The sequence below is a fragment of the Rhodococcus oxybenzonivorans genome, from assembly GCF_003130705.1.
GTDB lineage: Bacteria > Actinomycetota > Actinomycetes > Mycobacteriales > Mycobacteriaceae > Rhodococcus_F > Rhodococcus_F oxybenzonivorans.
The window spans coordinates 2,576,019-2,633,689 of sequence record NZ_CP021354.1 but is presented as its reverse complement, the minus strand read 5'-3'; the positions used below and the strand labels follow the sequence as shown (position 1 = coordinate 2,633,689).

General features: G+C 67.0%; 54 protein-coding genes and 1 riboswitch (2 of these 55 cut by a window edge). Of the genes, 16 read left to right on the top strand and 38 right to left on the bottom strand.

The window, feature by feature from the left end; all coding sequences use genetic code 11:
* The 22 genes from ileS to CBI38_RS12480 form a co-directional block, all read right to left on the bottom strand.
* On the bottom strand, positions 1-691 hold the 5' portion of the coding sequence (gene ileS / locus CBI38_RS12585; RefSeq protein ID WP_109329290.1) for an isoleucine--tRNA ligase. The gene continues 2,465 nt to the left of window position 1, outside the view; the window shows 691 of its 3,156 coding nt (coding positions 1-691); its start codon is at positions 689-691; the stop codon falls past the left edge of the window.
* Positions 692-961: 270 nt separating this feature from the next.
* Positions 962-1,177 carry a hypothetical protein gene (locus CBI38_RS12580; protein WP_109329288.1) on the bottom strand — a complete coding sequence of 72 codons (216 nt, stop codon included), beginning with the start codon at positions 1,175-1,177 and terminating at the stop codon, positions 962-964.
* Between the two features lie 49 nt (positions 1,178-1,226).
* Complete coding sequence (wag31, locus tag CBI38_RS12575) at positions 1,227-2,072, bottom strand: DivIVA-like cell division protein Wag31 (RefSeq protein ID WP_109329286.1); 846 nt, start codon at positions 2,070-2,072, stop codon at positions 1,227-1,229.
* A gap of 102 nt (positions 2,073-2,174) precedes the next feature.
* On the bottom strand, positions 2,175-2,477 hold the full coding sequence (locus CBI38_RS12570) for a YggT family protein (RefSeq protein WP_005247609.1): 303 nt from the start codon (positions 2,475-2,477) through the stop codon (positions 2,175-2,177).
* 164 nt (positions 2,478-2,641) lie between these two features.
* Positions 2,642-3,319 carry a cell division protein SepF gene (locus tag CBI38_RS12565; RefSeq protein WP_109329284.1) on the bottom strand — a complete coding sequence of 226 codons (678 nt, stop codon included), beginning with the start codon at positions 3,317-3,319 and terminating at the stop codon, positions 2,642-2,644.
* Between the two features lie 110 nt (positions 3,320-3,429).
* Positions 3,430-4,185 carry a YggS family pyridoxal phosphate-dependent enzyme gene (locus CBI38_RS12560; protein ID WP_109335040.1) on the bottom strand — a complete coding sequence of 252 codons (756 nt, stop codon included), beginning with the start codon at positions 4,183-4,185 and terminating at the stop codon, positions 3,430-3,432.
* Between the two features lie 30 nt (positions 4,186-4,215).
* Entirely contained in the window at positions 4,216-4,959 is a 744-nt protein-coding gene (gene pgeF / locus CBI38_RS12555) for a peptidoglycan editing factor PgeF (RefSeq protein WP_109329282.1), read from the bottom strand.
* Complete coding sequence (ftsZ, locus tag CBI38_RS12550; RefSeq protein ID WP_109329280.1) at positions 4,956-6,152, bottom strand: cell division protein FtsZ; 1,197 nt, start codon at positions 6,150-6,152, stop codon at positions 4,956-4,958. The genes pgeF and ftsZ overlap by 4 nt, the downstream gene beginning before the upstream one ends.
* A gap of 211 nt (positions 6,153-6,363) precedes the next feature.
* Entirely contained in the window at positions 6,364-7,005 is a 642-nt protein-coding gene (locus tag CBI38_RS12545) for a cell division protein FtsQ/DivIB (protein ID WP_109329278.1), read from the bottom strand.
* A 233-nt stretch (positions 7,006-7,238) separates the two neighbouring features.
* Entirely contained in the window at positions 7,239-8,747 is a 1,509-nt protein-coding gene (gene murC / locus CBI38_RS12540) for a UDP-N-acetylmuramate--L-alanine ligase (RefSeq protein WP_109329276.1), read from the bottom strand.
* Positions 8,744-9,892, bottom strand: coding sequence for an undecaprenyldiphospho-muramoylpentapeptide beta-N-acetylglucosaminyltransferase (gene murG / locus CBI38_RS12535; protein ID WP_109329274.1), 1,149 nt, complete (start codon positions 9,890-9,892; stop codon positions 8,744-8,746). Before murG ends, murC begins: the two co-directional genes overlap by 4 nt.
* Complete coding sequence (gene ftsW / locus CBI38_RS12530) at positions 9,889-11,556, bottom strand: putative lipid II flippase FtsW (protein ID WP_109329272.1); 1,668 nt, start codon at positions 11,554-11,556, stop codon at positions 9,889-9,891. Before ftsW ends, murG begins: the two co-directional genes overlap by 4 nt.
* Complete coding sequence (murD, locus tag CBI38_RS12525; RefSeq protein WP_109329270.1) at positions 11,553-13,049, bottom strand: UDP-N-acetylmuramoyl-L-alanine--D-glutamate ligase; 1,497 nt, start codon at positions 13,047-13,049, stop codon at positions 11,553-11,555. The genes ftsW and murD overlap by 4 nt, the downstream gene beginning before the upstream one ends.
* Before the next feature lie 4 nt (positions 13,050-13,053).
* Positions 13,054-14,133: a phospho-N-acetylmuramoyl-pentapeptide-transferase gene (mraY, locus tag CBI38_RS12520; RefSeq protein ID WP_109329268.1), complete on the bottom strand. Its 1,080-nt coding sequence runs from the start codon at positions 14,131-14,133 to the stop codon at positions 13,054-13,056.
* Complete coding sequence (locus CBI38_RS12515) at positions 14,130-15,644, bottom strand: UDP-N-acetylmuramoyl-tripeptide--D-alanyl-D-alanine ligase (protein WP_109329266.1); 1,515 nt, start codon at positions 15,642-15,644, stop codon at positions 14,130-14,132. The genes mraY and CBI38_RS12515 overlap by 4 nt, the downstream gene beginning before the upstream one ends.
* A complete protein-coding gene (locus CBI38_RS12510) occupies positions 15,641-17,215 on the bottom strand; it encodes a UDP-N-acetylmuramoyl-L-alanyl-D-glutamate--2,6-diaminopimelate ligase (protein WP_230990224.1) in 1,575 nt (524 codons plus the stop codon). The genes CBI38_RS12515 and CBI38_RS12510 overlap by 4 nt, the downstream gene beginning before the upstream one ends.
* Positions 17,216-17,482: 267 nt before the next feature.
* Complete coding sequence (locus tag CBI38_RS12505; RefSeq protein WP_109329262.1) at positions 17,483-19,333, bottom strand: peptidoglycan D,D-transpeptidase FtsI family protein; 1,851 nt, start codon at positions 19,331-19,333, stop codon at positions 17,483-17,485.
* On the bottom strand, positions 19,330-20,010 hold the full coding sequence (gene ftsL / locus CBI38_RS12500; protein ID WP_109329260.1) for a cell division protein FtsL: 681 nt from the start codon (positions 20,008-20,010) through the stop codon (positions 19,330-19,332). Before ftsL ends, CBI38_RS12505 begins: the two co-directional genes overlap by 4 nt.
* Positions 20,007-21,023 carry a 16S rRNA (cytosine(1402)-N(4))-methyltransferase RsmH gene (gene rsmH, locus CBI38_RS12495; RefSeq protein WP_109335039.1) on the bottom strand — a complete coding sequence of 339 codons (1,017 nt, stop codon included), beginning with the start codon at positions 21,021-21,023 and terminating at the stop codon, positions 20,007-20,009. The genes ftsL and rsmH overlap by 4 nt, the downstream gene beginning before the upstream one ends.
* 198 nt (positions 21,024-21,221) lie before the next feature.
* On the bottom strand, positions 21,222-21,653 hold the full coding sequence (mraZ, locus tag CBI38_RS12490) for a division/cell wall cluster transcriptional repressor MraZ (protein ID WP_109329258.1): 432 nt from the start codon (positions 21,651-21,653) through the stop codon (positions 21,222-21,224).
* A gap of 471 nt (positions 21,654-22,124) precedes the next feature.
* Positions 22,125-22,553, bottom strand: a complete 429-nt coding sequence (locus tag CBI38_RS12485) for a DUF3040 domain-containing protein (RefSeq protein WP_109329256.1) — start codon at positions 22,551-22,553, stop codon at positions 22,125-22,127.
* A 235-nt stretch (positions 22,554-22,788) separates the two neighbouring features.
* Positions 22,789-23,253, bottom strand: coding sequence for an SAV_6107 family HEPN domain-containing protein (locus CBI38_RS12480; protein ID WP_109335038.1), 465 nt, complete (start codon positions 23,251-23,253; stop codon positions 22,789-22,791).
* A 173-nt stretch (positions 23,254-23,426) separates the two neighbouring features.
* Between CBI38_RS12480 and CBI38_RS12475 the strand changes: the two genes are divergently transcribed.
* Genes CBI38_RS12475 through CBI38_RS12455 form a run of 5 tightly spaced genes read left to right on the top strand, consistent with a single transcriptional unit; the run spans position 23,427 to position 28,418 of the window.
* Positions 23,427-24,086 carry a GNAT family N-acetyltransferase gene (locus CBI38_RS12475; protein ID WP_109329254.1) on the top strand — a complete coding sequence of 220 codons (660 nt, stop codon included), beginning with the start codon at positions 23,427-23,429 and terminating at the stop codon, positions 24,084-24,086.
* 4 nt (positions 24,087-24,090) lie between these two features.
* On the top strand, positions 24,091-25,680 hold the full coding sequence (locus CBI38_RS12470; protein WP_109329252.1) for a phytoene desaturase family protein: 1,590 nt from the start codon (positions 24,091-24,093) through the stop codon (positions 25,678-25,680).
* A complete protein-coding gene (locus CBI38_RS12465; RefSeq protein ID WP_109335037.1) occupies positions 25,677-26,507 on the top strand; it encodes a carotenoid biosynthesis protein in 831 nt (276 codons plus the stop codon). The genes CBI38_RS12470 and CBI38_RS12465 overlap by 4 nt, the downstream gene beginning before the upstream one ends.
* A gap of 31 nt (positions 26,508-26,538) precedes the next feature.
* Positions 26,539-27,261: an LppM family (lipo)protein gene (locus tag CBI38_RS12460; protein ID WP_109329250.1), complete on the top strand. Its 723-nt coding sequence runs from the start codon at positions 26,539-26,541 to the stop codon at positions 27,259-27,261.
* Complete coding sequence (locus tag CBI38_RS12455; protein WP_109329248.1) at positions 27,258-28,418, top strand: glycosyltransferase family 2 protein; 1,161 nt, start codon at positions 27,258-27,260, stop codon at positions 28,416-28,418. The genes CBI38_RS12460 and CBI38_RS12455 overlap by 4 nt, the downstream gene beginning before the upstream one ends.
* Here the strand turns inward: CBI38_RS12455 and metF are convergent.
* Complete coding sequence (gene metF, locus CBI38_RS12450) at positions 28,411-29,373, bottom strand: methylenetetrahydrofolate reductase [NAD(P)H] (RefSeq protein ID WP_204164918.1); 963 nt, start codon at positions 29,371-29,373, stop codon at positions 28,411-28,413. The genes CBI38_RS12455 and metF overlap by 8 nt on opposite strands.
* Before the next feature lie 211 nt (positions 29,374-29,584).
* On the opposite strand from metF, the gene CBI38_RS12445 reads away from it, so the two are divergent.
* The 4 genes from CBI38_RS12445 to CBI38_RS12430 all read left to right on the top strand — a co-directional run bounded on the left by CBI38_RS12445 (position 29,585) and on the right by CBI38_RS12430 (position 34,938).
* Positions 29,585-30,685 carry a polyprenyl synthetase family protein gene (locus CBI38_RS12445; RefSeq protein ID WP_230990223.1) on the top strand — a complete coding sequence of 367 codons (1,101 nt, stop codon included), beginning with the start codon at positions 29,585-29,587 and terminating at the stop codon, positions 30,683-30,685.
* Between the two features lie 10 nt (positions 30,686-30,695).
* The gene (gene crtI, locus CBI38_RS12440; RefSeq protein WP_109329244.1) at positions 30,696-32,303 is read left to right on the top strand and encodes a phytoene desaturase family protein; all 1,608 of its coding nucleotides are present in this window, start codon (positions 30,696-30,698) and stop codon (positions 32,301-32,303) included.
* A gap of 81 nt (positions 32,304-32,384) precedes the next feature.
* Positions 32,385-33,989, top strand: coding sequence for an alpha-(1->6)-mannopyranosyltransferase A (locus tag CBI38_RS12435; protein WP_109335035.1), 1,605 nt, complete (start codon positions 32,385-32,387; stop codon positions 33,987-33,989).
* Positions 33,990-33,996: 7 nt separating this feature from the next.
* Complete coding sequence (locus CBI38_RS12430) at positions 33,997-34,938, top strand: phytoene/squalene synthase family protein (RefSeq protein WP_109329242.1); 942 nt, start codon at positions 33,997-33,999, stop codon at positions 34,936-34,938.
* A gap of 8 nt (positions 34,939-34,946) precedes the next feature.
* Here CBI38_RS12430 and CBI38_RS12425 read toward each other — a convergent pair whose 3' ends face one another.
* Complete coding sequence (locus CBI38_RS12425) at positions 34,947-35,315, bottom strand: Rv2175c family DNA-binding protein (protein ID WP_109329240.1); 369 nt, start codon at positions 35,313-35,315, stop codon at positions 34,947-34,949.
* Positions 35,316-35,424: 109 nt separating this feature from the next.
* Here CBI38_RS12425 and pknB point away from each other — a divergent pair, with 109 nt between their 5' ends.
* Entirely contained in the window at positions 35,425-37,437 is a 2,013-nt protein-coding gene (pknB, locus tag CBI38_RS12420) for a Stk1 family PASTA domain-containing Ser/Thr kinase (RefSeq protein WP_109329238.1), read from the top strand.
* A gap of 11 nt (positions 37,438-37,448) precedes the next feature.
* Here the strand turns inward: pknB and CBI38_RS12415 are convergent, their stop codons facing one another.
* Both CBI38_RS12415 and CBI38_RS12410 read right to left on the bottom strand, forming a co-directional pair.
* Positions 37,449-38,834: a class II 3-deoxy-7-phosphoheptulonate synthase gene (locus CBI38_RS12415; protein WP_109329236.1), complete on the bottom strand. Its 1,386-nt coding sequence runs from the start codon at positions 38,832-38,834 to the stop codon at positions 37,449-37,451.
* Positions 38,835-38,876: 42 nt separating this feature from the next.
* On the bottom strand, positions 38,877-39,368 hold the full coding sequence (locus CBI38_RS12410; RefSeq protein ID WP_109329234.1) for a polyadenylate-specific 3'-exoribonuclease AS: 492 nt from the start codon (positions 39,366-39,368) through the stop codon (positions 38,877-38,879).
* A 67-nt stretch (positions 39,369-39,435) separates the two neighbouring features.
* On the opposite strand from CBI38_RS12410, the gene CBI38_RS12405 reads away from it, so the two are divergent.
* On the top strand, positions 39,436-40,758 hold the full coding sequence (locus tag CBI38_RS12405) for a glycosyltransferase 87 family protein (RefSeq protein WP_109329232.1): 1,323 nt from the start codon (positions 39,436-39,438) through the stop codon (positions 40,756-40,758).
* A gap of 39 nt (positions 40,759-40,797) precedes the next feature.
* Here the strand turns inward: CBI38_RS12405 and CBI38_RS12400 are convergent, their stop codons facing one another.
* From CBI38_RS12400 to CBI38_RS12375, 6 genes are all read right to left on the bottom strand, one after another.
* Positions 40,798-41,553 carry a lysophospholipid acyltransferase family protein gene (locus tag CBI38_RS12400; RefSeq protein WP_109329230.1) on the bottom strand — a complete coding sequence of 252 codons (756 nt, stop codon included), beginning with the start codon at positions 41,551-41,553 and terminating at the stop codon, positions 40,798-40,800.
* A 127-nt stretch (positions 41,554-41,680) separates the two neighbouring features.
* The gene (locus tag CBI38_RS12395) at positions 41,681-42,676 is read right to left on the bottom strand and encodes an ROK family protein (protein ID WP_109335033.1); all 996 of its coding nucleotides are present in this window, start codon (positions 42,674-42,676) and stop codon (positions 41,681-41,683) included.
* A 64-nt stretch (positions 42,677-42,740) separates the two neighbouring features.
* Positions 42,741-43,142, bottom strand: coding sequence for a hypothetical protein (locus tag CBI38_RS12390; protein WP_109335034.1), 402 nt, complete (start codon positions 43,140-43,142; stop codon positions 42,741-42,743).
* The gene (locus tag CBI38_RS12385; protein WP_335743627.1) at positions 43,139-44,377 is read right to left on the bottom strand and encodes an ArsA family ATPase; all 1,239 of its coding nucleotides are present in this window, start codon (positions 44,375-44,377) and stop codon (positions 43,139-43,141) included. Before CBI38_RS12385 ends, CBI38_RS12390 begins: the two co-directional genes overlap by 4 nt.
* Positions 44,377-44,814 (bottom strand): SRPBCC family protein, encoded by a 438-nt coding sequence (locus CBI38_RS12380; protein ID WP_109329228.1) that lies wholly within the window; start codon positions 44,812-44,814, stop codon positions 44,377-44,379. The genes CBI38_RS12385 and CBI38_RS12380 overlap by 1 nt, the downstream gene beginning before the upstream one ends.
* Before the next feature lie 153 nt (positions 44,815-44,967).
* Positions 44,968-45,348, bottom strand: coding sequence for a polyketide cyclase / dehydrase and lipid transport (locus CBI38_RS12375; protein ID WP_109335031.1), 381 nt, complete (start codon positions 45,346-45,348; stop codon positions 44,968-44,970).
* Positions 45,349-45,520: 172 nt separating this feature from the next.
* Here CBI38_RS12375 and CBI38_RS12370 point away from each other — a divergent pair, with 172 nt between their 5' ends.
* Positions 45,521-47,332, top strand: coding sequence for an AMP-dependent synthetase/ligase (locus tag CBI38_RS12370; RefSeq protein ID WP_109329226.1), 1,812 nt, complete (start codon positions 45,521-45,523; stop codon positions 47,330-47,332).
* Positions 47,333-47,392: 60 nt separating this feature from the next.
* On the opposite strand, the gene CBI38_RS12365 is transcribed toward CBI38_RS12370, so the two are convergent.
* The 4 genes from CBI38_RS12365 to CBI38_RS12350 form a co-directional block, all read right to left on the bottom strand.
* On the bottom strand, positions 47,393-48,520 hold the full coding sequence (locus CBI38_RS12365; RefSeq protein WP_109329224.1) for a glycosyltransferase family 4 protein: 1,128 nt from the start codon (positions 48,518-48,520) through the stop codon (positions 47,393-47,395).
* A 43-nt stretch (positions 48,521-48,563) separates the two neighbouring features.
* Entirely contained in the window at positions 48,564-49,946 is a 1,383-nt protein-coding gene (locus tag CBI38_RS12360) for a hypothetical protein (protein WP_109329222.1), read from the bottom strand.
* A gap of 49 nt (positions 49,947-49,995) precedes the next feature.
* On the bottom strand, positions 49,996-51,048 hold the full coding sequence (locus CBI38_RS12355; RefSeq protein WP_109335030.1) for a C40 family peptidase: 1,053 nt from the start codon (positions 51,046-51,048) through the stop codon (positions 49,996-49,998).
* Between the two features lie 375 nt (positions 51,049-51,423).
* Positions 51,424-51,963 carry an NlpC/P60 family protein gene (locus tag CBI38_RS12350; RefSeq protein WP_109329220.1) on the bottom strand — a complete coding sequence of 180 codons (540 nt, stop codon included), beginning with the start codon at positions 51,961-51,963 and terminating at the stop codon, positions 51,424-51,426.
* A 14-nt stretch (positions 51,964-51,977) separates the two neighbouring features.
* Positions 51,978-52,140, bottom strand: a riboswitch (cyclic di-AMP (ydaO/yuaA leader).
* Between the two features lie 463 nt (positions 52,141-52,603).
* Between CBI38_RS12350 and CBI38_RS12345 the strand changes: the two genes are divergently transcribed.
* Positions 52,604-54,400 carry a DEDD exonuclease domain-containing protein gene (locus CBI38_RS12345; protein WP_418328324.1) on the top strand — a complete coding sequence of 599 codons (1,797 nt, stop codon included), beginning with the start codon at positions 52,604-52,606 and terminating at the stop codon, positions 54,398-54,400.
* Complete coding sequence (locus tag CBI38_RS12340; protein ID WP_109335029.1) at positions 54,397-54,672, top strand: Lrp/AsnC family transcriptional regulator; 276 nt, start codon at positions 54,397-54,399, stop codon at positions 54,670-54,672. The genes CBI38_RS12345 and CBI38_RS12340 overlap by 4 nt, the downstream gene beginning before the upstream one ends.
* 18 nt (positions 54,673-54,690) lie before the next feature.
* On the opposite strand, the gene trpD is transcribed toward CBI38_RS12340, so the two are convergent.
* Positions 54,691-55,794: an anthranilate phosphoribosyltransferase gene (gene trpD / locus CBI38_RS12335; RefSeq protein WP_109329216.1), complete on the bottom strand. Its 1,104-nt coding sequence runs from the start codon at positions 55,792-55,794 to the stop codon at positions 54,691-54,693.
* Between the two features lie 58 nt (positions 55,795-55,852).
* Positions 55,853-56,341: a hypothetical protein gene (locus CBI38_RS12330; RefSeq protein ID WP_109329214.1), complete on the bottom strand. Its 489-nt coding sequence runs from the start codon at positions 56,339-56,341 to the stop codon at positions 55,853-55,855.
* Positions 56,342-56,467: 126 nt separating this feature from the next.
* On the opposite strand from CBI38_RS12330, the gene ctaE reads away from it, so the two are divergent.
* Positions 56,468-57,079, top strand: a complete 612-nt coding sequence (ctaE, locus tag CBI38_RS12325; RefSeq protein ID WP_109329212.1) for an aa3-type cytochrome oxidase subunit III — start codon at positions 56,468-56,470, stop codon at positions 57,077-57,079.
* A gap of 63 nt (positions 57,080-57,142) precedes the next feature.
* A protein-coding gene (gene qcrC, locus CBI38_RS12320; RefSeq protein ID WP_204164917.1) for a cytochrome bc1 complex diheme cytochrome c subunit crosses the window boundary here: on the top strand, positions 57,143-57,671 show its 5' portion. It continues 323 nt past the right edge of the window; only the first 529 of its 852 coding nucleotides appear in the window; the start codon lies at positions 57,143-57,145; the stop codon falls past the right edge of the window.

The following is a 57,671-nucleotide window of genomic DNA, read 5'->3' as shown; positions in this document are numbered from 1 at the left end:
GCATGTCGACGGTAACGGCCGGGTCCTGACGCATCTTGTACGCGTCGTCGAGTCGGGTCTCCTGATTCGACAGCGGCGTCTGCTCGTACCAGCTGTACGGCAGCACTCGGAAGCCTTGGTAGATCAGCCCCTTGTCGAACAGCTCCTTGAAGGCCCACATGACCGACTCCATGAAGTCGAGGTCCAGGGTCTTGTAATCGTTGTCGAAGTCGACCCACCTGGCCTGGCGGGTGACGTAGTTGCGCCACTCGTCGGTGTATCGCAGAACCGAGGACTTGCAGTATTCGTTGAATTTCTCGAGACCCATGACGTCGATCTCGGACTTGTCCTTGATGCCGAGCTGCTTCTCCGCCTCGAGTTCGGCAGGAAGGCCGTGGCAGTCCCAGCCGAACCGGCGCTCGACCTTTTTGCCGCGCATGGTCTGGAAACGTGGGATGAGGTCTTTGACATACCCGGTCAACAGGTGACCGTAGTGCGGAAGACCGTTGGCGAACGGCGGGCCGTCGTAGAAGACGAATTCCTCGGCACCTTCACGCTGTGTCACGGACGCCCGGAAAGTGTCGTCCTCGTCCCACCCCGCGAGCACACGCTGCTCCACCTGAGGGAACTTGACGCCCGCATCCTGCGGAACGCCGTAATCGACCTTCGGGTAGGACTCGTTGGTGCTGGTGACGTTACTGGTGGTGCTCACCGCGATCTCCTCGTGCCTGACGTACTCGGCACGGGGACGACGGGGACGCCTCATGCGTCACCACCGCGGTACCACCCCGCTTGCACTCCGAGGAGTGCCTCTCACTAGCGGGCTGTGACGGGCCCACCCGTTCGGTTCTACTGAGCCCGCGTACGGCCGTTCTTCCGAAGGCTCCCCGGTGATGGCCGGATCGACGCCGTGGTTGTCTCGCTATCTGAAATTGCTCGCTCTACGTAGTGTAGTCGTCCTCGCCGTGAGGAACCGGCGCGGTCAGTCACTCGACGGGTCGGGGGGCGGAACTGAATCGGTACCGCGGCCGGACACCGCTGCCGTCCGCCTGCCCGCGAGGGCACTGATCAGCAGCAGCACCGCACCCGCGACGCACACCACGATGCATCCCCAGGCCCAGATGACCGAACCGGTCATCAGAGCGACCACCAGGAGGGCGAACCCCACCGCTGCAAGAACGAGTGTCACGACCAGCACGGCTCAACCTCTATCCGGGCCGCTGGCTGGGCAACTACCGCACGCTCAGTCAGCTATTGCCCTTGGCGTAGGACTGGCTGTAATTCGACTGCGATCCGCCCTGCGCGAACGAATCCTGACCACCGTCCACCGGAACGGCGGAACCCCGCTGCTCCAGCTCCTCGAGCTGCGACTCCAGGTACGACTTCAGCCGCACGCGGTATTCACGCTCGAAGGTCTTGAGCTGCTCGATGCGACCCTCCAGCACCGACCGCTGCTGGTTGATCGTCGCCATGATCTCGGTGTGCTTCTTCTCCGCGTCCGCCTGCAGTGCATCGGCCTTCTCCTTGGCCTGCCGCAGCTGGGTCTCGGAACGAGTCTGCGCGTCCGTGATCAGCGCCTCGGACTTCTGCCGAGCATCCGCAATCATCGATTCAGAACGCTGCCGCGCGTCACTGACCAGCTGCTCCGAATTGGTGCGGGCATTACCGAGAAGCTGCTCGGATTCGGTCTTCGCATCGCTGGTGAGACGATCGGCCATTTCCTGGGCGAGGCCGAGTACCTTGGCGGCCTGCATGTGAGCGTCCGCTCCCTGCGGTGCCGCCTGCGGAGCCGCGGCGGCCGGGGCAGGTGCGGGCGCCGGCGCCTTGGGCTGCTCGACGACACGAGCGGGCTCGGCCTTGGGCGCAGGCGCTGAGGCCGCGCCGGACGGGCGCGGGGCCTTCTTCGCATCGGCGAGTTCCTTGTCGAGCTCACCCACTCGCTGCCGAAGGTCGGCGTTCTCCTCGATCAGGCGCGACAACTCTTGCTCGACAAGGTCGAGAAACGCATCGACCTCGTCTTCGTTGTAGCCCCGCTTACCGATCGGCGGCTTGCTGAACGCGACATTGTGCACATCAGCTGGAGTCAGCGGCATGGAAGGATCCCTTCACGCGTCATTTGGCGGTCTAGCAAGCATTCAGTTACAGCGCAGTCTACGTAACGGTGAACCAACACTGGATCAATGGGGTCCATTCTGTCACACCAGACCCGTAGCACGCGCTTGCCCCTGAACGATCGACATCAGGATGAAGACGATGAACAGCAAGACCATGATGGATAGATCCAACCGCACCCCGCCCAGATTTATCGGGGGAATCAATCGCCGCAGCAGCTTGACCGGCGGATCTGTGACCGTAAATATCGCCTCGAGAATGACGACCACGACGCCGGTCGGCCGCCAGTCCCGAGCGAAGGTCCGTACGAACTCGACGATGATTCTGCCGATGAGAAGCAGCCAGAAAACGAACAGTATCAAATAGATCACCGAGAACAAGGCCACACCTTCACTCTGCCTGAAACAGTTCGGTCTATCAAAACGGGCCGCCCGGCCAGGGCACTCTGTACCTCAGCCATCGCAGCCCGCGTGATGTCCGAACGTCCTGATCCCGATGATCGCCCTTCGGTTTTCTCTGACCCGCACTGCCAATCCTGCTGAACGCAGTGCTACTTCTGGCTGTAGAAGCCCGTCTCGGCGATCCGGCGGCGCTCCTCGGCCGAGACGTCGATGTCGGCGGGTGAGAGCAAGAACACCTTCGTTGCCACCTTGTCGAAGGAGCCGCGCAAGGCGAACGCCAGGCCCGCCGCGAAATCGACGAGACGTTTCGCGTCGGCGTTGCTCATCTCCACGAGGTCCATGATGACCGGGGTGCCGTCGCGGAAGCGCTCACCGATGGTGCGCGCCTCGCTGTAGTCGCGGGGCCGCAGCGTCGTGATCTTCGAGAGCGGACCGCCCTCGTCGAAGAGAGGTCCGCGGCGGCTTTCCACCCGCTCGGATCGAGTATCGACAGCGAGCGCACCGCGGGTGCTCCCCCGGACCGACCCACTCACGCCGGGGCGCGCCGAACGCACAGCCACAGGCTCGACCCGCGACGCGTGCCGCGGGCCTTCGTAGCGGTCGAACTCGTCGTCGAGATCGTCGCGCCTACCCGGGGCATACGCCGCCTTGCTGAACGCAGGCTCGGCGAAGTCCCGGTCGTCGCGGTCGAGATACGGATCACGTCCACCGTCCCGTACCGGGCGTGCAGGCCTGCGCGCAGGCTCCGGCTCGTCCAGGTACTCGTCCTCGTAGTCGTCGAGGGGAACCATGCCGAAGTAAGCCTTGAACTTGTGCAGACTGCTCATTGATCGACCTTCCTTGGCGCGGCGGACAGGATCTCGCTACGACCGGTCGCAGCGGTGTGGACGGGTTGGCGATCACCCAGCCGACTTTCCATCGAGGCTCGCCTCGGCGATCATTTCGAGGTTATAGGCCTCGCGCCCAACAGAGCGGTTCCGACACGCACGCACGTCGACCCGTGTCGGACAGCGTGCTCGAGATCATTCGTCATCCCCGCTGAGAGCTCCGTCGCATCGGGATGCTCCACGCACAACCGGGCGTGAATGTTGTGCAGCTCCTCGAATGCCGCATCCGGGTCGGCCTCGATCGGTGGGACGGCCATCAAACCCCGGAATTCGAGGTGTGGAGCCGACCGAACCTGCGCTGCAAGGCTTTCGAGGTCGCCCACCACAGCGCCGCCGCGCTGGGGATCACCGTCGAGGCTGACCTGGAGCAACACCCGGAGCGGCTCCGTGCGTTCTCCCGCCTCGACGGCAGCGGTCGCTGCCTTACCGAGCGCGCCGACCAGCCGCTCGCTGTCCACCGAGTGAATTGCGTACGCCCACTGGGCGATCGCCCGGGCCTTGTTGCGTTGCAGGTGGCCGATCATGTGCCACCGCACCGCCGGGTCCGGAACTCGGGCGCGGAACTCGCCGATTTTCGCGGTCGCTTCCTGCTCACGCGACTCACCGAACTCGCGGCAACCGAGTTCATAGAGGATGCGAGCATCGGACTCCGGGAAAAACTTGGTGACCGGGAGGAGCATCACATCCGAGGGTTCGCGTCCCGCCGCACGGCACGCCGCATCCAACCGCTCGCGGACAGCCCCGAGCGCACCCGAGATCTGAGCGACACGGTCGCCCGCTCCGCTCGCCTCCGGAACACGATCCATCGCCGTCAACTCCCACACCCTCTCGCGCGCCTACCTGCCGCCCTGCCCAGTATCCATCCAGATAACCGCTGCGAGCCGGCCGGTCGGTGCCTCCCGCCGATGACTGAAGAGGGTCCGGTCCTCGATGGTGCAGCGCGGATCCTCGGCGACACCCGACACTCCCGCGTCGAGCAGTTGCCTGCGGATGCCGGCCCGCAGGTCGAGACCGGGAGTCCCCTTCACCGTGCGGGTGGCACTGCCGGGAAGGTACTTTTCGACATCCGCCTGCATTGCGGCGGGAACCTCGTACTGGCGTCCACTCGCGGCCGGGCCGAGGAAGGCACCGATCCGTCCGATCCGGGCGCCCTGCTCCACCATCACCTCGAGAACCCGGGGGACGATACCGATGCGTGCACCGATCCGTCCGGCGTGCACGGCCGCGATGACGCCCGCCTCCTCGTCGGAGAGCAGGACGGGCACACAGTCGGCGCTGAGTGTGGCCAGCGCCAAACCCGGCACCGTGGTCACCAACGCGTCGGTTGCCGGCACAGCCGTATCGGTAGGTCTGTCGACCACCGTCACCGTGCGACTGTGAATCTGTTCCATCCAGATCAGGTGGTCGAACGGAACACCGATCTTGTCGGCCAGCCGACGACGATTGGCCTCTACCGCGCCGGGGTCGTCCCCCACGTGGTCACCCAGATTGAAGGACTCGTACGGTCCGACGGAGTGCCCACCCGCACGTGCGGTGACGACGCGGCGAACCCGGAATCCGGGACCCGACGGCGAAGTCAACGACGCATGAAGGAGGGCACGTCGACGTCGTCTTCGCCCTCCTCGTCGGACACCGGCACGGGCCGGGAAGAGCCGTTTCCGGACAACGGAGGCAGACTGCTCGCGCTGTGCGAGCTGATCGTCTCGCGTGTCACGGACATCGGCTCACCGCCCTGCGGCTCCGCGCCCTGGTTCACTTCACCCGCGCGTCCGGCCCCGATGGCGCTGCGGCCGGCGGCGGTGGACTCGACCGGACGACGGGCCGGCGTGCCGCCGTCGAATCCGGCGGCGATGACGGTGACCCGCACCTCGTCACCCAGCGAGTCGTCGATCACGGTGCCGAAGATGATGTTGGCATCGATGTGCGCCGCTTCCTGGACGAGCGAGGCGGCCTCGTTGATCTCGAACAGTCCGAGGTCGCTGCCACCCGCGATCGACAGCAGGACGCCGCGCGCACCCTCCATCGATGCTTCGAGGAGAGGTGAGTTGATCGCGGACTCGGCAGCCTTGATCGCACGCCCCTCACCGCGCGAGGACCCTATGCCCATCAGCGCGCTACCGGCCCCGGACATGACGCCCTTGACGTCGGCGAAGTCGACGTTGATCAGACCCGGGGTGGTGATGAGGTCGGTGATCCCCTGAACACCGTTGAGGAGAACCTCGTCGGCGCTGCGGAACGCATCCATGAGGCTCACCGCGGCGTCACCGAGCTGGAGAAGGCGGTCGTTCGGAATGACGATGAGGGTGTCGCACGATTCGCGCAGCGACTGGATGCCGGTGTCCGCCTGACCGCCGCGACGCTTTCCCTCGAACGAGAAGGGCCGGGTCACCACACCGACGGTGAGGGCCCCGAGCTTGCGCGCGATACTCGCGACGACGGGGGCGCCACCGGTACCCGTACCGCCGCCCTCACCGGCCGTGACGAACACCATGTCGGCGCCCTTGAGCACTTCCTCGATCTCGTCCTTGTGGTCTTCTGCGGCCTTGCGGCCGACTTCGGGATCCGCGCCGGCTCCGAGCCCGCGGGTGAGTTCGCGGCCGACGTCGAGCTTGACGTCGGCATCACTCATCAGCAGCGCTTGCGCGTCGGTGTTGACGGCAATGAACTCGACTCCCTTGAGTCCCTGCTCGATCATCCGGTTGACTGCGTTCACGCCGCCGCCGCCGATGCCGACGACCTTTATTACGGCGAGGTAGTTGTGCGGGGGCGTCATCGGCTCTCGCCTTCCATGAGTGTGTATCACGCTTTCGTACAAATCAGTCGGGTAAACTCTCAACCTGAACCATAGGGTTACGGTTATGTCAAGTGCTCGACTAGAGCGAAACGCTATGCACCGTCATCGGGATACGCCATTAGGCGCGCCGAGACTCGCCCAGTTATTTGACGAACTCGCTCGCTGGCAGCCGCCTCCGAATTCCATTCCCCTACCGCACCGTCGGGAGATCAGGACTCGACACGTCGTACGTCTGTCCGGGCTGAGTCAGCAGGGGCAAGGTGACCGCCGCTTTGCGTTCGGACTTCTCCGTGCCGCCCCACACCACGACGCGGCCGTCGAGCAGCGTCACCGAGATGTCCGAAATGGATTTGGCCGCAACCTCACCCACCTGCCCGCGCAATTGCGGCGGCATCGACTCGAGCACCTCGAGCGCAGCCGCGGTACTGGCATCGCCCCACCCGGGAGTGTCAGTGACCAGGCGAGGAACACCGGGAGGCGGTGGCGCGATCTCGTAGTCGACAGCGTCGGCGTCCAGAAGATGCGTGCCGTCAGGAGTATCGACGAACACGACCGGCACGCGTTCGGTCACCGTCACCCGAATGGTGGACGGATACATTCTCTGCACGCGGGCGGTAGCCACCTTAGGGATCGCGGCGACCCGTTGCGCGGCCGCCACGGTGTCGACGCGCAGCAGTGGCTGCCCCTGCGGCACGGCGAGTACCTGTCGAATCTGTTCCTCGGGAATGGTCGTGGCACCCGCGACATCGGTGGACCGCACCGACAACAGCGGCGTGAACCAGGCCACCAGACCGAGCGCCACGACCACCACGACACCGATCAGACCGGTCACCGCCGGCCTGCGATACCACGGCCGCCCAGGCTCCTGCTCCACGTCCGGAGATGCTGCGGCCGGGACCGATCCGCGCGGTCTGCGAGTGGACGGGTCACCGCCCGGCGGCGTCCGGCGCGACCCAGCCCTGGTGCCGGAACTCCGTGCGGACGCGCCACCGGGCCGCGGACTGCGCTGGGTGTCGCGGCGAACCGGGCGATCCGGCCGTTCCGGGCGACCTCGGCGCTCCCGGCTCATCGGGAGGCGTTGTGTGGGGCCGCGCGCAGCGCGTCGAGAATCTGGTTTCCGAGCATCGTGACGTCACCGGCACCCATCGTGATCACGACGTCACCGGGTTCTGCCAACCCCGCCACCTGACGCGGCGCCTGCGACAGGTCGGGCTGATAGTGCACCGGCTTGGTCACCGACAGTGCGACCAGGGCGCCACTGACACCGGGAATGGGTTCCTCCCTCGCCCCGTACACGTCGAGCACCACGACCTCGTCGGCGAGATCGAGAGCATGCCCGAACTCTTCTGCGAAAGTTGCTGTCCGCGAATAGAGATGCGGCTGGAACACGACGATCACTTTGCCCCGGCGGACCGATTCCTCGGATTCTTGCCGATCCGCCTCGTGCGGCTGGCGCACCAGATCCGCGGCGGCGCCGAGCACCGCACGTACTTCGGTGGGATGGTGCGCATAGTCGTCGAACACCCGAACGCCACGCTCACGACCGGTGAACTGGAACCGGCGGTGTACACCGCCGAAACCGGCGATTCCTTCGAGTATCTCGTCGACGTCGGCTCCGGCCTCGCGGGCAGCGAGAAGTGCGGCCAGCGCGTTGAGTGCCATGTGCCGTCCTGGGACACCCATCCGGATGGTCCGCGGACTCCGCTCACCGGCCAGCTGGAACTGCAGCACTCCCCCCACATCTCTGGCCTCGAAACTCAGCAGCCGGGCACCGACCTCGATCCCGTCGACGGAGTCGAACGGAGCGGCGGACGACTCTGCGCTGCCGTAGCCGACCACTCGCACACCGGGGAGGTTCCGCGCGCTCACCCGTGACGCGAGCGCCGCCGAACCGGGATCGTCGAGACAGGTGACGAGGAGCCCGCCGGGCGACAGCCGATCGGCGAAATCGTCGAAAACCTGGGTATAGGCCTCCGGGCTCCCGAAATAGTCGAGATGGTCGGCCTCGACGTTGGTGACGACGACGACATCGGGGTCGTACTGGAGAAGCGAACCGTCACTCTCGTCGGCCTCGGCGACGAACACGTCACCGCTGCCGTGATGAGCGTTGGTCCCGGCTTCGTTCAGCTCGCCGCCCACCGCGAAAGAGGGGTCGTAACCACAATGCTGGAGCGCCACCACCAGCATAGACGTCGTCGAGGTCTTACCGTGGGTGCCAGACACGAGCAGGGTCCGGTGACCTTGCATCAACGATGCGAGCACCGCCGGGCGCAGGATCACGGGGATGCCGCGCCGCGCGGCCTCGACCAGTTCCGGGTTGTCCTTCGGGATGGCGGCGTGCGTGGTGACGACCACGGTGGGTCCACCGGGCAAGAGATCGAGTGCGCTGGCGTCGTGGCCGATGCGCACGTTCGCGCCGCGAGCGCGGAGGGCCAGCACGCCGCGGCTCTCCTTGGCGTCGGATCCGGACACCTGGCCCCCTCGGGCCAGCAGGATCCGGGCGATCCCGGACATTCCGGCGCCACCGATCCCCACCATGTGGACACGTTCGAGGTGCGCGGGCAGGTCGGTCATCGGGTTTCCTTCTTCAGCGCGGCCACGTCGAGAACAATCTGCGCAACCTCGGCGGCTGCGCTACGGTGACCCGCTCCCGCCGCGCGCCGCCCCATGTCCGCGAGCCGCACGGGGTCGCGCAGCAGCGGGATCACGGTGTCCGCGACGAAGGCGGCGGTCAGGTCGCCGTCACGGACAATCATTCCACCTCCCGCTTCGACGACTGGCCGCGCATTGAGTTCTTGCTCACCGTTGCCGTGCGGCAACGGCACGTACAGCGCGGGGAGACCCACGGCCGACACCTCCGCGACCGTCATCGCACCCGATCGGCAGATCACCGCGTCGGCAGCCGAATACGCCAGATCCATCCGCGACAGGTACGGGACCGCCACGTAGGGCGGACCGCCTGCGGAGTCGGGGACGTCCAGGGTGTTCTTCGGACCGTGTGCGTGCAGGACGGCGATCCCTGCCGCCGCGAGCGACTCCGCCGCCCCCGACACCGCCTCGTTGAGCGACCGCGCACCCTGCGACCCACCGAACACGAGCAGCACCGGTCCCTCGGCGGGAAGCCCGAAGTGGGCCCGAGCCTTACTGCGCAACCCCGCCCGGTCGAGACCGGTGATGGATGCCCGCACCGGAATACCGACGATCTCGGCCTCCGCCCGGCCGCGCGCCTTCACACCGGAACCCGCCACCGCCGCGAGGACCCGTGTTGCACGGCGAGCGCCGATCTTGTTGGCGATGCCCGCGCTCGCGTTCGCCTCGTGCACCACGATCGGGATTCTGCGTCGCCGCCGCAATAGACCGGCACCCGCGGCCAGGTACGCCGGAAGAGCTACGTAACCGCCGAAACCGACGATCACGTCGGCCCCGGTCTCGTCCATCACCGCACGGGTACGACGAACCGAATGCAGCACCCGGCGCGGGAGCCGCAGCAGGTCGAGGGTGGGTTTACGGGGAAGGGGCACCGGCGGAATGAGTTCCAGCGGATAACCGCGCTCCGGAACCAGAGTGGTTTCGAGACCGCGCGCCGTCCCCAGCGCCGTCACCACCACATCCCCGTCGATCGCCTTGATCGCATCGGCCACCGCCAGAGCCGGTTCGATGTGTCCGGCGGTTCCACCACCGGCCACGATCACCGACAGAGTGGGCTTCTCGCCGCTCACCTACGAAATCCTCGCTCTCCTGCTCGGCCACCCGAGCTTCGCTGCTGGCGCACACCGCGGTCGGGTGTGCGGGCATTGCCGCGTTCCGCGCGGCCCTTGTCGTATGTGATGCTCCGGGTGCGGGCTGCCATCTCGCGTCCGGCCTGCCGCCGTGCCTCGGCGCGTCGCACCGCCTCCGCCCGGGCAGCGTCCGCCCGCACCGGTGAATATGCCTCGGGCTTCGGAAGACGCAGCATTCGCCCGAAACGGCCGTCCTGACCCGAATGCAGCGCCGCTACCGCCTCCGGCTCGTGCCGGGCCGCATTCGCCACCACGCCGAACATGAACAGCGTGGTGGCCGTCGACGTTCCCCCGGCGGACACGAGCGGCAACTGCAGTCCGGTGACGGGGAGCAGCCCGATGACGTACCCCACATTGATGAATGCCTGACCGGTGATCCACACCGTGGCCGTACCCGTGAGCAAGCGCAGGAAGGGATCGGCCGATCGTGCGGCGATACGCAGACCCGTGTACACGAACAACCCGAAGAGCCCCAGCACGGCGGCACCACCCAGGAAGCCCAGTTCCTCACCGATGATGGCGAAGATGAAGTCGTTGTGCGCGTTGGGGAGATAACTCCACTTCGCGCGGCTCTGCCCCAGTCCACGCCCGAGAATTCCGCCGTCGGCCAGCGAGTACATCGCCTGACGTGACTGATAACCGATACCCTGCGGATCCTCGTCCGGATTGAAGAAGGCCCGGACCCTCGCCGAACGGTAACCCGCGGTGAGAGCGAGAACCACCACCCCGGCGAGACCGGTTCCCACGATGCCCAGGAACAACTTGAGCGGCAGACCTGCGAACCACAGCAATGCCATCAAGATGATGGCCAACGAGACCGTCGTTCCGAGGTCGGGCTGCAAGATGATGAGCACGAACGCCAACAGCGCCGCGGGAACGAGTGGGACCAGCATGTCGCGGATCCCGACCAGGTCGCTCCGGCGTGACGCCAGGATGTGCGCACCCCAGATGGCGAGCGCGATCTTCGTCAACTCGGCCGGCTGCAGCGACACACCGCCGACGACGAACCATCCCCGGGTGCCCTGCGACACCGTTCCGATACCGGGTATGAGCACCAGAACCAGAAGAACGATCGTAGCCGCGAAGGCGGGAAAGGACAGCGCGCGCATCACCCGTACCGGGATGCGCAACGCGACGAAGAACAGGATCATGCCGACGCCTGCGAAGATCGTCTGCCGGGTGAACAGCGTGTAGGCCGAGCCGTCGTTGGCATACGCCTCGACGCTCGACGACGACAAGACCATCACCAGCCCCAGCACCGTGAGCAGAAACGCGATGGTTACGACGAGGTGGAACGACGCCAGTGGTCTGGCCAGCCACGCACCGATCCGGGTGCGGGGAGCGCGCGGCGGCGCCGTGCGGGTTCGCGAACCCTGCGGCGGGCGGCGGGGCGTAGCCGAACGCGGAGAACCGTCCTGCGAACGCGGACCTTCGGGAGAGCGAGGTCGTCCCGCATCACCGGCACGGCCCCGAGGTGCGTCACCGCGACCCCGTTCACCACCGCGGCCCCGCTGCGCGTTGGCCACACGGCTGCGCTGCGCGTCGGCCCCACGGCTGCGCTGCGCGTCGGGAACCCGGCGTGGGCGCGGATCGGCCGACGTCATCGCGGCTGCCCGGTAATGTCCGATGCACGCAGCCGACCGACCGCGTCGGCGAAGCTCCTACCTCGATGACCGTAGCTGTCGAACATGTCGAGCGAAGCCGCGGCAGGAGCCAGTACGACGGCGTCACCCGCCGTCGCCAGGGCAGCCGCCTCACGCACGACGGCTGCCATGACCGCGTCGCTGTCGGTACCGGGCGGCAGAACCACCCGTCGGGTCGCGGCTCGAGCAACAGCACTCACTCCAGCATCGTCTCCCGTTTCGACACTGACCACGGGAACCTCGGGGGCGTGTCGCGCAAGCGACTCGGCGATGTGGGTGGCGTCACGCCCGAGTAGCACGACTCCGGTCAGGCGGTCGGCCACCTCGACGATCAGGTCGTCGACCTGGGCGCCTTTGAGGAGGCCGCCGGCGATCCACACCACGCGTTGGTGCGCGAGAATCGACGGCCCGGCCGCGTGCGGGTTGGTGGCCTTCGAGTCGTCGACGAAGGTGACCCCGCCGATCTCGGCAACGCGTGCACCGCGGTGCGGGCCGACGACGTAACTCGCCAGACCGCGGGCCACGGCCTCGGGCCCCACCCCCGCGGCGCGCGCGAGCGCTGCCGCAGCGAGCGCATCCATCAATCCCGCAGGACCGGACGGGGTAATCCCCTCCGCCGGGGCCAGCCGCAGTCCGTCGGCGAACGCCCGATCCACCAGGTGGCCGTTTTCGATCCCCAACTCCCCCGGCCCCGGGATCCCCACTCGGAAGCCCACCGTGCGTTCGGCGGGTGAGGAGGATGCGAGGGACGCTGCCACGTCGTCGTCGAGACCCAGTACTGCGACATTGCCGGTCAACGCTCGCGCCTTCGCGTCGATGTACGACTGCATACCGCCGTGCCAGTCGAGGTGGTCCTCGGCGATGTTCAGGACGGCCCCGGCCGCCGGCCGAACGGACGGTGCCCAGTGCAGTTGGAACGACGAGAGTTCCACCGCCAGCACTTCGGGCCGAGGAGACGTCTGGCGTAAGGCCTCGAGGACCGGAAGTCCGATGTTCCCGCAGGCTGCGCTGGGCACCTTTGCCGCCGACAGGATCGACTGCAGCATCGAGGTCGTGGTCGTCTTTCCGTTGGTCCCGGTAACCACCAACCATCGGCGGGGCGGGCCGTAGAGTCCCGATCGGTCCACGTGCCAGGAGAGTTCGATATCTCCCCAGATGGGGATGCCGTCTCCGGCGGCAGCCGAGAGCAGCGGTGCGTCGGGACGGAAACCGGGGCTGGTCACCACCAGTGCGAAGTCACGGACACGTTCGCGGTCGGCGAGGAGGTCGTCGATGGGCACGGTGGCTGCGCCGAGCCTCGCGCATTCGGCAAGGGCGTCGGCATTCGAATCGGTGACGGTGACGAGGGCTCCGAGTTCACGGAGCGGTTCGATCGTCGCCCGGCCCGAGATCCCCGCCCCCGCGACGAGTACCGCACGACCCCGCAACCGATCGAGTTCCAGATCCTCGGCCACTGGGTCAGCCGCCGATCGCTGCCAGGTACTCGCTGTAGAACAGCGCGAGGCCGATCGCCGAGGCGATGGCCGCCAGCAACCAGAAGCGGATGATCACCGTGGTTTCCGCCCACCCGGCGAGTTCGAAGTGATGGTGGAAAGGCGCCATGCGGAACACTCGTCTCCGGCTCGACCTGAACACCGCAACCTGGATCACCACGGACGCCGCTTCGGCGACGAAAAGTGCGCCGATCACCACCATGAGCAGTTCGGTCCGCGTCGTAATGGACAGCCCGGCAAGCATGCCGCCCAGCGCAAGGGAGCCGGTGTCGCCCATGAAAATTTTGGCGGGCGCGGCGTTCCACCAGAGGAATCCGATGCAGGCGCCCGCCCCGGCGGCGCAGATCAAAGCCAGGTCGAGCGGATCCCGCACGTCATAGCAACCCTTTCCCGGGCTGGTCTCACATGCGTTGCGGTACTGCCAGAACGTGATGATGACGTAGGCACCCAGCACGAGGCTCATGGAACCGGCCGCCAGGCCGTCGAGTCCGTCGGTGAGATTGACGGCGTTCGACCACGCGCTGACCAGCAGATAACAGAACGCGACGAACACCACGGATCCCAGGGTCACCGTCGCGATGTCGCGGACGTACGACAGGTGGGCACTGCCGGGGGTCAGGTCGTTGGCGCCGCGGAACTGCAGCGCAAGGACGCCGAACGCCACCGCCGCGATCAGCTGGCCGACCAGCTTTGCGGTCTTGTTCAGTCCCAGGTTGCGCTGCTTGCGGATCTTGATGAAGTCGTCGAGGAACCCGACACCACCGAGCGCAGTGGTCAGGCCCAGCACCAGCAGACCCGACGCCGAGGGGCCGTCCGCGTCGTAGCCGATACCGATCAGGTGCGATCCCCAGTACCCCGCCCACAGACCGGCGAGGATGGCGACTCCGCCCATCGTCGGGGTCCCGCGCTTCGACTGGTGACTGGCCGGACCTTCGACACGGATCTCCTGGCCGAAACCCTGACGGGAAAAGGCCTTGATGAGGACCGGGGTCAGCAGAATCGAGACGGCAAGCGCGATGCCCGCCGCGAAGAGGATCTGTCTCACCGCATGGCCTCCGAACCCTTCTGCCCCGTGTGTCCCGCCAGCACCGCGTCCGCGACCTCCCACAGTCCGATGGATTGCGACGCTTTGACCAATACCAGGTCACCCGCCGCCAATTCCTCCTCGAGCAACACGATCGCGGAGGCGGCGTCGGGAACGAGTATCGCCTCGTCCCCCCACGAGCCCTCCATGACCGCGCCCTGATGCATGGCCCGTGCCGGTCTCCCGGTTCCGACGATGATCAACTTGCTCACATCCAGCCGGACCGCGAACCTGCCGATCGCATCGTGTTCGACCACTGATTCTGGCCCCAGCTCCGCCATTTCTCCGAGTACCGCCCAACTGCGGCGCGCCGCGCCGCGGCCGGTCTTCGCCATCGACACCAGCGCCTTGATGGCTGCGCGCATCGAATCAGGATTGGCGTTGTACGAATCGTTGACCACCGTCACACCGTCCGGTCGGTCTCGCACATCCATACGGCGAGCCGACACCGCAGCGGCCCCGGACAGTGCCTGGGCAACCTGGCCGAGATCTGCGCCGCACTCGAAAGCCACTGCGGCAGCAGCGAGTGCGTTCGCGACTTGATGTTCGCCGTGCACCGCCAGCTCGACCGGAACACTGCCCGAAGACGTGGTGAGCGTGAATCGCGCACGCGCCTTCTCGTCGAGCACGATGTCGGTGGCCCGGATATCCGCCGCCTCCGACTGCCCGACGAGCACCACGCGCGCAGAGGTCCGTGAGGCCATGGCGGCGACCAGAGGGTCGTCTGCATTGAGTACGGCGACGCCGCCGTCCGCGGCAGTCGGCAGCGCTTCGGCGAGCTCCCCCTTCGCCAGGGCGATCGCGTCCCGGGACCCGAACTCACCGAGATGTGCCGTGCCCACGTTGAGAATGACCCCGATCCGGGGAGGCGCGATGGTCGCGAGGGACGCGATGTGCCCCAGCCCTCGCGCAGACATCTCCAGAACCAGGAACCGGGTGTCGGCATCGGCGCGCAGGGCAGTCCACGGGTGCCCGAGCTCGTTGTTGAACGATCCAGGCGGCGCCACCACCGGGCCCAGGGGGCGCAGAACAGCCGCCAGGAGGTCTTTGGTCGAGGTCTTGCCCGCTGACCCGGTCACACCGACCACGGTCAAGCCCTTGTCGGTCAGTTCGTCGACAGAGGCACGGGCAAGCTTCGCCAGAGCGGCGAGCACCCCAGCGCCGGACCCGTCCGAATCGTGTTCGAGTGCCATCGCCCGGCTCGGGACGTCCACCGGAATCGGCGGGACCACGACGGCCGGAACCCCGACCGGCCGCGCAGCCACGACGGCGGCCGCACCTGCCGCAACGGCGGCCGCCGCATGGTCGTGACCGTCGACGCGGGCACCGGGCAGCGCGAGGAAGAGGCCGCCTGGACCTACCTTCCGCGAATCGAATTCAACGCTGCCGGTCACCTCGGTCGAGGGATCGACGACGTCGTGGAGCTCGCCTCCCACGATTTCGGCGATGCGAGCGAGTGTCATCGGGATCATTTGCTTCCTCCGATTACCTGCTCGATCGCTTCGCCCAGAACCTCGCGATCGTCAAATGGGTGCTTCACCCCGGAAATCTCCTGACCGGACTCGTGTCCCTTACCTGCGACCAGAACTACGTCGCCTGCCTGCGCCCAGCTGACGGCCTCGGTGATCGCCCTCGCGCGGTCCCCCACTTCCCGAACTTCTCCCCGCTCGGATTCGGGCACCGCGAGGGCACCTTCCCGGACCGCGGCTCTGATCGTCGCCGGGTCCTCGGTACGCGGGTTGTCGTCCGTGATGATCAGCAGATCCGCGCCTCGCGCCGCCGCCGACCCCATCAGGGGCCGCTTCCCGGCGTCGCGGTCACCTCCCGCACCCACGACCACCGCGACACGGCCGGACACCTGGCTCCGAAGGGTCGCGATCACGGCTTCGAGGGCGGCGGGTTTGTGCGCGTAGTCAACGACGGCGAGAAAGTCCTGGCCGCGATCGATGCGCTGCACCCGCCCGGGCACGTCGACCTCCGCGATGCCCTTCACTGCGACGAGCGGATCGACCCCCAGTGAGGCGCTCAGCGCAACGGCAACCGAGGCATTGGCGACGTTGTACCGGCCCGGAAGCTGTAGCAACACCTCGAGCGACGTGCCGTCCGGTGTGATGAGGGAGAAGGTCTGCGAACCGGAAGGCGACACCGTCGGCGGACCCGCAGCCCACCCCGCCTCCACAGGGCCGGTCCCCGTGGCCACCGTGGATACGACGGAGCCGGCGTCGGCGGCAACCTCGGCCATCCGCTGCCCCCACACGTCGTCGACGCAGATGACGGCCCGCGGAGCGTGGACCGAAGATTCGGCGCTGAAAAGCCTGGCTTTGGCGGCGAAGTAGTCCTCGAAGTCGCGGTGGAAATCAAGGTGGTCCTGCGAGAGATTGGTGAAGGCACCCACATCGAACCGCACACCGTCGACCCGGCCGAGCGCGAGCGCGTGACTGGAAACCTCCATCACCACCGTGTCGACCCCCTGCTCGAGCATCACGGCGAACAGGGCGTGCAGTTGCGGGGCCTCGGGCGTCGTCAGTGCGCTCGGCACCCGTCGCCCCTTCATCCGCGTTTCGATGGTTCCCAACAGACCGGTGGTGCGCCCCGCCGCGGTGAGAGCGCCCTCCACAAGGTAAGAGGTGGTGGTCTTACCGGAAGTGCCGGTGATACCGATCACCTGCATGCGCTCCGACGGACGGCCGTAGATGGTGGCCGACATCTCGCCGAGAACTCCGCGGGGATCGTGGTGGACCAGGACCGGCACGTCCGCTTCCAGCCCTGACACGATGTCGAACCCGGCCTCGTCCGTGAGGATCGCCACTGCCCCGCGTGCAACAGCGTCTGCCGCGAACTCCGCCCCGTGCGCCCGGGCACCAGGCAAGGCAGCAAAGAGATCGCCCTGGGCGATGGCCTGAGCCCGAAGATCCACTCCCGTGACGACGACCTCGGCAGCACCACCTGCGGAAGCCTCGATTCTGGCTCCGGCAGCTGCGGCGAGAACGCTCACCGGGGTACGAACCGGCAGACTGGGGCGCAGATCGTCGCCGGACTTCAGATTTTTTCCGGACTGCAGATCTTCTCCGGACTGCAGATCTTCTCCGGACTTCAGTGGCGCGGACGTCGACTGCGGGCGGGACGGAACAGGCACCGGGCTCCTCTCGGGTGTCGACTCTCTACTGACTACGGGCGTCATGCACGGCTCTACAGTGCGCGACCTGGGCATCTTCACGCGACTGTGTTCACTGAACGACTGTGCCCACTGAACGGCCGACGTGTCAGATTACCGCGACCGTTCCGAAAGCCGGATTCGGCCGACCATCGCTCAATCGGCTTGGAGCACCAGCCTGCGTCCGGGATCCGGGGACATCGGGACGCTGTCACGTTGGAGCAACCACGACGCGATGTTGTGGAACAGCGGCGCGGCGGACTGCCCACCGGTGCCGTCCGCGCTCCGCGTAGGTGCGTTCAGCATGATGCCGATCACGTACCGCGGATTGTCCGCGGGCGCGATCCCGGCGAACGTGATCCAGTAGTTCGAATTCGAGTAGCACTTGCAGGCGGGGTCGACCTGCTGCGCTGTTCCCGTCTTACCGCTGATCTGGTAACCGTCGACAGCAGCCTGAACTCCTGTGCCGCGCTGGTTGCCGGTGTCGTTCTGCGTGACGGACCGGAACATGTCGCGCACGGTGGCCGCCGTCTGCGGGCTGACCACAGTAATTTCTTCCGGCCGCTCCGTCTCGGTTCTGTCGCCGTCCGCATCGATGGTGGCCCGGACGATTCGCGGCGGAATGCGAATACCGTCGTTGGCGATGGCCTGATACATACCGGTCATCTGCAACAACGTCATCGACAGACCCTGGCCGATCGGCAGGTTCGCAAAGGTGCCGCCCGACCACTGGTCGCGGCTCGGCACACTGCCCGCGCTCTCGCCGGGCAACCCCACCTCGGTGCGCTGACCGAGTCCGAACTTTGACAGCATGTCGGCGTAACGGTCCTCGCCGACGCGCTGGGCGAGCATCAACGTGCCGACGTTCGACGACTTACCGAACACCCCGGTGGAAGTGTAGGGAGCCACGCCGTGATCCCAGGCATCCTTCACCGACACGCCTGCCATCTGAATGGTGCCGGGAACCTCGAGGACCTCGTCGGGGGTGGTCAGTCCGTACTCGATGGCCGCTGCTGCGGTCACGATCTTGTTCACCGATCCCGGCTCGAACGGGGTACTGACGGACAGATTGCCCATCTCCACAGATCTCGGGTTATTGCCCACACCGATCGCCGGGTTGAACGTGCTGTCGTTCGACATCGCCAGGACTTCACCGGTGTGAGAGTCGAGCACCACCGCCGACGCATCCTTGGCGCCGGACTTGTCCTTCGCCATCTGCACTTGCTGCTGCACGTAGTACTGAAGGTCCGAGTCGATGGTGAGTTCTACACTCGACCCGTCCACCGCAGGCTGCTTGTCACGCCAACTGCCGGGAATGACGGCGCCGTCGGACCCGCGGTCGTAGGTTTCGGAGCCGTCCGTGCCGGCGAGAGTGGAGTCCAGTGAGTCCTCGAGGCCGAGGAGCCCGTGCCCGTCCCAGCCGGTCGCGCCGACGAGGTTTGCGGCGAGGGATCCGCCGGGATATTCGCGGATGTCCTGACGCTCGAGACCCACCTCGGGATACTTCTCACTGATTTCGGCCGCAATCGCGGGGTCGACACTGCGGGCGAGATAGACGAACGTCTCGTCGCTGCGCAGTTTCTCCTTCAGTTCTTTCTCCGGCGCCGCGTCACCGAGGCGGTCGTGAATTTCCTTGGCAATGGCATCGAGCCTCGAATCGACCTCGGGGGCGGTCTCGCTCTTGGCGCGCGCCTCCTCGAGCTCCTTACGGACCCGCGCAGGCTGAAAAGTCAGTGCCTTCGCTTCCATGGTGAAAGCAATGGGGTTGGCATTGCGGTCGGTGATCGACCCGCGCAGCGCCGGATCCACCTGGGTGGTCGTGCGTTGATTCGCCGCCTCGGCCGACAGTTGCGGCGCGTCGATGACCTGAATCCACAAAAGTTGCACCGCGGCGAGGCCGAGCGCTCCGAACATCATCCCGCGTCCGATCCGCTGCCTGAACGGAAAGGACCCCGTGCCGGCGCCGTTGGGGCGCCGGGGACGACTTCTCGGTGCGTTTCGGTTCACCGGCGACCACCCGATGGTGGTGCTGTCGTCGGTGCAGTGGTCGAAGGCATCACGGGAACCAATTGTTCACCTCGGGCCTGGATCTCCGGGCTATTGCCGGGTCGCGGCGTGGCGCGCGGCGCCTGCGTAGTGGTGGTGCCCCGATTCGGAGCTGTCGCGACCGTGTTCCCCGCCTGGGCGGACGGAGCAGCGGCATCGAGCGGGGGCACAGGTGACCCGGATGCCGGCGCCGGCTTCCCGACCACCTCGACGCTTCCGTCCAGGTGCACCACGAGACGAGCGGGATCGTTCGCCGGAACCATCCCCAACTTGGCCGCTTCCTCCGCGAGTTTCGGCGCAGAGTTGGCCGTCTCCACATCCCGCTGCAGCGCCGCCTTCTCCTCCGCGAGCGACTGATTGTGTTCCCGCGCAGCACTGAGCTGATAGGAATCCTCCGCCGAGCGGGTGGTGAGCAGGAGAGTGACGGCGAGGCCCAAGCTGAGAAGTCCGAGAATCGTTGCCACAAAAGGAATCCGGGCAGCAAGGGAACCCGCGCGGTTCATGCCGGCCACGGCGGTCGGCGATCCGCTGTGCACTGCCGCACGCTGGGTGCGCCGCTCGTACGCTCGCTGGGCAGCGCCCGAACGGTTACCCCCACGCGCAGGCCGTACCTCGGGGGAATTCACCTGAACCGTCATGCCGCCGACCTCCTGGCAATTCTTTCTGCAGCACGCAAGCGCACCGGGGCTGATCGTGGGTTCTCTTCTATTTCTTGCTCGGACGCTCGCTCCGCTCCTCGGGTGAGGATGCGGAACTCCGGCCCCATACCCGGCAACTCGACAGGGAGCCCCTCCGGACTCCTCGACTTCGAGCGGGGAGTGATCTCCTGCTTGACCACCCGGTCTTCGAGCGACTGATACGACATGAACACGACGCGTCCCCCGACAGTCAACGCGTCGAGAGCCGCCGGTATCGCCGCTCGCAATGAATCGAGTTCGCCGTTGACCTCGACGCGAAGAGCTTGGAAGGTCCGCTTGGCGGGGTGTCCCCCGGTCCGGCGGGTCGCCGCCGGAATGGCGCGATACAGCAGTTCGACCAGTTCGGCACTCGTCGTGAAAGGCTGTTTCGCCCGCTGCCGGACGATTTCCGACGCGATCTTTCCCGCGAATCGTTCTTCACCGTAGGTGCTGAGGATCCGGGCCAGATCACCGTGGCTGTATGTGTTGAGCACCTCTGCCGCCGTGATGCCCGTAGTCGGATCCATCCGCATGTCGAGCGGCGCATCGATGGAGTAGGCGAAACCGCGATCGGACTCGTCGAGTTGCATCGACGACACCCCCAGGTCGAACAGGATGCCGTGAACTGAATCTCGAGGAGGAAGTCCCGCTTCGAGGAGTGCATTCTCGATGCCGTCATACCGAGTGTGGACGAAGGTCACGCGGTCGCCGAACGGGGCCAACCGAGCCCCGGCAATCTCGAGGGCGTGCGGATCCCGGTCGAGGGCGACGAGCTTCAACCGAGGGTACGTCCGGAGAAAATGCTCGGAATGCCCACCGAGGCCGAGGGTGGCGTCGATCATGACGGCTCCCCCACCCTCCGGGTCGTGCAGAGTGAGCGCGGGGCCGAGGAGTTCGACTGCTCGGTGCAGCAGGACCGGGATATGGCCGAAACCATCGGCGGGCGAGGATCCTTCCCCCTCGTGATCCACCATGATCCCTCCGGCTCCTGCTTCTGTGGTGCGGGTGGACATGTCCGAAGCCGGAGTCCACATGTCGAACTTCTCTTCTCGGCCGGTCGCCGGTGCGAATGCTTCGAGGTCCCTGCCCGAAATGAAAACCTGGCGCTGGGGAAGTGCGTCAGGGTTCCGTCGGACAGAGGCCTCGCCGCATTCGCGTGCGTGCGGTCATGCTCAGACGATCTCGCCGAGCGCGACTCCCGTTGCCTGCGAGTAGTTCTCCTCGTTCTCCTCGACGTAGGTCTGCCATGCCTGCGCATCCCAGATCTCGAGGAAATCGACCGAACCGATCACTACGCAATCCTTGGAGAGACCTGCGTAGCGACGGTGATCTGCCGAGAGGGTGATGCGCCCCTGGGCATCTGCATGCTGCTCATCGGTGCCGGCAGCGAGACCGCGCACGAAAGCTCGCGCTTCCGGATCGCTTCTCGACGCTGCCGCGGCCTTGCGCGCGAGCGCGGTGAACTCTTCCCGGGGATACACCGCGAGGCTGTGATCCTGACCCTTGGTGACCATCAACCCTCCCGCCAGTGCATCCCGGAACTTTGCGGGCAACGTCAGCCGCCCTTTGTCGTCGAGCTTCGGCGTGTAGGTACCGAGAAACACTCGACACCTCCCACTACGTCCGTATCGAACGCCGCATGCCCGGGCGGTTCACCTTCGCTACCCGCTGCGCACCACAGTACCCCACTTTCCCCCACTGACAAGGCGGAAGCAGGCGTGTTTCCCCCCTGTTTGCTCAATACTTGCTGGTCAATGCCGATTCATGAAGGTGGGGGAAGTTCCTTCAGTGATCACGAACACGGCCCACTCATGGGGTGAACCGGCCAACACACGCGGTGAGCGCGGTAAAAGGCCAGGTGAGGTGAGGACGGCGACGTCCTGGGCGGTCACGCGTCGATCAGTCCGCACGCGATGGGGGAAAGTGGGGCGAGTAGGGGCCGGGGATCACACAGAGACATTCACTGAGAGCACCAGCCAGTCGCGGCGGGAGGCGTGGGCGCGCTCACAGACACAAAAAAGCGTTGGCGGCGTGGCATCGAAATGCCACGCCGCCAACGCCCGAAGTGAGTTCTGCTACTCCTGCTCGAATCTCTTCTTGAAGCGGTCTTCCATTCGCGACGAGAACCCGCCACTCTTTCGTCCGCCCCGGGGCTTACCCCGGTCGGCCCTCTTGGTCTCGTCGGGCGTGGTCGAGCCGCCACGCGACGACTGTCGGGACTTGCTCTTTCCCCCACCCCACAGGAGGAGGACTCCCGCACCGAACATAACAATGAAGCCGATCAAGCTGATCACCGGGAAACCACCCGGTTTGATCGGCAGGGCGACGCCGGCGATGAGCAGGACCAGGCCCAGGACGAACAGGGCTATTGCCTGAAAACGACGACGACTCGATGCCGCACGCATGCGACCGCCTCGCACAGTGGAGGCGAACTTGGGATCTTCGGCATAGAGAGCGCTCTCGATCTGGTCGAGCATGCGCTGCTCGTGCTCGGAGAGTGGCACGGTACCTCCCCCGGCACTGGAGTGTTGGCCACCGCCCCACGGTGCGAGGCGGTGGGTAACCGACTTTGGCGGCTACCTAGATTTAATAATACGAGCAGTTCGACCCCGGTACCACCTACTCGGTGCACGAGTTCGACACCAACCTTACGGACTCCCGCACCGAACCCTGCTCCGGGCTTTCACTACGTCGCCGACACTGTGGGCGACCGACCCGGATTCCGGGCGAGACGGGCAGCTACGACGCCCGAAGATCGATGTCTGCACCGCGACCGATGTGGTCTTCCACCGCTTGCAAAAACCGCCCCACCTCGACAAAGAACTCGTCCGCCTCGAGATCGGTGAGCGTGCGCGACATCCCGGCCTCGATCGCGGCACGAGTGGCGGAGTGCCCAGCGAAATAGTCGGCCCATGCGCCGAAGTCGCTCGCGGCGTCTGCCATGAGAACCCAAGCGTTACGCGTTCGTGTCCGTCGACCTCCCGGCGAGGACCCCTCGGCAGCGGCGAGCACAGCACCGGCGCCGCGCAGCGCGGCGAGATACGCGCTGTGAAAGCGATCCGCCGGCGAATCGGCGCCGACCGATTGCGACAGAAGAGCGTCGGCCCGGTCGAGTAGGGAGGCGGCGCGTCGAGATGCCGGAGCACGCACCTCCCCCGGTCGCCGCGAGGGCCCAGAGGTCGGTCCTGAAACCGAGTTGTTCATCACTTCGAACACCTCCACAACCCCGGTGTGTCCACCCCGCCGGGCGTAGTCCTGTCATGAGCCGGGGTCCCGGCGATGCTCGCTTCCCTCGAGCATCGCCGGATCCCCGCTATCGAACATCCGTTCGACCTATTCAATATAGCTGGACCCACCGACACGTCGTCAAGAGAAAGGTGAGACCGGTCGACACGAACGCTGACCAGATACCGCTCGTGGTCGAACTCTCGGCTGCCGAGTTCCGCGACCGCCTCCAGGAGGCCCTCGCGATCTATGTCGCCGCCATGGGCTATCCCCGCGGCACGGAATACCACCGCGCGCCGATGTGGACCGAACATGTGCAGCGATCGGGGTGGAGCGGTGTCGGCGCCGTGGTCCCGGCCGATCCGTCCGCCGAATCCGATGCGACTCACCGCCTCGTGGCCGTGGCCTACGGCTACCGCGGAGCCCCCGAACAGTGGTGGCACCAGCAGGTCCGCACCGGTTTGCGGCACACCGGCTGGACCCGGGACCGGATCGACACAGTTCTCGACGACTATTTCGAACTGACCGAACTCCACGTCCATCCCGACGCCCAGGGACACGGTCTCGGCGAAACACTCCTTCTCCGATTGCTCGACCGCCGACCCGAACGCGGCGTGCTGTTGTCCACCCCCGAGGTCGCGGACGAGAACAATCGAGCGTGGCGGCTCTACCGTCGGCTCGGATTCCGGGATGTACTGCGCCACTTCCGGTTCGCAGGCGACAACCGTCCCTTCGCGGTCCTCGGCCGTAGCCTTCCACTGGAAAGCCTTTCCACCGAGAAGCCTTCCTCCGGAGAAGAACCGTTAACCTGACCCGATGATCGATGCGGTGGTGGTCGGGTCGGGACACAACGCCCTGGTGTCGGCGTGCTACCTGGCTCGAACGGGATGGTCGGTCGAGGTGATCGAACGCGACACCGTACCGGGCGGAGCGGTCTCGACAGTGGAACGGTTTCCAGGTCACCGCGTCGACCGCGGATCCTCCGCGCACATCATGGTCCGCCACACCGGCATCGTCGAAGAATTGGGCCTGCAGGCGCACGGTCTGCGCTACCTGGATTGCGATCCGTGGGCGTTCGCCCCGGCACCTGCGGGCACCGGCCGGCCGGGCATCGTGTTCCGGCGCAGCCTTGACGCGACCTGCCTGTCCATCCAGGAGTCCTGCGGACCGGCCGAGGCCGACGCGTATCGGCGGTTCGTCGACGTGTGGGGGCCGCGCAGCGCCCGCGTGATGCGGGCCTTCACCAGGCCGCCGACCGCCCCCGCGCTGTTGTCGTCGTTCTGGGGTCTCGATACGGGGGGCGGCGGCAGCGACCTGTCGCGGCAGTTCCTCGCGTCGGGGGACGCCTTGCTGGACGAATTCTTCGACGACGAACGGCTCAAGGCCGCCCTCGCATGGTTCGGCGCCCAGTCCGGGCCGCCGATGTCCGAGCCGGGCACCGCCCCGATGGTGGGATTCGCGGCACTGATGCACACCCTTCCGCCCGGCCGTGCCGTCGGTGGCAGCGGCGCCTTGACGGCGGCCCTGGTGTCGCGGTTGCGGGCCGACTCCGGCGTGCTTTCCCTGGGTGAGAAGGTCGTCGCGCTGCGCCGGGACGGGACTTCCTGGATCACGCGGACGTCGGTGGGGCGCGAAATTCGTTCGCGGACCGTGATTGCCGGGTGCCACGTGCTCACTACGCTCGATCTCCTCGAAGCAGGCGGCTACGACAAGCAGATCCTCGATCGCTGGCGGCGGCGGATCCGCGTCGGACCGGGCATCGGGATGGTGGTACGGCTGGCAACCGACGCCCTGCCGTCCTATACGAGCGCCCCTGACAGCTCGGTGACCAGCGGATTGCAGCTCCTCGTGTCCGATCGCGCGCACCTGCGCCTCGCCCACGGTGCCGCGCTCGCAGGGGAACTCCCGCCGCGGCCCGCGGTGCTGGGGATGAGCTTCAGTGGCCTCGATCCCACGATCGCGCCCGCGGGCCGGCATCAGATCACCCTGTGGTCCCAGTGGCAGCCCTACCGGCTCAGCGGGGGCCGTCGGTGGAGCGACCTGGCAGGGGCCGAGGCCGAGCGCATCGTCGACGAGATCGACGCACTCGCCCCCGGTGTCCGGACGTCGATCCTGGACCGTCATGTGCAGTCACCACAGGACCTCGAGGACGAGATGGGGCTGATCGGGGGCAACGTGATGCACGTCGAGATGTCGCTCGACCAGATGATGATGTGGCGGCCCCTTCCCGAACTGTCCGGGCACCGGGTCCCCGGAGCCGAACGCCTGTACCTCACCGGCGCCTCGACGCATCCGGGCGGCGGGGTGTCCGGTGCCAGCGGGCGCAGCGCCGCACACGTTGCGCTCCACGACGCACGCCGCGCCTCCAGAACCGCGCGACTGCGCCGCCTGTGGCCGGGGACGTGACCGCGCGCATCCCCGCCCTGACGGCCGCAGCAGCGATCGCGGCGCAGATTGTCTACCCTCTGGTGCGCGGTGACCTCCGTGACGCGGTGACGGTCTGCGTCGTGCTCCTGCTCGCCGCGGCGAGCATCACCCATGCCGCCCTCACGCGCGGTTCGCGCTGGACCGCCGCTCTGGTTCTGGCGACAGCGGGTTTCGGCCTACTCTCGGAGGTCGTCGGGACGTCAACCGGCGTGCCCTACGGCTGCTACGACTACAGCGTCGACCGACTCGGCCCCGCACTCGCCGGTGTCCCCCTCGTGGTGCCGTTCGCCTGGACAGCGGGCTTCTATCCGGTGTGGTGCGTCGCCTCCCTACTGGCCGGGGGCAGATATCGGCACCTGATTCGGATGGTCCTCACCACGGTCGGCGTCGTGGGATGGGATCTCTATCTCGACCCCCAGATGGTCGCAGATGGACAGTGGACATGGTGCGTCACCGATGCGGGTCTTCCCGGTATCGAGCACATCCCGCTGACCAACTACGTCGGATGGTGTGTGGTGGCTGCCGCCATGGCTGCGGCGATGGAATGGTTCGATCACCGCACGTCCGATGCCGCCGCACCGCACGGAACGCCGCCGCACAGGGACGGTGTCCCCATCGCCTTGTTCCTGTGGACCTGGCTGGGTTCGGCGCTGGCCCACTCGGTGTTTCTCGACGGACCCGGACTCCGATTCTCCGCGATCTACGGGTGGATCACGATGGGAGTTCTCGGGATTCCCCTGCTGATCGTCCTCGTGCGGTCGCGGGTCCGGCGACCCGAGATCCCCGACACGCCCCCTCGCGCCTGACACCGGTTCACTCCCCTGGCACGATACGACTGTGCAGCCGCCCTCACTCCCTGCCCCGAACATCACCCGCGCGCGGAGCCGGGCCCTCTCCCTGACGGCCCTGGTACTCCTGATCGTCCCGTTGCTCGCCGGCTGCCTGCGCGTCCAGGTGTCGATGGGAGTGTCCGCCGACGACCGGGTCTCCGGTCAGATCGTGGCTGCGGCCGTACCCGCAGACGATCAGGACAAGGGTCCGCAGCTCACCCCGCCCGATGCGTTGGCGGGCAAGATTCGCGTACAGGAGTACAAGAAGGACGGGTACGTCGGCACCCAGGCGTTCTTCAGCGATCTCACATTCGGTGACGTACAGCAACTCGGCTCGATGTCCGAACAGGCCACCGGCAGCTTCCAGATTTCGCTGCGCCGGACCGGTGACCTCGTGACCCTGGAAGGCAAAGCCGACCTCAGCTCGGTTCCCGCCCAGGGCACCGATGTGCAGTTCACTATCGCCTTCCCGGCCCGGGTGGCCACGACCAACGGCACGCGGGAGGGCGACTCCATCGTGTCGTGGAAGCTGCCTGCGGGTGACACGTCGACGATCCGCGCCGAGGTGCGCTACTCCGACCCGAGCACCCGGAGCTTCGCGGGCTGGGCGGGGATCATGGCCGGGGTGACGCTCGGCGTGGCCGTGATCGTAGGGGCTTTGGCATGGCTGGCCCGCAACAGGGAGCCGGCCGTGGGCAGTGGACGCCGGAAGGACTCGTCGACGGTGTGACGCCCACGCCGATCGTGCAGCTGGTCCGCACTGGTTCGCTGCTTTCCATGGCCGGTATGGCCGTCGCCGCCGTCAATCTGCGGAGCGCCCCACGTCTGCGGGTGCCGCGCCGCACCGTCACCGAACCGGTCACGGTCTGCATTCCTGCCCGCAACGAGGTCCGGCGACTGCCCGCCCTCATCGAGGATCTGGCCGGTCAGCGCGGCATTCACGATCTCCGAGTGCTCGTGTTCGATGACGCCTCGACCGATGACACGGCCGCGGCAGCCGAGGCTGCGTGCGCCGGCGACTCGCGGTTCACCGTCGTCAGGAGCACCGAGGAGCCGCTTCCCGGGTGGGTGGGGAAGCCCGCCGCCTGCCACCGCGCCTACGAGCGCGCCCAAGCCCTCCATCCCCGCCGCGACGGACTGCTGGTGTTCCTCGATGCCGACGTGCGGTTGCAGCCGGGCGCGCTGGCCGCGGCGTGTTCCGCGCTTCGCCAGAGCGGGGCCGGGTTGATCTGCCCCTGGCCGTTCCAGGAGTCCGTGTCGATCGCCGAATTCGCCGTCCAGCCGCTTCTGGCCTGGTCGTGGGCGGCCTCACTACCCGTGCGACTCGGCAATCGTTCGCTGCGCCCGTCCATGGCCGTCGCCTGTGGACAGTTCATGGTCTTCGACAACGCGGCGTACCGCCAGGCGGGTGGGCACGGCGCGGTGGTGAACAGTCTCACCGAAGATCTCGACATTGCCCGACTGCTGCGGAGCCGCGGAGTTTCCACCCACGTTGTCGTCGCAGGCGGCGCCGCGACCTGCCGGATGTACGAGAACGCCACTGCGCTGCGCAGTGGATACGACCGCTGGCTGTGGACGGCCTTCAGCTCGACGCCGGGGGCGGTGGTAGCCGTCGGCGCGGGCGGTCTGGCCTATCTGGTGCCGCCGGTGGCGCTCGCGCTGGGCCGTGGGCTGGTGCGCCGGTGGGGTGCAGTGGGGTATCTCGCTGCCGTGACCTCGAGACTGTGCGCACGAACACTCGAGCGTGGTGCGTCGCCGACCGCCACGGACGTGGCCGGGGCGGTGACGCACCCGCTCTCGGTCGCGGCGACAGCAGCACTGATCATGTCGTCACACCTTGCCCACCACCGTGAACGAACCAGCTGGAAGGGGAGGGCCCTCAGCTGACGCGGGCCGGAGTGACCGGCCGAGGGTCGGTTCGCGAACCGACCTTGTCCCCCAGCCTCGCCAGCACCTCACTGGTCGCCCGGGCGAAGTTCAACGTGATGAAGTGCAGGCCGGGCGCACCCTCCGCGATGAGCCGCTCGGCCATCTCGGTGGCCACATCGATGCCGATCTCACGGACAGCGGCCCGATTCTCCTCGGGGCCGTCACCAGCCGCCCGGCTCAACCGGCGTTCCAGGGCGACCGGAAGCCGGGACCCCGACAGCTCCATCACACGCTGCACCGACCGCAGGGACGTGATGGGCATGATCTCGGGAATGATCGGCTTCGCACCCTGCTCGGCGTCGAAGGCCGCGACCCGGTCCCGAAGGCGCAGGTAATCGTCGATGTCGAAGAACATCTGCGTAATGGAGTACTCCGCGCCGGCCCGGAGTTTCGCGACCAGGTACCGGGTGTCGTGGTCCAGGTCCGGCGCCCGGTAGTGACCTTCCGGGAACGACGCGACGCCGACATGGAAGTCACCGAGCTCACGCACGAGCCGGACCAGTTCCTCGGCGTACTCGACGCCCTCCGGATGCTTCTTCCACTCGCCCAGCGGATCGCCCGGTGGGTCACCACGAAGGACGAGAATGTTGCTGATTCCGCGGTCTGCGTAGGCGCCGACCATTGACCGGAGTTCATCGACGCTGTGCGACACCGCGGTGAGATGCGCCACGGGCAGGAGCGTCGTCTCCTCGGCAAGCTGACCGGTGACACGCACGGTGCGGTCACGGGTGGAGCCACCGGCGCCATAGGTCATGGACACGAAGGCCGGTCCCAGACGTTCGAACTCCCGGACCGCGCGCCACAGGCGGGCCTCGGCGGCCTCGTCCCGCGGGGGCGAGAATTCGACGGAGAAGGGCACCCGACCGTCACGGCACGACCGGATGCGGTCGACGATGGAGGGAGTGCGGGTCACCCAGCCTTCGCTGGCCCGCCCCCTGACGGAATCGAATGTCACCCGACAAGCATAGGTACAGCCGCGCCGGGTGTGCCCACCGCGTCGCCGATCCTCTTCGATCGCGGGAACGAGGCATTCGTGGGAAACAGGGCATCCGGCCCTACCGGGGGACGCCCACTATGGTGGTGACGAGGCCTGCTGCCGTTACCGGTGCGCACGCGGAACGTCGATCTGGGAGGCAACACTGTCCGTCGAAACGCGCCCCTCCGCTCTTGCGGCCGAGGTCGAGAATGCGCTTCGAGAGTTCTTCGCCGGCCGGACGGAGTTGGTCGACGCCGTGGGCGGCGGCTACCGCGACGCCGTGACCACGCTGGAGAACTTCGTCCTCCGCGGCGGAAAGCGAGTACGCCCGGCCTTTGCGTGGACCGGGTGGATCGGCGCGGGCGGCGACCCGCAGGGTCCCGACGCCGGGCCGGTGCTGCGCGCGTGCTCAGCCCTCGAGCTGGTCCAAGCCTGCGCCCTGGTTCACGACGACATCATCGATGCCTCCACGACGCGACGCGGGTTCCCCACCGTCCACGTCCAGTTCGAGGAACGCCACCGCGCCGGTTCCTGGAGCGGCGAGTCTCCGCACTTCGGTGAGGCTGTCGCCATCCTGCTCGGCGACCTCGCGTTGGCCTGGGCGGACGACATGATCCGCGAATCCGGTATCGGCCCGGACGCCGCCGCGCGCATCTCCCCCGTCTGGTCCGCGATGCGCACCGAGGTTCTCGGTGGCCAGTTTCTGGACATCAGCAACGAGGCCCGGGCCGACGAGTCGATCGACGCGGCGATGCGGGTCAATCGGTACAAGACCGCGGCGTACACCATCGAGCGGCCACTGCATCTCGGTGCCGCACTCGCCGGTGCCGGCGAGAACCTCGTGTCGGCCTACCGAAGATTCGGTACGGACATCGGGATCGCATTCCAGCTGCGGGACGATCTCCTCGGTGTGTTCGGTGACCCGGCCGTGACCGGAAAGCCGTCGGGTGACGATCTGCGGGCGGGGAAACGCACCGTGCTGTTCGCGCTGGCCCTTCAGCGGGCCGACCGCGATGATCCCGGGGCGGCCGCAGCGCTACGCGGGAGCATCGGCACCGACCTGTCCGACGCGGACGTGGATACGCTCCGCGAGACGATCACCTCGCTCGGCGCGGTCGCCGACGTCGAGAAACGAATCGGGGAACTCGTCGACTCCGCGCTGACGACCCTGGCGGCAAGCACCGCGACGCCGGAGGCGAAACAACACCTCACCGACATGGCTGTCGCGGCGACGCGGCGCAACTCCTGAAGGCACCCCGATGGCACGCACGCTCCGCACCGTTCCGGGCCCCACCGATCACGTCGTCGTCGTCGGCGCCGGTCTCGCGGGCCTGTCGGCGGCTCTGCACCTCAGGGGGTCGGGCCGGCTGGTCACCGTCCTCGAACGGGATCCACTGCCGGGCGGCCGGGTGGGCACCTACCGCGGTCCCGGCTACGACATCGACAACGGCGCAACCGTGCTCACCATGCCCGAACTGGTCCGTGAAGCCCTCGCTGCGGTCGGAGCGGATTTCACCTCGACCCGGCCCGCCCTGATTCTCGAGAAACTGTCCCCGGCCTATCACGCGCGCTTCATCGACGGTTCCTCGCTCGACGTCCACTCGGACCCGGCGGCGATGGTCGCCGAGATCACCCGAGTGTGCGGACCCGCAGAATCCGATCGCTACCTGAAGCTACGACGCTGGCTCGGTCGCATCTTCGACGCCGAGTACTCCCGTTTCATGGACGCGAACTTCGACTCGCCTCTCGACCTCGTGTCAAGCAGGGCGGCCGCGGCGGATCTCGTCCGGCTCACTGCCCTGGGCGGGTTCGGCCGGCTCGGTTCCCGGGTCGATCGCACGATCACCGATCCGCGGCTACGCCGGATCTTCACCTTCCAGGCCCTGTACGCCGGGGTGGCGCCCGCCGATGCGCTCGCGGTGTACGGCGCCATCGCCCACATGGACACCTCTTTGGGCGTCTACTTCCCGCAGGGCGGCATGCGCTCCATTGCTCTCGCACTCGCCGACGCATTCACCACGGCGGGCGGCGACCTCCGGCTCGACACAACGGTCACGCGGGTCGAAACGTCCGATGGCCGGGTGCGCGCCCTCCACACCGCGTCCGGTGAACGCGTCGGGTGCGACGCCGTGGTCCTCACCCCGGACACCGCTGTCGTCGACGAACTCCTTCGACCGGTCGCCCGGAGGATCCCCCGCCGCGTACGGGTGTCACCGTCCGCGGTAGTGCTCCACGGCACGATCCCCACCGCGGTGACCGCCCGGTGGCCGGCGCAGCGTCACCACACCATCGACTTCGGCGCAGCGTGGGAAAGAACCTTCGCGGAGATCACCGCGAAAGCCGGCCGCGGTCGCCTCATGACAGACCCCTCCCTGCTGATCACCCGGCCCGCGCTGTCCGACCCGAGCATCCTCGTGGACCGCTCGGGTGTTCCGTCCGAGCCGCTGTCGGTGCTGGCGCCCTGCCCCAATCTGCACAGCGCCCCGCTCGAGTGGTCGTCGCTGACCGGCCCCTACACGCGCGAACTTCTGCGGGTGCTCGAGGACCGCGGATACACGGGCATCGCCGCGCAGTTCGAGATCGACCACGTGGATACGCCTCTGACCTGGCTGAACAAGGGCATGAGCGCGGGCAGCCCGTTCGCGGCAGCACACGTCTTCCGCCAGACAGGCCCCTTCCGGCGCCCGAATCTGGTGCCGGGCGTGGACAACGCTGTCCTCGCCGGTTCCGGCACGGTCCCCGGTGTCGGTGTTCCGACCGTCCTGCTGTCGGGGAAGCTCGCCGCTCGCCGCATCACCGGTGTGCAGGAGCCCGAAAGGCAGATATATGAGCGAGGCGTGGCAATAAGTGGTGTCGGGAGCAATTAAACTAGGCGCGACCATGTGGTGCGCGCGATGATCGGTGCACCGATCGCAACCGAACTCACCTCGGGGGAGGAATCTGCACCCATGACGTCCTCTGCCCCGCAGGCAACCGTCGCCCCTGCGACGACACCGACGCACCGTTCGTGGCCTCAGACCACGGCCGACTTCCTCCGCAGCCAGGCGGGACATGCGGCGATCCTGGGTTTCGCCGGCGCGATCATGATCACGTTCGGTGGTTTCGGTGCCGGAAGCGTCCGCCGTGAGGATCCCCTGCTCGAGGCGATGCATCTGTCGTGGCTGCGGTTCGGGCACGGCCAGATACTGTCCACCGCCATCGTCTGGATCGGCGTCATCTCGATGATCGCCGCCTGGGTCCGGTTGGGGCGCGGCACGCTGGCCGGGGATGTGGCTCTGCGGCAGTTGCGCCTGATCGTTCCGATCTGGACGGCGCCCCTGTTGCTGGCGGTGCCGATGTTCAGCCGCGATGCCTACTCGTATCTCGCCCAGGGCGCCCTCCTGCGCGACGGCTTCGATCCCTATGCCGTGGGCCCGGTGGTCAATCCTGGGATTCTGCTCGACAACGTCAGCAACGTGTGGACCACGACGACGGCGCCCTACGGTCCGGTCTTCCTGCTTCTCGGTCAGGGAATCACCGCCCTGACCGGTGACAACGTCATCGCCGGCACCATGCTGCTGCGTCTGACGATGCTACCGGGGCTCGCTCTCATGATCTGGGCGGTCCCCCACCTCGCACGTCACCTCGGCGGTAACCCGGCCATCGCCCTGTGGCTGGCAGTGCTCAACCCCCTCGTTCTGGTCCATCTCATCGGTGGAGTCCACAACGAGATGCTGATGGTCGGCCTGATGACGGCGGGCATTGCGCTCGTCCTCGAGCGACGCCATCTCGCGGGCATCGGGCTCGTCGCGATCGCGGTGGCGATCAAGGCGACCGCCGGTGCAGCACTCCCCTTCATGGTGTGGATCTGGATGCTGCACGAGAAGGAGAGAGCGGAGGCCCAAGGGCGTACTCCGGCATCGCCGCTGGCATTGTTCGCGAAAACTGCCGGCGCGGGGGTCGCCGTGTTCGTCGTCATCTTCGCCGCGGCGTCGATGGTGGCAGGGGTCGGACTGGGCTGGATGACGGCCCTGTCAGGTTCGAACAAGATCATCAACTGGTTGTCGTTGCCGACGATCCTTGCCCATGTCGTGACCGTCGGAACGTCGTGGTTCGCGGATCTGCGGCTCGGCGAAATCCTCGCGATCACCCGGCCGATCTGCGCAGCCGCACTCGTCGCGATCGTCCTGACCGTCTGGTGGAAATTCAAGAACACCGAACGTGACGCAATACTCGGAATCCTGATCGTCCTCGTCGCCATCGTCATTCTCTCGCCGGCCGCGCTGCCCTGGTACTACTCCTGGCCCGTCGCCATCGCAGCAGGCTTCGCCCTGTCCACACGCACGCTGATGGTGCTCGTCGGGCTGTCCACCTGGCTGATGCTGGTATTCCAGCCAGACGGCTCGATCGGCCTCTACACATTCCCCCACGTTGCTCTCGCCACGTTCGCGGCTGTGGTCGCGGCGGTGTCGCTGCGCACGATCGACCCTCTGCACTTGCGCGCGTCCCGGCCGTCCCCCGAGGTCCCTTCCTCCGGACTCCGACGCGTAGCCGCGTCACCCGGCGTGGAATAGCCGGGCCATGACGGAGCTGGCGGAGAGCTATCGTTACTGCGGTGCTCTGACAGCGGAGCACGGACGCACGTACCACCTCGCCACCCGGTTACTTCCCCGGCACCGCCGCAATGCGGTTCACGCGCTCTACGCATTCGCCCGCACCGTCGACGACATCGTCGATGTCGAGATGGGCGGCGTGCGGTCGACCGAAGACTGTGCAGCAGAACTCGACCGGATCGAAACGACGCTTCGACGGGGATTCGACGACCCGACTGCAATCGACCCAGGAGTGGTTCCCGAGCTGGCGCCCGTCCTTCCCGCATTCCTCGACTCGGTCGCGACCTTCCACATCGCGCCCAAATACTTCTTCGCGTTCCTCGAGTCGATGCGGATGGACATTCCGGATACCCCGTCGCACCGTGCCCGGTACACCACGATGCCGGCACTGCGGGAGTACATGTACGGGTCCGCCGCCGTGATCGGGCTGCAGATGCTGCCCGTGCTCGGCACGATCTGCCCAGCGAACGAGGCGGAGCCCCACGCCGCTGCGCTCGGCGAAGCCTTCCAGCTGACCAACTTCCTCCGGGACGTCGGAGAAGACCTCGACCGGGGACGCGTCTACCTCCCCGCTGACGAGCTGGCAGCTTTCGGTGTCGACACCGACCTGCTGATGTCCAGCCGACGCACCGGGACAACGGATCAGCGCATCGTTCGTGCGCTCGCCCACCTCATCGCGGTCACCCGGGCGGTGTACCGCGACGCGGAGCCGGGAATCGGCATGCTGGACCGCCGGGTACAGCCCGGGATCAGAACAGCCTTCATGCTGTACTCGAGGATTCTCGACGAAATAGAACGCAGCGGCTACGCCGTCTTACACCAGCGCGCGACGGTGCCGCGCAGGAACCGGTGGTCCACCGCCGTGCCCCAATTCGCCCGGCTCGCGGTGCCCTCACGCGGCACGCAATGAAACGGCGCTCAGAAACCCATCGCCTGTGCCCGGCGTATGGCCTCTCGAGCCAGATCCCCGTGCAGCGCCTGCACAGGCGTCCCCGGAAGGCTGTCGTCCTCCCGGAAAAGCCACAGCAGAATCTCCTCGTCGCGGAAACCGCCGTCGTGTAGTACCGCGATGAGACCGGGCAGCCACTTCAGCGTCTGCCCGTCCTCGCCGAAGAACAGTTCCGGAACGCCGAGCACACCGTTGCGGCGAACAGCGATCAGCTGCTCATCCCGTAGAAGCTGCTGCACGCGTGTGACGGGTACACCCAGCGACTTCGCCACGTCCACCAGCTGTAGTAGCGAGACGGAAGGGTCCAGGACATCGTCACAGTAAGGGATGGCACTCACTCCCCTAACGTTATCTGGTCGGTTCCGCCGTGGCGCTACCGGTCGGTCCGGCTGGCTACGATTGGAGGGCGCGTGGCCGGACTGCGCGGACATACGGGGGACGGACACAGTGCACGATGGAGGTCAACGTTTGATCGGCGAACTGCTCGACCGGCGCTATCGGGTGGATGCCCTGATCGCGCGTGGGGGTATGTCCACCGTGTATCGGGGGCTCGACATGCGCCTCGACCGTCCGGTGGCCATCAAAGTGATGGACCCGCAGTTCGCTGCCGACCCTGCCTTCGTCGCCCGCTTCGAGTTCGAAGCCCGTTCGGTGGCCCGGCTGGGGCATCCCTCACTCGTCGCCGTCTACGACCAGGGACACGACCGCGAACACGCCTTTCTCGTGATGGAACTCGTCGACGGGGGAACGCTACGGGAACTGTTGCGTGAGCGCGGGCCGATGCCTCCGCATGCCGTGGCCGCGGTGGCTGGTCCGGTTCTCGATGCGCTGGCCGTCGCTCACCGTGCCGGACTCGTGCACAGGGACGTCAAACCGGAGAACATCCTGATTTCCGACGGCGGCGAGGTGAAGATCGCCGACTTCGGTCTGGTGCGCGCCGCAGCAGCATCGAACACCACGTCCAACAGCGTCATTCTCGGTACCGCCGCGTACCTGTCTCCCGAGCAGGTCACGTCCGGGGTCGCGGATACCCGCAGCGACGTCTATTCCACCGGAATCCTGCTATTCGAGCTTCTCACCGGGCGCACACCGTTTACCGGGGACACCTCCCTCTCCGTTGCGTATCAGCGCATCAACCAGGACGTTCCCCGACCGGGGTCGTACATCGCCGGGGTTCCGCACGAGTTCGACGAACTCGTCGCCGAGGCCACCCACCGGGAACCCTCACACCGTTTCGCCAACGCCGAACAGATGGGAACGGCACTCCGTAGCATCGCGGCGGCGCTCGAGCTGCCCACCTACCGGGTGCCCGCACCCCGCCGCTCGGCCCAGCATCTTGCGGCCGCTGCGAGCGCACCTCCACTCACCTCGCCGCCGAGCCCGCTCGCCCCACCCACCGCGCACCTTCCCGCTGCTCCTCTCCACGCACCGCTCCCGCAACACAGCGGACAGCCCGGTATCCAGCACACCCGCATCGTGACGGCGGGTACCCCGCGGCCCCCGATGGACGGGCACGGATCGGAGGGCGACGACGAACCCGACGAGGGGTACCGGTATCCGGATTTCGCCGCCGAACGTCAGCGGTCGCGACGGACGACGATCCTGTGGCTGCTGGTGGTACTGATGCTCGCCCTCGCCGTGGGGTTCGGCGGCTGGTGGATGGGTTCCGGCCGGTACACCGCGGTCCCGGCCATCGACGGGCTGGATCGAGGTGCCGCGGTGTCGGCGATCGAGGCGGCAGGGCTCACCTCGGAGATTCGCGGCGAGTATTCGGATACAGCCGCCCTCGACACCGTGCTGGGGACGGATCCCCCGGGCGGCTCGCGAATCTCCCGGGACGGCACGGTCGCGCTCGTCGTGTCACTCGGACGGCCGACCGTCCCGCCCCTGCCCGCCGGCGGCGATCGTTCCGAGATCGAGCGGGAGCTTCGGCACCGGACCTTCATGCCCGTCGACGGGGGTCAGGCATTCAGCGCGAAGGTTCCGATCGGTGCGGTGGCCGCGCTCGATCCGGCGCCCGGTACCTCACTCCCCACGGGCTCGCAGGTAAAACTCATCGTCAGCAAGGGCGCTCCCCCCGTCGACATCCCCGACGTGCGGGGAATGTCGGAGGCTGAGGCACGCGCGTCCCTCGAAGCGGTCGGCATCGTGGTGCAGGACACTGCCACCGACTTCGACCGGAAGGTCGAGGAAGGCGATGTCATCGCCACCGACCCGAAGGCCGGTACCCAGGTCAGCGCAGGCACCAGTGTCACCTTGACGGTATCCAACGCTGTGCGGGTGCCGTCGATGCTGGGACGCACCGTCGGATCCGCCCGCGACGAACTGACGCGACTGGGACTCGAGGTGAAGGTGCGTCAAGTCACCGACACCGACCGGTCCGTGGTGATCAGCCAGAACCCGGGCAGCGGCGACCTGGTGAAACCCGGGAGCACCGTCACCCTGGTGTCGCTGCCCTGACTCTGGCCGGATCAGCCCCGCAGCATCTCCGCGACGAGGAACGCCAGTTCGAGTGACTGCTGCGTGTTGAGCCTCGGGTCGCAGGCGGTCTCGTAGCGGCCCGAGAGATCGAGGTCGGAAATGTCCTGGGCGCCGCCGAGGCACTCGGTGACGTTCTCGCCGGTCAACTCGACATGGATGCCGCCCGGGTAGGTGCCGAGGCCGTTGTGGACCTCGAAGAATCCCTGAACCTCGTCGACGATGCGGTCGAAGTGACGGGTCTTGTAGCCGGTGGACGCCTCATGCGTGTTGCCGTGCATCGGGTCGCACTGCCAGATGATCTGATGACCGGTGGCCTGCACCTTCTCGATGATGGGCGGCAGCAGGTCGCGCACCTTGTTGTTGCCCATCCGGGAGATCAGCGTCAGCCGGCCCGGTTTGTTGGTGGGGTCGAGACGCTCGACGTATTCGACGGCCATCTCGGGGGTGGTGCTGGGACCGATCTTCAGTCCGATCGGGTTGGACACCAGTTCCGCGAAGGCGATGTGCGCTCCGTCGAGCTGACGGGTGCGGTCACCGATCCACAGGAAGTGGGCCGACAGGTCGTACAGCTTGGGGTGATCGTCGTCATTGTCCAGACGGAGCATCGCTCGCTCGTAATCGAGGACCAGCGCCTCATGGCTGGCGAAGATCTGCGCCTGATGCAGGCTCGGATCGGTGACGCCGCACGCGTTCATGAACTGCAGCCCACGGTCGATTTCCGCGGCAAGTGCCTCATAGCGGGCACCCGCGGGTGAGGACGCCACGAACTCACGGTTCCAGTCGTGGACCTTGTGCAGATCGGCCATGCCCGCGCCGGTGAGCGCGCGGACGAGGTTCATCGCTGCACTCGCGTTCGCGTAGGCGCGCACCAGCCGCGACGGGTCGTGGGCCCGAACCGCCTCGTCCGCGACGAGGGAGTTGATCATGTCACCGCGGTACGACTGCAGTCCCAGAGCGTCCACGTTCGACGACCTCGGCTTCGCGTACTGACCGGCGATGCGCGCAACCTTCACCACGGGCAGGCTCGCGCCGTAGGTGAGGACGACCGCCATCTGCAGCAGCGTGCGAATGTTGCCCTTGATGTGCGGCTCGGTGTTGTCGGCGAAGGTCTCCGCGCAGTCACCGCCCTGGAGGAGGAATGCCTCCCCACGGGCCACTTGCGCCAGCTTCTCCTGCAGCGCGACGACCTCGCTGGCGACCGTGATCGGCGGAACGCTCTCGAGGACGGTCCGCATCGCCGCGGCCTGCCCCTCCGGCCACTGCGGCTGCTGGGCAGCCGGCTTGGCCAGGGCAGCGTCGAGCTGCTCACGCATCACGGAAGGAAGCGGCGGAAGTTCGGGCAAGCGGTCGATCGGCACGTCGACAGTCCAGTTCACCCATACAGGATATTCGCTCGGCAGGACGGATGGCGAGTCAGGTCACCGCAGCGACCGCGCCACCCGCACGGCTTCGAACTTTGCCATGTTGTGCCGGGCGTCGGCCAGTGCGTCGTGTGCGTCTCCCGGTGCAGGTGGAAGGGCTGGACTGCCGTTGTCCTCCCAGTACTGACGGAGCTCTCGGGTGTAGCGGGGCAGCAACTGCGGCAACGCCGTCATGTCTCCCCACAGCTGACACAGGGCGACGTGGTCGTAGGCGGCCACCCACGCCCACAGTTCGGGCACCACGCCGGGTCGGGGAATCAGGAACGTGTACAGGTCGTCCCGGATCCGCGCGCGGCTCTTCCACAAGGGGGACGACGGTTGCGGCAGTTTCGGCAGAACGTTCCGCCGCACCCACTTTCCGGCGCGCGCGGGATCGAACTCGGTGGACACGGCGTAGAATTCACGTCCGTCCTCTGCGACCACCCCGATCGACACCAGGTCGATCGTGCGACCATCCTCGATGAACTCGCAGTCGTAGAAGTAACGCACGCCCGCAGACTATGCCTCATTCGTCGGCGTCGACCGGATCCACCCCTCACTCCTGAAGGAGACCTTGGTGAGCGCTACCCCCGACGGTCGTCGGTCCGCGGGCACTGCCGCGGACCGCTCGGAGGCGCCGCGGACGCTGCAGCGACAACGCGTTTTAGGTGTGTTGATTCGGGTCCTGATCGTCGCCGGACTCGTCACCGGCTTCGCGTACAACCTCGTCGGTCTGCCGGGTCTGCGCGACTTCGGTTTCTACTACCGGCTCGACCTGGACGTCTACCGTCTCGGCGGGTCGGTGTTCCTCCACGGGCCCACTCTCTACGGATCGATGCCACCCACGCAGATGGGCAACTTCCTTCCGTTCACCTATCCACCGCTCGCGGCGGTGGTCTTCAGTCCACTGTCGCTGGTGTCACTGGAGGCGGCAGGCGTGGTGGTGACCGCGCTGTCCCTGGTCGCCCTGTTCGGCGCACTCCTCGTCACTCTCGACTCCCTCGGAATCGCCCCGCGGACCACCCTGGTGTGGACGGCGCTCGGCGGGCTGGCCGTGGCCATGGCACTCGAACCGGTGTCGTCCACTCTCGACTACGGGCAGATCAACATCCTGCTGATGGCGTTGGTGGCGTTCGACTGCCTCGCGAAGCGCACACCCCTGCCCCGCGGTGTGTTGATCGGACTGGCCGCCGCAGTGAAGCTGACCCCCGCCGTGTTCGTGCTGTACTTCCTGCTGCGCAAAGACTTTCGCGCGGCAGTGACGACGGCGGCCGCCTTCGTTGCGTTCAGCGCGGTGGGCGCGATCGCAACGTGGAGCGACTCGGTCACCTACTGGACCCGCACACTCTTCGACTCGGGCCGGATCGGCACTCCCGCGTATCCGGCAAATCAGAGCATCACCGGGGTGCTGGCACGTTTCGACGTGAGCGAGTCGTTGCGTACACCGATCTGGCTGCTGCTCGGCCTCGGGGTCCTCGCCCTGGTGATCGTCGCGATGCTCCGAACGCTCCGCGCCGGAGAGGCCGCGCTCGCGCTCGGGGTGAACGCGGTGCTGGGACTTCTGGTGTCCCCGGTGTCCTGGTCACACCACTGGGTGTGGTCGGTGCCGATCACCCTCGTGCTCGGGGTCCTCGCCTACCGGCGACGCAGCATCGCGCTCGGGCTCGTCGCAGTCGCGGGACTGGCCGTCATCAAGGTGGCCGCCCATTGGAAACTGGGAGTCGGCCGTTGGAGCGGCGTCCACTGGAGTGTGTGGGACCAGATCCTGGCGTCGTCCTACGTGTGGTGGGGCTGCGCTGTGGTAGCCGTGGCATTCGTCACCTTCGGCACGGCCGCATCCCGGCCGGACGGGGACGAACGCCGGACACCGTCCGGCGACGTGTCCGTCCCCGTGTCCTGAGGCGACGTGTCCGTCCCCGTGTCCTGAGGCCGTGGCAAGTCAGCTCGCGCGTGTGTCCGGCATCCGAGTGACATCGGTGGCCGGGGCGAGTCCTGCCTCCGGCACCGCAGTCGGGCCGGTCGGCGTCGACTTCTTGAGGGTCGCCGCGTAGATGTCGACGTACTCCTGACCGGACAGCTTCATCAGCTTGTACATCACCTCGTCGGTGACGGCTCGCTCGACGAACCGATTGCCGCCCATTCCCTCGAACCGGGAGAAATCGATCGGCTCCCCGATCCGGACGGTCACCTTCGCTGGACGCCATAGCCGCGAACCGATCGGGTTGACCTTCGCCGTTCCGATCATGGCCACCGGGATGACCTTCACACCGGACTCGAGCGCCAACCGCGCCAGTCCGGTCTTCCCCTTGTAGAGCCGGCCGTCCGGAGAACGGGTGCCCTCCGGATAGATGCCCAGCAACTTCCCCTGCGACAACACGCGCAGACCGGCATTCAGCGCGTCCTGCGCGGCGTCGGCCCCGGTGCGGTCGATCGGCACCTGCCCGGCGACGGAGAAGAACCAGCGCTGGAAGGCGCCCTTCAGTCCCGTCCCGGTGAAGTACTCGCTCTTCGCGAGGAAGGTGATCCTGCGCGAGACACGCAACGGAAGGAAGAATGAATCCAGCACTGCCTGATGGTTACTCGCCAAAATGGCACCACCCTCGGCCGGAATGTTCTCCGTTCCCTCCACCGTGGGCCTACCCAAAATCCAGAGAACCGGCCCCAAAAACACGTACTTGAAGAGCCAGTACCACATGGCGTCCCTCCCGTTGCAACCCAAGCTTCGTTCGGGTCGACTCTACTTCGGGTAGGTGAGGGCCGCTACATACGCCCTGGTACCCCGCACAGCATCACACTGCAGGTTTACAGGCGTCGAAGCGGAGTCAACCTACCCGGTCGGGCAGGACGGCTCGGGCGAGTTCCGCGGCACCGATCATGCCCGCTGCCTCGCCCAGTTGAGTCGACCGGATTCGCGCCAACGGCCGGTGGCCCGCGCCGGTGGTCAATGCAGCGTAGTGCTCGCGTGCCGCGTCGAGAAACAACGGGGACGAGCTTGCCACGCCGCCTGCGATCACGATGAGATCAGGGTCGTACACGTCGCCGATCAGTGCCAGCCCCACCCCGAGCCAGCGCGCGAATTCCCGCATCGTCTGTTGGGCCAGGGGGTCCCCGTCCTGGGCGGCGCCTGCGATCCGGCGTCCCGTCAGCGCACCCGGATCGACGGCGACTTCACGGGCGAGGATCGTCGAGGTCGTCGGGTCGGCGGCCAGCAGCTCGATCGCCGTGTCGACGAGGGCCGTGCCGCTGCAGTACCGCTCCCAGCACCCGCGCTTCCCACACGCGCACGGACGGCCGCCCGGAACCACCTGAATGTGCCCGAGCTCCGGTGCGACACCATGGCTGCCGCGGTAGAGCTGCCCGTCCGCGAGGAGCGCGGCCCCGATGCCCGTCCCGACGGCAAGCATCACGACGTTCCGACCTCCGGCTGCAGCGCCGAAACGGTGCTCGGCCCAGGCGGCGGCATTGGCATCGTGCTCGAGGATCACCGGGAGGCCCAGCCGCTCGCCCAGGTCCCGCCCTACCGGTGCACCCACCCAGGGCAGGTGGGGCGCGAACCGCACCGTGGTGCGGTCCGGGGTGATGAATCCGGCGACCGCCAGCCCGACAGCGGCGATACTGTGTCGCCCCGACAGCTCCCGCACGGCCCGGTCGAGGCCGTTCTCGAGAGCCTTCGCGGACGCCGGTGTCGGCGACTGGAGCGAGTCCAGAACCTCGCCACTCGCATCGACTACCGAAGCACGGATGCTGGTCCCGCCGACGTCGATGCCGATGGTCAGTGGCGAGCTGCCGCCTGTGTCGCTGCCCGCGCCGTTATTCATGGACATGATTGTGCCCACGCCGGGCCGCCCGCGCGCACGAGATCTGCGGACAGGGCGTCGGCGGTCACTGCTTGATGGTGACCGAAATGGGGACGAACGCCGATCCGGCGGGACCGCGTGGTGCGTCCTCGGCGTTACCCGGCGGAGGGTCCGGGGCCTGCGGGCCATCCGGGGTGTCGTGCACACGATGCTCGTCGAGTATCTGCCGGAGAACCGCGATGAGCACGGTCCCCTGATTCGCCAGAAGTGTCACGAGGTCGTGCTGTTCTCCGCGAATCAACGCCGCGAGCGCACACACCGGGCACCACGTGCACCCCGACCATTCGCCGGTGCCCGCCGCCGGATCGTTCGGTCCATCCTGCGCGTGGGGTGCCGCGGCGCGCTGCAGGATCGGTTCGAGTCGCTCCAGGGCATTTTCGGCCAGCGCCCGCAGTTCCGCGACGAGTTGGGCGTGATCGTCGTTCATACCGGCCACACCTGAGGGTCCGGGGTGAAGCGCACCACGAGGTCGGTGCCGTCCAGTTCCGCGCCGGCAACGACGCATCGGCGTAGGACGGAGGCGAGCCGTATACGCCGGCGCACCCCTTCGGCACCCACCACCAAATCGTCCTCCACTCGACCCAAGGTGAGAGTCGACGGATTCACGAGCGGCAGATACATCCGCATCGTGTACACAGAATCCACACCGGCCCCCGATTCCAGCCCCACCCGCACTGCGGGAGGGTTCTTCCCCAGCACTGCAACCGCGTCCACGCCGTCGGTATACAACTCCCTGGCGATATCGCCGAGATCGGCCAACCCTACCGGCTCCGTCACCGAACGGGTCACCGTGCGGATCACGGTCGCTCCGACCGACGCGGTGAGCTCGGCCAGCACCCTCTGCTGGAGCGCCCGTCGCCGCCTCAGCCAGGCGACTCCGGGACCATCTCCCTGCTCAGTCGAATCGAACTGCGGCAGAAGGTTGTTCACGAGGATGGCATCGACCCGCAGGTCCGAGAGCGCCGCCGCGGCCAAGGTACGGCGAGTTTCCGTGAGCACCACCCGCTCGGGCGCGGTCACCAGTCGCACAGTGGTTTTCGAGCGGTTCGTCAGCAACGCTCGGACCTCGCCGACGGCCGAGACCACCTGCTCGAGCAACGAGACCAGCATGACCAGCCGCGGATCCGTGCCCACCAGGGCGATCATCCGACGATGCTGCGGCCACACCCGCTCGATGTAGTCGAGGGTCATCGCGGGCGCGTCGAGCATCCGCAGCGCATCCGCGGTGGGTGGGCAGTCCACGACGACGGTGTCGTACCGCCCGCTGGTGGCGAAGCCGACGACCTCCCGCAAACCCAGCACGTCCTGCACACCCGGCAGCCCCGTCAACTCCTCGGGTTCCAGTGCCGACAGTTGTGCGCCGTGGTCGTGGTTGCCTGCGGCGGCGATCAGTGCCGACACGCTCCTGAAGCGCCTTTCCAGCACGGCGAGAGTATCCAGTTCGATGACGTCGAGACAGTCGGCCGCCGACATGAGGTCCCGTGCCGACCCGACACCGAGGACGTCGGCGAGTGAATGCGCTTGATCGAGGGAAACGAGAAGTGTCCGACTACCACTGTCCGCAGCCGCCCGCGCCGTCGCGGCAGCGAGTGTGGTCTTACCCACACCGCCCTTGCCAACGAAGAACTGGACCCGTGCGGGACCGCTACCGCCCTCGCTGATCAGCCTTCCACCCGCTTCTTCAGTTCCTTGAGCGCTGTATCGGTGATGGCCTTTTCGGCCTTGCGCTTGAACAGGCCGATCATCGGGATGGTGAGGTCCACGGTCAGTTCGTAGGTGACGGTGGTACTGCCGCCCGATTCTTCCTCGAGCACATACGAACCGAATTGCGCCTTCTGTATCTCGCCCGACTCGAGCTCCCAGCTCACGGCCTTGCCGTCCGGCGCCCATCGGTAGCGGAGCACATACGTGTCCTTGACCATTCCCGCATCGAGGACGAAGCGCACCCGATCGGCCCTGCCGTTCGGCCCCGGGTCCAGTACCTCCACGGATTTCGCTGCCGTCACCCACGCCGGATACGCGTCGAAGTCGGCGATCACATCCATCACCCGGGCGGCCGGCGCCTCGATACTGATCGACCTCTTGGTCCTCTCGGGCATGGACTGAACGCTTCCTTTCGCATGTGCGAACCCGCGCGCCGATGGCCGGGCCACACTGTTACCTGGTTCCGTGACTGTGTCGTGCCCGACTATCACACACGATTCCTGTGCTCGGACACAATGCTGACGGCGCCCCCGGGGAAGGTCGCCAGGTCAGGATGGTGGTTCCCCGGGCGCGCGACCCGCTTCCAGTTCCTTCTTGACCTCGAAGGACATCTCTTTCCCCTCGACACGGCGGCGACGGTTCAGTGCAGCCAGGTCGGGTGAACCGTCGCCCTCGCTCCGGGCCGGTTCGGCATGCAGGAAGTAGTGGACGATCACCCCGTCGAGCACCGGTTCGAGCCACACCTCCATCGTTCCCGTGAGGGCCCCGGCCACGACCCACCGGATCCCCTTGTCGGCACGGTCCTCGCGGACGGACAGAGTGAGGTCGGGCCACCACCGTCGCCACCGGGTGGGCGGGGCAATCGCCGCCGCTACCTGCGCGGGTGGCGCCGCAACGAACGTCTGGTCTGCGACCTGAATACTGCTCACAGCGACTAGCTTCACACACTGCCGCGCCGCGATCGCCGCGTGGTTCCTCCGGCGGCCGAGAACAGGCACTGAGCAGGGGTCCGTCGGGCTGGGACAGCCAGGTGCAGGCGAAGGTCTAAAGTTGAGCCAGACAATCCTACTCGTCAGTATCTTTCAGCGTCGGAGGTTTTTCGTGCCCGAGTTCAGCGCGCCACAGTCGTTCACGATCGCGGAGGACGCGTCCGCGGTCGACTCGGTGTTCGCCCACGCAGCGGCCCGTCCGGCGCTGATCGTGTACAAGCGGAAGGTCGCGGGAAGCTGGACCGATGTCACGGCCGCCGATTTCGCGGCACAGGTCACCGCGGTCGCGAAGGGCCTTGTCGCCCTGGGCGTCCAGCAGGGAGATCGGGTCGCGTTGATGTCCGCCACCCGGTACGAGTGGCCGCTCCTCGACTTCGCCATCTGGTCCGCCGGCGGCGTTACCGTCCCGATCTACGAAACCTCCTCGGCGGAGCAGGTCCGCTGGATCCTCGGCGATTCCGAAGCCACCCAGTTGATCGTCGAGAACGCCACGCATGCGGCGACCGTGAAGGAGGTCGCCGCCGAGGCGTCGGCGCTGCGTGGGGTCTACCAGATCGAGGCGGCCGGCGGTGAGCGCGGCGTCGTCGACGAACTGACCACGCTCGGCATCGACGTCCCGGACGCAGAGATCGAGGCCCGGGTCGCGGCTCTGAAGTCGAGCGACCCCGCGACTCTCATCTACACCTCCGGTACCACCGGTCGCCCCAAAGGCTGCCAGCTGACGCACTCGAATCTGATCGCCGAGTCGAAGGGCATCCTCGACTCGAGCCTCGGCACCCTGTTGAAGTCCCCCGGTGTGAGCACGCTGATGTTCCTCCCGATGGCGCACGTCCTCGCGCGGGCAGTGAGCATCGCATCGTTCGACGCGGGTGCTGCGCTCGGACACACGAGCGACATACCGAACCTGGTCCCCACTTTCGGCGAGTTCCGCCCCGACTTCATCCTGTCGGTGCCCCGTGTCTTCGAGAAGGTGTACAACAGTGCCCGCGCCAAGGCCCACGGCGAGGGCAAGGGCAAGATTTTCGACGCGGCCGCCGAGACGGCCATCGCCTGGAGCGAAGCTCAGGACAAGGGCGGGCCGGGACTGGTCCTCAAGGCCAAGCACGCACTGTTCGACAAGCTGGTGTTCTCGAAGCTACGCGCGGCGCTGGGCGGAAAGTGCCAGCTGGCGATCTCGGGCGGCGCACCGCTCGGCGCCCGGCTCGGCCACTTCTTCCGCGGCATCGGCATCACGATTTACGAGGGCTACGGTCTCACCGAGACCTCAGCGGCATTCGCAGTCAACACGATCGGCGAACAGAAGGTCGGTTCGGTCGGCAAACCCCTCGCAGGAAACTCGGTCCGCATCGCGGACGACGGCGAGATCCTGCTGTCGGGACCGGTGGTGTTCCACGGATACTGGCGCAACGAGGCCGCCACGTCCGAGGCACTCGACAACGGCTGGTTCCACACCGGCGACCTCGGGTCGGTCGATTCGGACGGTTACATCACGATCACCGGCCGCAAGAAAGAGATCATCGTCACGGCCGGTGGAAAGAACGTGTCCCCCGCGCAGCTCGAGGATCACCTTCGTGCGCACCCGCTCATCAGCCAGGCCATCGTCGTCGGCGACCAGCAGCCGTTCATCGGCGCTCTGATCACGATCGACGCCGACGCCCTCCCCGCGTGGAACGAGCGCAACGGCAAGCCCGCCGAGACCAAGGTCGGCGATCTACTTGCCGACGCCGATCTCACGGCGGAGATCGACGAGGCGGTCGCCGAAGCCAACACACTCGTCTCGCACGCGGAAGCGATCAAGAAGTTTCGCGTCCTGCCCGTCGACTTCACCGAGGAGACAGGCGAACTCACGCCCACGATGAAGCTCAAGCGGAACGTCGTGCACGAGAGCTTCTCCGAGGAGATCGCCGCCATTTACGCCAAGTAGTGCCCTCCGGCCCGTGAGTACTTCTCAACCGCCCGCGGTTGAGAAGTACTCACGGGCGGTTCACGCAAGCAGTGCCCGCAGCTGGGCGGCGAGTACGTCCCATCGCCACTCCGCCTTGACCCATTCGCGTCCGGCCGCACCCATGGCGGCCGCGCGATCGCGGTCGGCGAGAACCGCGATCACCGAACGGGCCACCTCGTTCACCGACGTGCCGTCGACGACGAGCCCGGTCTCGTTCTGGCGCACCGTTTCCGGTGCACCACCCGACTGTCCCGCGACCACGGGGACTCCACTGGCGGATGCTTCGAGGAACACGATCCCCAGGCCTTCCACGTCCAGTCCCGCGCCCCGTGTGCGGCACGGCATGGCGAACACGTCGGCGATCGTATGGTGTGCCGCCAGTTCGGCCGACGGGACCGTTCCGGTGAACACCACGTGGTCCTCCATACCCACCGCCCGGGCTATGGACCGGAGGCGGTCCTCGTAGGGCCCGCCGCCGACGATCACGAGTACCGCACCGTCGATGTGCTCACGGATGGTCGGGAGGGCGCGGATGAGAACGTCCTGCCCCTTGCGCGGCACCAGACGCGACAGGCACAGGACAGTCGGCCGCTCCCCCAGCCCGTACCGGGCCCGCAATTCCGTGCGAGCGCCGCTGTCGGGCGCGAACCGCTCCGTGTCGACCCCCGGCGGCACGTGCTCGAGCGCGGCGCCCGCACCGAATGCGGACGCGAAGCGGCCACGGGTGTAGCGGCTCACGTAGGTGACGACGTCCGTATGCTCACCGATCTGCCGCAACGCCTGCCGCGCGGCGGGCAGCATCGACCAGCCCACTTCGTGCCCGTGCGTGCTGGCGATGACGCGCTGGGCGCCCGCGCGGCGAAGGGTCGGAGCGAGCAAGGCGAGTGGCGCGGCGGCCCCGAACCACACATTCGCGCACCCGTACTCCTCGATCAGCCGCGCGGCGCGCCGGGCCACGAACGGTGTCGGCACCATCAGCGTGGTGGGATGGCGTACCACCGGAAAGGGCTGTCGCGCATCGAAGGTGACATGCGAGTCGCCCCGCCACCGCGGGGCATACACCACCAGGTCGTCCGCCGGAAAGTGCTTGGCGAAGGTGTGCAGGTACGACTGGATACCACCCGGGCGGGGCGGAAAATCGTTCGTCACCAACAGGGTTCGACGCATGTGACCACCGTAGGCGGTTGACCAGGCGCTGGGCGACGCAGGGTCACCCCAGTCGGGCGCCCACCCAGTCGGCCCACTCGTCCCGGAATTGATCGGCATCGACGTCGAGGACCTCGGCCAGTGTGTCGTCGACCTGCACGGGGTCACTCTCGCCGACAGCCAACGCGCGATACAGCTGCGTCACGTGCGATTCACCGAATTCCTCTGCCACGAACGCGTTGAGGGACCACGCCGTCTCGTAGGCGATGGACCCGCGCTCACCTGCCGCAGAGAAGTCCTCGTCACGGGGGAACTCCTGCGGTGCGCCTTCCTCGTCCACCAGCGCCGTGAGCGCGGGTGCGATCCGGCGTTTCTCCTCGTCGGAACCGCGGTATGCCGCGTACTCCGCGTACCCTTCGAGCACCCACATCGGCGAGCGATCCACCGTGTCGGCCCGCGCCGCCACATGGGTCAGTTCGTGCCGCAGGATCGCTCGGCGGGTCACCTCGGTGAGGCGCTCCGCCGACGCCGGGCTGAACACGATCCGCTGTCCGCTCACCGCTGCTGCCTCCGGGTCGACGGCATCCGAGATCGCGACGGCGGCAATGTCACGTCCGTCGTGATCCGGGCCGACCAGCGCCGTGAACTCGTCTTGCGACGCCGCCACCCACACGAGCGTCCTACCAGCCCAGTCCGGCCCCCACAATTGCGTGACGTTGACCACCGCAGACGGGAGTTCTTCGGCCAGGCGGTCCACCATTGCGGCGTTGTCGGGGTGCCCCAGCACCACCGACGTCATTCCGCCGCCTGTGTCGACGCGGCGCGACACCACGGGGCCGAAATCCCACGGCCCACGCCAAGTCCGATGATCCCCGTCCACTGTGGCGTTGTCGCTCACCAGGGTCCAACGATCACCGCGCCGGGCGACGACCAGTGACACTGGTTTACGGGTGGAGAGCTCGTCCACGTCCGCGATCGCATAGCGGAGTCGAACTGCGGGTGACCACACCTCGTCGGCGCCGAGCGCGTCGACCAGACTCTCCGGCACCTCACTCTCCGGCACCTCGGTCGCGGTACCGTCGGCGAGCTCGTATCCCCAGTCCGAGAATTCGACAGCCGCGAGATTCGCGGCTCGCCGCGTCTCCGCGGCGAGAAATCCGGGTGATGCCGACGCATCCATCAGCTGCGACAAGGCTGCCGGATCGTTCGAGCGAACTGCCTCCGCCCAACGATCCAGAAGGGTCTGCACCGCGATGCGACGGCTCTGCTCCGCGGTGTCGGCGTTGCCGACCGCGCCGTCCGTGCGTTCGCCGGTTCGCGAGAATCCAGTCAAAGTCAGTACGACGACGACGGCGAGAACGAGTCCTACCAGGGCGGCGAGTTCCCAGGGACGCGCCCGGCGGCGTGATGTCGGCTCCCCGGCGGTCGCCGGCTCTGATTCGGGCACGCCGGTGAGTGTATGAGCATGCCCCCGCGCGGTTGCGGGACGGTCTCCGTCAGTAGCGGCGTGCTCCGTAGAACGGGAACCCGGCCATCGACTCGATTTTCACCGGAACACCGAATGTGGACGCGTGCAGGATGTTGCCGTTGCCCGCATACAGGCCGACGTGAGAGGCGTCATCGTAGAAGAGGACCACGTCGCCGGGCTGGAGCTGATCGCGCGACACCGGGGTGCCCCCGCCGGCCTGCGCCTGACTCGACCGCGGCAACGTCTTCCCGACCTGCTTGTAAGCCCACACCACGAGACCCGAACAGTCGAACTCGTTAGGACCGGTGGCGCCCCAGACATACGGGTCGCCGATGCGGGTCATCCCAGCCTGGAGTGCGCTCGACCCAGAGCCCGGTGTGAGGTGGGCGAGGATCGTGTTCGGATCGAATCCCGGAGGGAACGGAGTACCGGCCAACTGGTCACGCTCGGCGCCCGTGAGGTCACCGAACGCCTTCATCACCTCGCCGATCTGTGCCTGCAGGTCACTCTGCTTGCGCTGCAAATCGTCGCTGAGCGCCTTGGCCTGCTCGGTTGCGGACCGGGCGGTGTCCGCGGACTGCTTCGATGCTTCCGCTGCCTTCGCCGCATCCGACGTCGCTGCCTGGAACTGCGCGACCTGGTTGCGGGTCTCGTTGGAGATGACGTCGAGAGCCGACATCTGGTCCAGAAGTTGCTGCGGCGAATCACTGACCATCACCGCGAAGAGCCGATTGGTGCGGGCTCCCTGGTAATTGGCCGTCGCCAATTTGTTGACCACCGGCTCGAACACCGCAATACGCGCGTTGGCGGCGTCGAGAGCCCCCTGATCACCGGCGAGCTTCGCCTCGGCGTCACGTTGTGCCGCCAACTTGGCGTCGAGGTCGATCCGCGCGTTGTGGAGTGCTTCGGACGTCTGCTCGGACTGCCGGGAGAGATCACCGAGTTTGGCCAGTGCCTCCGTTGGGTTGGTGATCACCGGGTCCGCGCCCGCCGACACGGTGGGCAGAGAGGTGAGTGTCAGGGACAGGACGCCCACGGTCAGCATGCTGCGCAGCGAGCGCTTCATCTTGTTCGAGCCCACGGAATGCGGTTCTCCGTTCATCGATCTCCACCACCCGAGACGCGATGCGATGCGCGACACGAGGGTCCGCGGTCGCGCACGGCCACGGAATGCTGAAGAGGTGGCGACCCGCGTTGTCGTCCGGTTCGGGTGACATGAGTTCGCAAGGTCTCGGATAGGTTACGGAATGGCATACGTTCGTGTCCACCTCCGACGCAGCCTCGTGGCACAGACGACAACGCGGCGCATTTCCGGCGGTGACAGGGCGCCGAAATGTCACAAAGGGTGGGTTCGAATGGCGATTCGAACCCACCCTCGGTGGTCGTGCGCGATCCTGCGAAGCTACCCCGTACATCCCCGGGCGAGTCCCGGAGATGCGTGTGCCACGCGCCTGGATCAGTAGCGGCGTGCGCCGTCGAAAGGCATCGACGCGATGGGCGCCAACTTGACCGGCTGGCTCTCGGTCGAGGCGTGGATCACGTTGCCGTTGCCGGCGTAGATACCGGAGTGCGACCCACCGTAGAAGGACACGACGTCGCCGGGACGAAGATCGGACTGCGCGACGGGAGTCCCGGCCGCGGCCTGGTCGTAGCTGGTGCGCGGCAGGTTGAGTCCGGCCTGCTTGAACGCCCACTGCACGAGACCGGAGCAGTCGAACGAATTGGGACCGGCGGCGCCGTAGACGTACGGGGCACCGATTTTGCTCTGAGCTGCCTGAACAGCTTTATCGCCGGTGGAGGACGCGGGCGGCGCGGGGAGCGCGGGCGCTCCGGGGACCTGCGGGATGACGACGCCCGGGATCTCGAAGGTTCCGATTCCGGGGATCGTGATGGGGTCCGCAGCGGCCGGGGCTGCGGTAGCGGTGAGCGCACCTACTGCAAGAGCGCTGGCGACGATTGCCCGCCGCACATTCCGCTTGGAAACTTGTGACGCCACGAAAGGGGTACTCCGTTTCTTCCATTCGTCCGCCGACCGAGTTAGCTGACGGGTTCGGGCTGGGAAGATCAGCCCTACCCACCGGTCCGACGAACGTCCCGGCAGGATTCACCCCAGTAGAAACTTGGGTTCCCGGTACGGCCCTCTCACGAGAAGCCGATTAGGCGGTGACTAGCGATGCTGTCCCGGTGTGGGGCGGCAAGACTCCGCTAGGTCTCAGGAAGGTTACGAAATGGAGTACCCGGATGTCGACCGGGACACGCGAAGATTGTCCATCGGGCGCAGGGATACCCGCCGCGGGCGCCTGTACCGGGTTCCGATAACAGCGAGATAACAGCCGGTTGGTTTCCGATCTCTTTTCGATAGCGGCTGCGGTGATTTCGCCCGACCTTTTCGCGACGAGCCTTCGCCGACCCCGCATCCTTGCAGTTCACATACCCTTCCTCGATAGGAGACCCGCAACGCGTCGCCGAGGCCGAACACCTGTCGTCGTCCGCCCGAGGCACACCCACTGCACGACAATCGCTGCCCGCTACCGCACTCCGGGACGAGCCGGGAAAAGGCAGTGTGATCCTCGTCTCTCACCTCTCGGGTGTTCGTCGGAAGAGGCTTGTCGGTACCCGCCCATACGCTCCGGGCTGTGAGAGTTTCCGGCGTACCCGAGTTACCGAAATTCGTGCAACCGGAGTTCGAGCAACTGAGGTTCGACGAGCTCGACACCCCGCTGCGAGATACCACCTTCGTGATCGTCGATCTCGAAACGACCGGTGGACGGCCCGGGGAGGACGCGATCACCGAGATCGGCGCCGTGAAGGTGCGCGGCGGCGAAGTACTCGGTGAGATGGCCACCCTCGTGGATCCGGGTCGCTCCATCCCGCCGCACATCGTGGAGATCACCGGAATCACCACGGCGATGGTCGTGGACGCCCCGCGTATCGAGCGGGTACTGCCCGCCTTTCTGGAATTCGCACGCGGCTCGGTGCTGGTTGCGCACAACGCTCCCTTCGACACCGGTTTCCTCAAGGCCGCCGCGGCGGCCACCGACACCCCCTGGCCCAAGTTCACGGTGCTGTGCACGGTCAAGCTGGCGCGCCGCGTCCTCACCCGCGACGAAGCACCGTCGGTGAAGCTGTCCTCCCTTGCCCGGCTCTTCGACGTCAGCACACAGCCCACTCACCGCGCACTCGACGACGCCCGCGCCACCGTCGACGTCCTGCACGCTCTGATCGATCGGGTCGGCAACCAGGGAGTGCACAGTCTCACCGAACTCGTCGATTACCTTCCCGACGTTTCCTCCCACCAGCGAGCCAAGCGCACCCTCGCCAGTCACCTACCGCACGCCCCCGGGGTGTACCTGTTCCGTGGCCCCTCGGACGAGGTGCTCTACGTCGGAACGGCGACAGATCTGCGGCGCCGGGTACGCAATTACTTCACCGGGTCCGAGACGCGCGGACGGATGAAGGAGATGGTGGCGCTCACCACGCGGATCGATCATGTGGAGTGCTCGCACGCGCTCGAGGCCGGTGTCCGTGAACTGCGCCTACTCGCCGCACACACGCCGCCGTACAACCGGCGGTCGAAGTATCCGAAGCGCGGATGGTGGATCACACTCACAGTCGAGGCCTTTCCCCGACTGTCCGTCGTACGCACTCCCACTCCGGATTCACTCGGCCCGTTCCGCTCCCGCTCCACCGCGGTCGAGGTCGCAGAGACGCTCGCCGAGTACTGCGTCTTGCGCACCTGCACCACCCGGATACCGAAAGGACGCGAACATGGACCGCAATGTCCGCCGCGCGAACTCGCCCGGTGCCCTGCGGCCGTGCAGGGTCTGAAATCCGAGGACGACTACAGCCCCGGCCCCCGACTCTTTCGTCACCTGCTGCGAGGCGTCGACGACACGCCACTGCGGCGGATGCGCACACGGCTGGACGCGCTAGCGGCGAGCGAGCTGTTCGAGAACGCCGCCCGGCTGCGCGACCGCACTGCCGACGTCGCCCTCGCATTGCGCAGGATGCAACGGCTGGCTGCCCTCACCGCGCTCGACGAGATCGTGGCGGCCCGCCCGGCCGCCACCGGAGGTTGGGAGTTCGCCGTGATCCGGCACGGCCGGCTCGCATCCTCCGGGCGTGCGCGGCGCGGAGTACACCCGATGCCGGTGGTCGAGGCTCTGGTGCTCGCTGCAGAGACCGTCGTTCCGGATGATGCGCCGCTCCGCGGGGCCTCGCCCGAGGAAGCCGGTCTGCTGGCCCGCTGGCTCGATAGCGAGGGCACCCGCATAGTCAGCGCCTCCGCGGGATACTGCGAACCCGCGCGGGGGGCCGGATCGTGGGCGGAGTGGTGCGAGCGGGCCCGCGCCGGCAGTGAACCGACACCCGAACCGGAGTCCCGAGCGCCTGTGCCCGACGCTGTTCCCCACCACATAGGGTGGCACTCATGATCAACGCCATCGTCCTGATCCACGCCGAAGCTCGCCGCATCCCGGAAACGGCGCAAGCCGTCGCCGATATCGACGGCGTCGACAAGGTCTACTCCTGCGCCGGCGACATCGACCTGATCGCGATCGTGCGGGTCCGGGACCACGCGAAGATCGCTGAAGTGGTCACCGAGGGGATCAACAAGGTCGACGGAGTGTCCAGGACGGCAACGCACATCGCGTTCCAGTCCTATTCGAGCGCCGATGTCGAGGCCGGATTCTCCATCGGCGAATGACCGGCGCCGGGCGGCGCGCTACTTGGTCGCCGTCATCGCCGAGGTGACTGCGGCCCACTTCGCCAGAAGTGCCGCCGCCGCTCCACTGTCGATTGCCTGAGCTGCCGTCGTAATACCCTCGGCCAAGATTTCTTCGAGCGGGCGGTCGCCGAGACCACGGAAGGCCGCAATGGCGCCGGCAGCGTTGAGTAGCACCGCGTCACGCACCGGCCCGGCCTCGCCGTCGAGGAGGCGCCGTGCCACCAGCGCGTTCGCTTCGGCGTCCCCGCCCCGCAGCTCGTCCAGCGACACCCGGGCGATACCGAGATCGCGAGGATCGAGCTGACGCACCGTCACCGATCCCTCGGACACGAGATGCACGGTCGACGTGCTCGACGTCGTCAGCTCGTCGAGGCCGTCATCCCCCCGCACCACGAGTGCGGAGTTACCGCGCTGCGCCAGCACCCCAGCGACAACCGGGATCAGATCGAGGAACGCGCAGCCGATGAGTCCCGCGCGCGGCCGCGCCGGATTGGTGAGAGGCCCCAGCACATTGAACACCGTCGGGATGCCGATTTCCTTACGCGGCGCCGCCGCGAACCGGAGGGCGGGATGGAAGACCGGCGCGAAGCAGAAACCGATACCGGCCTCGCGCAAGGAGCGTGCCACCTCGTCGGGCCCCAAGTTGATCCGGACACCGAGTGCTTCGAGTACGTCGGCGCCGCCACTTTTCGAGGAAGCGGCCCGGTTTCCATGCTTCACCACCCGAATACCGCTGGCCGCCACCACGATCGACGCCATCGTTGAGATGTTGACGGTGTTGGACCGGTCGCCACCGGTACCCACGATGTCCACGACATCGGCATCGACCGGCACCTTGCGCGCATGGCCCAGCATCGAGTCGGCCAGTCCGCGCAGTTCTTCCGGAACGACACCCTTCATCTTGAGGCCGACACCGAACGCGGCGATCTGGGCGGACGTGGCATTGTCGGACATGATTTCGTCCATCGCCCACGTCGCGTCTTCCACCGACAGGTCGCGTCCTTCGGTGAGCGCCCCGAGAACCGACGGCCACGTGCGGACCGGTGGGGTCGTGTCGTTCGTCCCCTGGGCGTCCGGGCCCTGCACGATCGGGCTCTGCATCGTCGTGTCCCCTCGAAACTCGTAGCGATGTGTACTCGTGTGATCCGCTCTCCGCAGCCTAGTTGCCTTGCGCATCCGTCTCGCGCACCGGTTGCATTGCGTCCCACCCCGCGACGTCCCCACCGAGACGCTGCGCCAGCCCGGCCATTCTCGACCGTTCCTGGGAACAGTGCAGCGCGTCCAGCACCTGGACCCGTTGCAACACCAACTCCGCGGTCCCCTCTGCCGCCCCGGAGGCGTCGGAGGCGTCGGCAACTGCGACGCCGGTGCGCCGTGGCCGGTATCCGTCCTGCGCGGCAATGGACTCCGCCTCGCCGACCGAGGTCGCCGGCAGTCTCAAATGGTGACGCAGCACGGCCTCCTCGCCGGCCCGCCACACCGGAGTCTCCGAGGCCGCGCGTTCGAGCGTGGTCGAGCACGCCTCCACGTCGTCGAAGCAGGAGGCGACCACGACGAGATCTTCCCGGTCCGGATCCAGTGGAGGCGCCGACCTGCCGCCGCCGAACAGTCTCCGCCACCACCCCGTACTGTTGTCACGAGTTCGCATTCCTCCACCCTTTCATGCCCCGCTACCAGCGTGTCAGCAGGCAGAATCGGACAAGCGGGACGCGTCGGCGCGCCGAGGGTGGACCCGGGTAGTCGTCTCTTACGACGAAGCGTCATACTTCTGTCTGTGACGAGCGCAGTAGGGACTTCAGGATCAGCAATCACCCAACGCGTGCACTCGCTGAACCGACCAAACATGGTCAGCGTTGGCACCATCGTGTGGTTGTCAAGTGAGCTCATGTTCTTCGCAGGGCTCTTCGCCATGTATTTCGTGGCCAGAGCACAGGCGAATGGGAACTGGCCGCCGGAGCCGACCGAGCTGAACCTCTTCCTCGCCGTGCCGGTGACGCTCGTGCTGATCGCCTCGTCGTTCACGTGCCAGATGGGCGTGTTCGCGGCCGAGCGCGGTGACGTTTTCGGTCTGCGTCGCTGGTACCTGCTCACCCTCGCCATGGGCACGTTCTTCGTGCTCGGCCAGGCATACGAGTACGTGCACCTCGTCGAGCACGGCACGTCCATCTCGAGCAGCGTGTACGGCTCGGTGTTCTACATGACCACGGGATTCCACGGTCTCCACGTCATCGGCGGTCTCATCGCGTTCGTCTTCCTGATTGCCCGCACCAAGGTCAGCAAGTTCACGCCCGCTCAGGCCACCGCCGCGATCGTCGTCTCGTACTACTGGCACTTCGTCGACATCGTGTGGATCGCCCTGTTTGCCACGATCTATTTCATCCGTTGATCAGCTGAACGCCCAGGCAGCCCCCTGACGTCCAGTCCGTCCCGACATACCAAAGGGATACAGATGAGTTCATCCCCCCCGCCCGCATCCGATACCACGGCGTCTGCCGCGAAGACGCGTCGCCAGCGCAAGCTACGCCGTCGCGTCACGGGCGCCCTGGTCCTGATGATGGGACTGGTCAGCGCCGGTTTCCTCGCGTCCGCGTTGACGCCTACCCCGCAGGTGGCCACCGCAACCGACGATCAGGCAGCACTGATCCGCGAAGGCAAGCAGTTGTACGACACGTCGTGCATCACCTGCCACGGTGCGAACCTTCAGGGTGTGCAGGACCGCGGGCCCAGCCTGATCGGTGTCGGTGAGGCCGCCGTCTACTTCCAGGTGTCGTCGGGACGCATGCCCGCCTCGCGTAACGAGGCGCAGATCGAGCGCAAGCCTCTCAAGTTCGACGCGGAGCAGACGGACGCCATCGGCGCCTACATCCAGGCCAACGGCGGCGGCCCCACGGTCGTGCGCGACGAGAACGGCGAAATCGCCCAGTCCTCGCTGCGCGGCGGCGACATCGGACGAGGAAGCGAACTCTTCCGCCTCAACT

What these genes read in the sequence shown, in the direction of transcription:
- CBI38_RS12435 (WP_109335035.1), top strand. Translation starts at nt 32,385, where the DNA reads ATGACGTCCTCTGCCCCGCAGGCAACCGTCGCCCCTGCGACGACACCG.
- CBI38_RS12400 (WP_109329230.1), bottom strand. Translation starts at nt 41,553, where the DNA reads ATGTGGTACTGGCTCTTCAAGTACGTGTTTTTGGGGCCGGTTCTCTGG.
- CBI38_RS12330 (WP_109329214.1), bottom strand. Translation starts at nt 56,341, where the DNA reads ATGCGAACTCGTGACAACAGTACGGGGTGGTGGCGGAGACTGTTCGGC.
- CBI38_RS12560 (WP_109335040.1), bottom strand. Translation starts at nt 4,185, where the DNA reads ATGGATCGTGTTCCGGAGGCGAGCGGAGCGGGCGACCGTGTCGCTCAG.
- ftsL (WP_109329260.1), bottom strand. Translation starts at nt 20,010, where the DNA reads ATGACGGTTCAGGTGAATTCCCCCGAGGTACGGCCTGCGCGTGGGGGT.
- wag31 (WP_109329286.1), bottom strand. Translation starts at nt 2,072, where the DNA reads ATGCCGCTGACTCCAGCTGATGTGCACAATGTCGCGTTCAGCAAGCCG.
- ftsW (WP_109329272.1), bottom strand. Translation starts at nt 11,556, where the DNA reads ATGACGTCGGCCGATCCGCGCCCACGCCGGGTTCCCGACGCGCAGCGC.
- CBI38_RS12380 (WP_109329228.1), bottom strand. Translation starts at nt 44,814, where the DNA reads ATGCCCGAGAGGACCAAGAGGTCGATCAGTATCGAGGCGCCGGCCGCC.
- murC (WP_109329276.1), bottom strand. Translation starts at nt 8,747, where the DNA reads ATGACCGACCTGCCCGCGCACCTCGAACGTGTCCACATGGTGGGGATC.
- CBI38_RS12430 (WP_109329242.1), top strand. Translation starts at nt 33,997, where the DNA reads ATGACGGAGCTGGCGGAGAGCTATCGTTACTGCGGTGCTCTGACAGCG.
- trpD (WP_109329216.1), bottom strand. Translation starts at nt 55,794, where the DNA reads ATGCAGAGCCCGATCGTGCAGGGCCCGGACGCCCAGGGGACGAACGAC.
- CBI38_RS12565 (WP_109329284.1), bottom strand. Translation starts at nt 3,319, where the DNA reads ATGAGCAGTCTGCACAAGTTCAAGGCTTACTTCGGCATGGTTCCCCTC.
- CBI38_RS12365 (WP_109329224.1), bottom strand. Translation starts at nt 48,520, where the DNA reads ATGCGTCGAACCCTGTTGGTGACGAACGATTTTCCGCCCCGCCCGGGT.
- CBI38_RS12340 (WP_109335029.1), top strand. Translation starts at nt 54,397, where the DNA reads ATGATCAACGCCATCGTCCTGATCCACGCCGAAGCTCGCCGCATCCCG.
- CBI38_RS12470 (WP_109329252.1), top strand. Translation starts at nt 24,091, where the DNA reads ATGATCGATGCGGTGGTGGTCGGGTCGGGACACAACGCCCTGGTGTCG.
- rsmH (WP_109335039.1), bottom strand. Translation starts at nt 21,023, where the DNA reads ATGGTGGATCACGAGGGGGAAGGATCCTCGCCCGCCGATGGTTTCGGC.
- CBI38_RS12390 (WP_109335034.1), bottom strand. Translation starts at nt 43,142, where the DNA reads ATGAACGACGATCACGCCCAACTCGTCGCGGAACTGCGGGCGCTGGCC.
- crtI (WP_109329244.1), top strand. Translation starts at nt 30,696, where the DNA reads ATGGCACGCACGCTCCGCACCGTTCCGGGCCCCACCGATCACGTCGTC.
- CBI38_RS12515 (WP_109329266.1), bottom strand. Translation starts at nt 15,644, where the DNA reads ATGATCCCGATGACACTCGCTCGCATCGCCGAAATCGTGGGAGGCGAG.
- CBI38_RS12395 (WP_109335033.1), bottom strand. Translation starts at nt 42,676, where the DNA reads ATGAATAACGGCGCGGGCAGCGACACAGGCGGCAGCTCGCCACTGACC.
- ftsZ (WP_109329280.1), bottom strand. Translation starts at nt 6,152, where the DNA reads ATGACGCCCCCGCACAACTACCTCGCCGTAATAAAGGTCGTCGGCATC.
- CBI38_RS12480 (WP_109335038.1), bottom strand. Translation starts at nt 23,253, where the DNA reads ATGAACAACTCGGTTTCAGGACCGACCTCTGGGCCCTCGCGGCGACCG.